General features: G+C 70.8%; 51 protein-coding genes, 1 tRNA gene and 2 other RNA genes (2 of these 54 cut by a window edge). 40 read left to right on the top strand and 14 right to left on the bottom strand.

Features of this window, described 5'->3' with window-relative positions; translation table 11 throughout:
* Together gatA and TBR22_RS09725 are read left to right on the top strand one after the other, a co-directional pair.
* A protein-coding gene (gene gatA, locus TBR22_RS09730; protein ID WP_239492779.1) for an Asp-tRNA(Asn)/Glu-tRNA(Gln) amidotransferase subunit GatA crosses the window boundary here: on the top strand, window positions 1-482 show its end. It extends 940 nt beyond the left edge of the window; the window shows 482 of its 1,422 coding nt (coding positions 941-1,422); its start codon lies off the left edge, out of view; its stop codon occupies window positions 480-482.
* 33 nt (window positions 483-515) lie between these two features.
* Window positions 516-788: a DUF2277 domain-containing protein gene (locus TBR22_RS09725; protein ID WP_239492778.1), complete on the top strand. Its 273-nt coding sequence runs from the start codon at window positions 516-518 to the stop codon at window positions 786-788.
* Window positions 789-809: 21 nt separating this feature from the next.
* On the opposite strand, the gene TBR22_RS09720 is transcribed toward TBR22_RS09725, so the two are convergent.
* Window positions 810-1,154 carry a hypothetical protein gene (locus TBR22_RS09720; RefSeq protein WP_239492777.1) on the bottom strand — a complete coding sequence of 115 codons (345 nt, stop codon included), beginning with the start codon at window positions 1,152-1,154 and terminating at the stop codon, window positions 810-812.
* Window positions 1,155-1,326: 172 nt separating this feature from the next.
* On the opposite strand from TBR22_RS09720, the gene TBR22_RS09715 reads away from it, so the two are divergent.
* From TBR22_RS09715 to TBR22_RS09685, 7 genes are all read left to right on the top strand, one after another.
* On the top strand, window positions 1,327-2,937 hold the full coding sequence (locus tag TBR22_RS09715) for a sigma 54-interacting transcriptional regulator (protein WP_239492776.1): 1,611 nt from the start codon (window positions 1,327-1,329) through the stop codon (window positions 2,935-2,937).
* 177 nt (window positions 2,938-3,114) lie between these two features.
* Window positions 3,115-3,345 carry an Os1348 family NHLP clan protein gene (locus TBR22_RS09710; RefSeq protein WP_239492775.1) on the top strand — a complete coding sequence of 77 codons (231 nt, stop codon included), beginning with the start codon at window positions 3,115-3,117 and terminating at the stop codon, window positions 3,343-3,345.
* A complete protein-coding gene (locus TBR22_RS09705) occupies window positions 3,342-5,012 on the top strand; it encodes a TolC family protein (RefSeq protein WP_239492774.1) in 1,671 nt (556 codons plus the stop codon). The genes TBR22_RS09710 and TBR22_RS09705 overlap by 4 nt, the downstream gene beginning before the upstream one ends.
* Entirely contained in the window at window positions 5,009-6,001 is a 993-nt protein-coding gene (locus TBR22_RS09700) for an HlyD family secretion protein (protein ID WP_239492773.1), read from the top strand. The genes TBR22_RS09705 and TBR22_RS09700 overlap by 4 nt, the downstream gene beginning before the upstream one ends.
* Complete coding sequence (locus TBR22_RS09695) at window positions 5,998-6,909, top strand: ABC transporter ATP-binding protein (RefSeq protein WP_239492772.1); 912 nt, start codon at window positions 5,998-6,000, stop codon at window positions 6,907-6,909. Before TBR22_RS09700 ends, TBR22_RS09695 begins: the two co-directional genes overlap by 4 nt.
* Entirely contained in the window at window positions 6,906-7,847 is a 942-nt protein-coding gene (locus tag TBR22_RS09690; protein WP_239492771.1) for an ABC transporter ATP-binding protein, read from the top strand. Before TBR22_RS09695 ends, TBR22_RS09690 begins: the two co-directional genes overlap by 4 nt.
* Complete coding sequence (locus TBR22_RS09685) at window positions 7,844-8,959, top strand: ABC transporter permease (RefSeq protein WP_239492770.1); 1,116 nt, start codon at window positions 7,844-7,846, stop codon at window positions 8,957-8,959. Before TBR22_RS09690 ends, TBR22_RS09685 begins: the two co-directional genes overlap by 4 nt.
* Window positions 8,960-9,052: 93 nt before the next feature.
* On the opposite strand, the gene TBR22_RS09680 is transcribed toward TBR22_RS09685, so the two are convergent.
* A complete protein-coding gene (locus TBR22_RS09680; protein ID WP_239492769.1) occupies window positions 9,053-9,502 on the bottom strand; it encodes an Hsp20/alpha crystallin family protein in 450 nt (149 codons plus the stop codon).
* A gap of 428 nt (window positions 9,503-9,930) precedes the next feature.
* Between TBR22_RS09680 and TBR22_RS09675 the strand changes: the two genes are divergently transcribed.
* The 7 genes from TBR22_RS09675 to TBR22_RS09645 are packed head-to-tail and all read left to right on the top strand — an operon-like array spanning window position 9,931 to window position 15,656.
* Complete coding sequence (locus TBR22_RS09675; RefSeq protein WP_239492768.1) at window positions 9,931-10,362, top strand: Hsp20/alpha crystallin family protein; 432 nt, start codon at window positions 9,931-9,933, stop codon at window positions 10,360-10,362.
* A 7-nt stretch (window positions 10,363-10,369) separates the two neighbouring features.
* Window positions 10,370-11,170, top strand: coding sequence for a TIGR00282 family metallophosphoesterase (locus TBR22_RS09670; protein ID WP_239492767.1), 801 nt, complete (start codon window positions 10,370-10,372; stop codon window positions 11,168-11,170).
* Window positions 11,167-12,825, top strand: a complete 1,659-nt coding sequence (gene xseA, locus TBR22_RS09665; RefSeq protein WP_239492766.1) for an exodeoxyribonuclease VII large subunit — start codon at window positions 11,167-11,169, stop codon at window positions 12,823-12,825. Before TBR22_RS09670 ends, xseA begins: the two co-directional genes overlap by 4 nt.
* Entirely contained in the window at window positions 12,822-13,076 is a 255-nt protein-coding gene (gene xseB, locus TBR22_RS09660; RefSeq protein ID WP_239492765.1) for an exodeoxyribonuclease VII small subunit, read from the top strand. Before xseA ends, xseB begins: the two co-directional genes overlap by 4 nt.
* Window positions 13,073-14,005, top strand: a complete 933-nt coding sequence (locus TBR22_RS09655) for a polyprenyl synthetase family protein (protein ID WP_239492764.1) — start codon at window positions 13,073-13,075, stop codon at window positions 14,003-14,005. The genes xseB and TBR22_RS09655 overlap by 4 nt, the downstream gene beginning before the upstream one ends.
* Window positions 14,002-14,763 carry a TlyA family RNA methyltransferase gene (locus TBR22_RS09650; protein WP_239492763.1) on the top strand — a complete coding sequence of 254 codons (762 nt, stop codon included), beginning with the start codon at window positions 14,002-14,004 and terminating at the stop codon, window positions 14,761-14,763. The genes TBR22_RS09655 and TBR22_RS09650 overlap by 4 nt, the downstream gene beginning before the upstream one ends.
* Complete coding sequence (locus TBR22_RS09645) at window positions 14,760-15,656, top strand: NAD(+)/NADH kinase (protein ID WP_239492762.1); 897 nt, start codon at window positions 14,760-14,762, stop codon at window positions 15,654-15,656. The genes TBR22_RS09650 and TBR22_RS09645 overlap by 4 nt, the downstream gene beginning before the upstream one ends.
* A 108-nt stretch (window positions 15,657-15,764) precedes the next feature.
* Here TBR22_RS09645 and mltG read toward each other — a convergent pair whose 3' ends face one another.
* Window positions 15,765-16,784 carry an endolytic transglycosylase MltG gene (gene mltG / locus TBR22_RS09640; protein WP_239492761.1) on the bottom strand — a complete coding sequence of 340 codons (1,020 nt, stop codon included), beginning with the start codon at window positions 16,782-16,784 and terminating at the stop codon, window positions 15,765-15,767.
* The gene (gene ruvX, locus TBR22_RS09635; RefSeq protein ID WP_239492760.1) at window positions 16,781-17,221 is read right to left on the bottom strand and encodes a Holliday junction resolvase RuvX; all 441 of its coding nucleotides are present in this window, start codon (window positions 17,219-17,221) and stop codon (window positions 16,781-16,783) included. Before ruvX ends, mltG begins: the two co-directional genes overlap by 4 nt.
* 112 nt (window positions 17,222-17,333) lie before the next feature.
* Here ruvX and TBR22_RS09630 point away from each other — a divergent pair, with 112 nt between their 5' ends.
* The 17 genes from TBR22_RS09630 (at window position 17,334) to TBR22_RS09550 (ending at window position 33,592) form a co-directional block, all read left to right on the top strand.
* Window positions 17,334-18,536 carry a murein hydrolase activator EnvC gene (locus TBR22_RS09630; RefSeq protein ID WP_239492759.1) on the top strand — a complete coding sequence of 401 codons (1,203 nt, stop codon included), beginning with the start codon at window positions 17,334-17,336 and terminating at the stop codon, window positions 18,534-18,536.
* 43 nt (window positions 18,537-18,579) lie between these two features.
* Entirely contained in the window at window positions 18,580-19,761 is a 1,182-nt protein-coding gene (locus TBR22_RS09625) for a S41 family peptidase (protein WP_239492758.1), read from the top strand.
* A 101-nt stretch (window positions 19,762-19,862) separates the two neighbouring features.
* A tRNA-Val gene (locus TBR22_RS09620) sits at window positions 19,863-19,938 on the top strand.
* Window positions 19,939-20,005: 67 nt separating this feature from the next.
* A complete protein-coding gene (gene thrS / locus TBR22_RS09615) occupies window positions 20,006-21,961 on the top strand; it encodes a threonine--tRNA ligase (RefSeq protein ID WP_239492757.1) in 1,956 nt (651 codons plus the stop codon).
* Between the two features lie 144 nt (window positions 21,962-22,105).
* The gene (gene infC, locus TBR22_RS09610; RefSeq protein WP_239492756.1) at window positions 22,106-22,732 is read left to right on the top strand and encodes a translation initiation factor IF-3; all 627 of its coding nucleotides are present in this window, start codon (window positions 22,106-22,108) and stop codon (window positions 22,730-22,732) included.
* Window positions 22,733-22,833: 101 nt separating this feature from the next.
* The gene (gene rpmI / locus TBR22_RS09605; protein ID WP_239492755.1) at window positions 22,834-23,031 is read left to right on the top strand and encodes a 50S ribosomal protein L35; all 198 of its coding nucleotides are present in this window, start codon (window positions 22,834-22,836) and stop codon (window positions 23,029-23,031) included.
* A 163-nt stretch (window positions 23,032-23,194) separates the two neighbouring features.
* Window positions 23,195-23,563: a 50S ribosomal protein L20 gene (gene rplT / locus TBR22_RS09600; RefSeq protein ID WP_239492754.1), complete on the top strand. Its 369-nt coding sequence runs from the start codon at window positions 23,195-23,197 to the stop codon at window positions 23,561-23,563.
* 251 nt (window positions 23,564-23,814) lie between these two features.
* Entirely contained in the window at window positions 23,815-24,900 is a 1,086-nt protein-coding gene (gene pheS, locus TBR22_RS09595; protein WP_239492753.1) for a phenylalanine--tRNA ligase subunit alpha, read from the top strand.
* Complete coding sequence (pheT, locus tag TBR22_RS09590) at window positions 24,897-27,050, top strand: phenylalanine--tRNA ligase subunit beta (RefSeq protein ID WP_239492752.1); 2,154 nt, start codon at window positions 24,897-24,899, stop codon at window positions 27,048-27,050. The genes pheS and pheT overlap by 4 nt, the downstream gene beginning before the upstream one ends.
* Window positions 27,051-27,086: 36 nt before the next feature.
* On the top strand, window positions 27,087-27,362 hold the full coding sequence (gene zapB / locus TBR22_RS09585) for a cell division protein ZapB (RefSeq protein WP_239492751.1): 276 nt from the start codon (window positions 27,087-27,089) through the stop codon (window positions 27,360-27,362).
* A 7-nt stretch (window positions 27,363-27,369) separates the two neighbouring features.
* Window positions 27,370-27,726: a cell division protein ZapA gene (locus TBR22_RS09580; protein WP_239492750.1), complete on the top strand. Its 357-nt coding sequence runs from the start codon at window positions 27,370-27,372 to the stop codon at window positions 27,724-27,726.
* A gap of 125 nt (window positions 27,727-27,851) precedes the next feature.
* A non-coding RNA gene (ssrS, locus tag TBR22_RS09575) (6S RNA) lies at window positions 27,852-28,037 on the top strand.
* Between the two features lie 155 nt (window positions 28,038-28,192).
* On the top strand, window positions 28,193-29,788 hold the full coding sequence (rny, locus tag TBR22_RS09570; protein WP_239492749.1) for a ribonuclease Y: 1,596 nt from the start codon (window positions 28,193-28,195) through the stop codon (window positions 29,786-29,788).
* 2 nt (window positions 29,789-29,790) lie between these two features.
* The gene (thiL, locus tag TBR22_RS09565) at window positions 29,791-30,930 is read left to right on the top strand and encodes a thiamine-phosphate kinase (RefSeq protein ID WP_239492748.1); all 1,140 of its coding nucleotides are present in this window, start codon (window positions 29,791-29,793) and stop codon (window positions 30,928-30,930) included.
* The gene (locus TBR22_RS09560; RefSeq protein WP_239492747.1) at window positions 30,930-31,565 is read left to right on the top strand and encodes a 3D domain-containing protein; all 636 of its coding nucleotides are present in this window, start codon (window positions 30,930-30,932) and stop codon (window positions 31,563-31,565) included. The genes thiL and TBR22_RS09560 overlap by 1 nt, the downstream gene beginning before the upstream one ends.
* Window positions 31,565-32,323: a bifunctional 2-polyprenyl-6-hydroxyphenol methylase/3-demethylubiquinol 3-O-methyltransferase UbiG gene (locus tag TBR22_RS09555; RefSeq protein WP_239492746.1), complete on the top strand. Its 759-nt coding sequence runs from the start codon at window positions 31,565-31,567 to the stop codon at window positions 32,321-32,323. The genes TBR22_RS09560 and TBR22_RS09555 overlap by 1 nt, the downstream gene beginning before the upstream one ends.
* Before the next feature lie 177 nt (window positions 32,324-32,500).
* Window positions 32,501-33,592 (top strand): response regulator, encoded by a 1,092-nt coding sequence (locus TBR22_RS09550; protein WP_239492745.1) that lies wholly within the window; start codon window positions 32,501-32,503, stop codon window positions 33,590-33,592.
* A gap of 106 nt (window positions 33,593-33,698) precedes the next feature.
* Here the strand turns inward: TBR22_RS09550 and TBR22_RS09545 are convergent, their stop codons facing one another.
* From TBR22_RS09545 to TBR22_RS09525, 5 genes are all read right to left on the bottom strand, one after another.
* Window positions 33,699-36,320 (bottom strand): ADOP family duplicated permease, encoded by a 2,622-nt coding sequence (locus tag TBR22_RS09545; protein ID WP_239492744.1) that lies wholly within the window; start codon window positions 36,318-36,320, stop codon window positions 33,699-33,701.
* A 10-nt stretch (window positions 36,321-36,330) separates the two neighbouring features.
* The gene (locus tag TBR22_RS09540; RefSeq protein ID WP_239492743.1) at window positions 36,331-36,660 is read right to left on the bottom strand and encodes a PadR family transcriptional regulator; all 330 of its coding nucleotides are present in this window, start codon (window positions 36,658-36,660) and stop codon (window positions 36,331-36,333) included.
* 139 nt (window positions 36,661-36,799) lie between these two features.
* Window positions 36,800-37,792 (bottom strand): ADP-glyceromanno-heptose 6-epimerase, encoded by a 993-nt coding sequence (gene rfaD, locus TBR22_RS09535; RefSeq protein ID WP_239492742.1) that lies wholly within the window; start codon window positions 37,790-37,792, stop codon window positions 36,800-36,802.
* Window positions 37,793-39,667: an ABC transporter ATP-binding protein gene (locus tag TBR22_RS09530; RefSeq protein ID WP_239492741.1), complete on the bottom strand. Its 1,875-nt coding sequence runs from the start codon at window positions 39,665-39,667 to the stop codon at window positions 37,793-37,795.
* Entirely contained in the window at window positions 39,667-41,424 is a 1,758-nt protein-coding gene (locus TBR22_RS09525) for an ABC transporter ATP-binding protein (protein ID WP_239492740.1), read from the bottom strand. The genes TBR22_RS09530 and TBR22_RS09525 overlap by 1 nt, the downstream gene beginning before the upstream one ends.
* 266 nt (window positions 41,425-41,690) lie before the next feature.
* Here TBR22_RS09525 and TBR22_RS09520 point away from each other — a divergent pair, with 266 nt between their 5' ends.
* On the top strand, window positions 41,691-42,521 hold the full coding sequence (locus tag TBR22_RS09520) for a hypothetical protein (protein WP_239492739.1): 831 nt from the start codon (window positions 41,691-41,693) through the stop codon (window positions 42,519-42,521).
* Between the two features lie 153 nt (window positions 42,522-42,674).
* Here the strand turns inward: TBR22_RS09520 and TBR22_RS09515 are convergent, their stop codons facing one another.
* Complete coding sequence (locus tag TBR22_RS09515; protein ID WP_239492738.1) at window positions 42,675-45,308, bottom strand: hypothetical protein; 2,634 nt, start codon at window positions 45,306-45,308, stop codon at window positions 42,675-42,677.
* Between the two features lie 27 nt (window positions 45,309-45,335).
* Between TBR22_RS09515 and TBR22_RS09510 the strand changes: the two genes are divergently transcribed.
* The 3 genes from TBR22_RS09510 to TBR22_RS09500 all read left to right on the top strand — a co-directional run bounded on the left by TBR22_RS09510 (window position 45,336) and on the right by TBR22_RS09500 (window position 50,006).
* Window positions 45,336-47,051 carry a hypothetical protein gene (locus tag TBR22_RS09510; RefSeq protein ID WP_239492737.1) on the top strand — a complete coding sequence of 572 codons (1,716 nt, stop codon included), beginning with the start codon at window positions 45,336-45,338 and terminating at the stop codon, window positions 47,049-47,051.
* An 8-nt stretch (window positions 47,052-47,059) separates the two neighbouring features.
* Window positions 47,060-48,628, top strand: coding sequence for a hypothetical protein (locus TBR22_RS09505; RefSeq protein WP_239492736.1), 1,569 nt, complete (start codon window positions 47,060-47,062; stop codon window positions 48,626-48,628).
* Between the two features lie 187 nt (window positions 48,629-48,815).
* Window positions 48,816-50,006 (top strand): pyridoxal phosphate-dependent aminotransferase, encoded by a 1,191-nt coding sequence (locus tag TBR22_RS09500; protein WP_239492735.1) that lies wholly within the window; start codon window positions 48,816-48,818, stop codon window positions 50,004-50,006.
* A gap of 100 nt (window positions 50,007-50,106) precedes the next feature.
* Here the strand turns inward: TBR22_RS09500 and TBR22_RS09495 are convergent, their stop codons facing one another.
* The 3 genes from TBR22_RS09495 to TBR22_RS09485 are packed head-to-tail and all read right to left on the bottom strand — an operon-like array spanning window position 50,107 to window position 54,460.
* Window positions 50,107-50,670: an ECF transporter S component gene (locus TBR22_RS09495; protein WP_239492734.1), complete on the bottom strand. Its 564-nt coding sequence runs from the start codon at window positions 50,668-50,670 to the stop codon at window positions 50,107-50,109.
* 10 nt (window positions 50,671-50,680) lie between these two features.
* Window positions 50,681-53,002 carry a lytic transglycosylase domain-containing protein gene (locus TBR22_RS09490; protein WP_239492733.1) on the bottom strand — a complete coding sequence of 774 codons (2,322 nt, stop codon included), beginning with the start codon at window positions 53,000-53,002 and terminating at the stop codon, window positions 50,681-50,683.
* 51 nt (window positions 53,003-53,053) lie between these two features.
* Complete coding sequence (locus TBR22_RS09485; RefSeq protein WP_239492732.1) at window positions 53,054-54,460, bottom strand: hypothetical protein; 1,407 nt, start codon at window positions 54,458-54,460, stop codon at window positions 53,054-53,056.
* Between the two features lie 99 nt (window positions 54,461-54,559).
* On the opposite strand from TBR22_RS09485, the gene ssrA reads away from it, so the two are divergent.
* Window positions 54,560-54,917: a transfer-messenger RNA gene (ssrA, locus tag TBR22_RS09480) on the top strand.
* A 32-nt stretch (window positions 54,918-54,949) separates the two neighbouring features.
* On the opposite strand, the gene TBR22_RS09475 is transcribed toward ssrA, so the two are convergent.
* Window positions 54,950-55,954 carry a site-specific integrase gene (locus TBR22_RS09475; RefSeq protein WP_239492731.1) on the bottom strand — a complete coding sequence of 335 codons (1,005 nt, stop codon included), beginning with the start codon at window positions 55,952-55,954 and terminating at the stop codon, window positions 54,950-54,952.
* 235 nt (window positions 55,955-56,189) lie between these two features.
* Here TBR22_RS09475 and TBR22_RS09470 point away from each other — a divergent pair, with 235 nt between their 5' ends.
* On the top strand, window positions 56,190-56,666 hold the full coding sequence (locus TBR22_RS09470) for an HTH domain-containing protein (protein WP_239492730.1): 477 nt from the start codon (window positions 56,190-56,192) through the stop codon (window positions 56,664-56,666).
* A 78-nt stretch (window positions 56,667-56,744) separates the two neighbouring features.
* Window positions 56,745-57,275, top strand: the 5' end (the start) of a protein-coding gene (locus TBR22_RS09465; protein WP_239492729.1) for a class I SAM-dependent DNA methyltransferase. It continues 1,023 nt past the right edge of the window; the window shows 531 of its 1,554 coding nt (coding positions 1-531); it begins with the start codon at window positions 56,745-56,747; its stop codon lies off the right edge, out of view.

Here is a 57,275-nt window from a genome sequence, read left to right as displayed (position 1 = left end):
TGCGTTTCGGTCATCGCGCCCCGGCGGGTGACTACGACGACCTCGCGTCGATGTACGCCGCCTCCCGCAGCCAGGGATTCGGGGCCGAGGTGGTGCGGCGCATCCTGCTCGGCACCTACGTGCTGAGCGCCGGCTACTACGACGCCTACTACCGCAAGGCGCAGCAGGTGCGCACGCTGATCACCCGCGACTACGAGCGCGCCTTCGCCAGCGTCGACGTGGTGGCGATGCCGACCGCGCCGACCACCGCCTTCCGCCTCGGCGAGAAGGTGGAGGACCCGCTGCAGATGTACCTTGCCGACGTGTTCACGGTGAGCGCCAACCTGTCGGGTCTGCCGGCGATCAGCGTGCCGTGTGGCCGCGACGGCGCCGGCCTGCCGGTGGGGCTGCAATTGACGGCGGCCGCCTTTGCCGAGACCATGCTGCTGCGGGCTGCCGCGGCCTACGAGGACGCGCGGGGCGCGTTCCCGTCGCCCGCCTGACCGGTCACTCGTCCACACGGGGAGCACCTGCCCATGTGCCGCAACATCAAGACGCTGTTCAACTTCGACCCGCCAGCCACCGACGACGAGATCCGCGCCTCGGCCCTGCAGTTCGTGCGCAAGCTGAGCGGGTTCACGCGGCCGTCACAGGCCAACGCGGCGGCGTTCGACAAGGCCGTCGACGAGGTCACCGCGGCGGCCCGGACGCTGATCGCGTCGCTGTCGACGACGGCGGCACCGCGCGATCGCGGTATCGAGGCCGAGAAGGCGCGCGTCCGCTCGCGGGTCCGCTACGGCCGCGCCTGAGACCCCGGGCCGTTCCGGGGCCTAGGCCGCGGCCAGCGCCGCCGTGCCCTTGACGGCCAGCCAGACAAGTCCGGCGACCAGCAGCAGCGGCACCAGCGGCAGCGCGAACACGGCGAGCAGTGCGAGCAGGCCGACGCCGCCCACCACAAGGGCCACCATCAGGCCGACCACCATCCCGATGCCGCCCAGCGCCAGGCCCAACGCGCCGAAGACCGCGCCGAACACCAGCCCCAGGAGCGCCTTGAGCAACATCAGCGGCAGGAAGACGATCCAGAGCACCACCCGCAACGCGGCCCACGCCATCGCGAGCCCGGCCAACGCCAGCATCGCGGCGGCCCCGAACCCGAGCACGAACAGAGTCGTCATCGCTGTTCCCCTTGCCGGGATTTGACGAGTCGGCGCCCCGGCGTGTTCAGCCGCCCCGGAACCTTCCCGTCGTCCTTCCCACTTCCGCCTTCCCCCCCTCCGTTCTTCGTTCGCCGTTCGGCGTTCGGCGTTCGGCGTTCGCAGCGTTCAGCCTTCCCTGCCGCATCCCCCGATGCGCTATCGTCCTCCCGTGGCCCACGATGCCGACCTGCTGGCGCGTCTCGACGCGTTGGCCGAGCTGCTGCCGCTGCTCGCCGGTGCGCTCGACATCCGCGAGGTGTTCCCGCACCTGTCGCGGGTGACGCAACGCGTGCTCCCCCACGACGCGCTCGCCCTTGGCCTGCTGGGCGCCGACGGCGAGTCCCTGGAGATGCACGCGCTGTCGTCCGCGGTGGATTTCCTCCGGCCGGACCGCATCCACGTGCCTCCGGAGATGCGCTACCTGCTGACGACGCCCTGGGCCTACCTGCTGTGCGACGACATGGCCGAGGACCCCTTGATGAGGCACATCCCCGCCGTGCCTGCGGGGTTGAAGGGGTCCTTGAGGGTGCCCGTCAAGCGCGAGGGCAAGGCGCTCGGCGGCCTCAACTTCATGTCGCGGGCGCGGGCGGCCTTCACCGAAGCGGATGTCCCCGTGGCGCAACGCGTCGCGGAGTACGTGGCGCTCGCCCTCGCTCACAAGGACCTGGCCGACGCCGCGGCGCGGGCCGCGGAAGCCCGCGAACGCGCGGCGATGCTCGAGCAGCGCGTCCGCTCGCTCACCGACGAACTCGCCGTGCTCGGGCGAGGGGCGCCGCGTCGCATGGTCGGCGCCTCGGCGGCGTGGCGGCAGGCCGTGGCAGAGGCCGCGCAGGTCGCCCCCACCGACACGACCGTGCTGCTCGCCGGTGAATCCGGCACGGGCAAGGAGGTGCTTGCCCGCTTCATCCACGGCGCCTCGCCCCGGGCCGCCGGACCGTTCCTGGCCATCAACTGCGCGGCGCTGCCCGAGCCGCTCCTCGAGTCCGAGCTGTTCGGGCACGAGCGCGGGGCCTTCACCGGCGCCACGCAGGCACGTCCGGGCCTGATCGAGCGCGCGGCCGGCGGGGTGCTGCTGCTCGACGAGGTCGGCGAACTGTCGCCAGGCGCGCAGGCCAAACTGCTGCGCGTGTTGCAGGAGCGGGAGTTCCAGCGACTCGGGGGAACCCGCCCGCTGCGCGCCGACGTGCGCGTCATCGGCGCGACGCACCGCGACCTGCGGACCATGGTCGAGCGCGGCACCTTCCGGGAGGACCTGTTCTACCGGCTCCACATCTTCGCCATCACGCTCCCGCCGCTGCGCGAGCGCCCCGACGACGTGCTGCCGTTGGCCGAGGCGCTGCTCGAGGACATCGGACGGCAGTTGGGGCGGCGCGTCGCGGGCCTGTCGCGTGAGGCCGTGCCGCGCCTGCTCGCCTACCCCTGGCCGGGCAACGTCCGCGAACTGCGGAACGTGCTCGAGCGCGCGGCCATCCTGGCCGGCGGCGGGTTGATCACCTCGGACCACCTCGCGCTGGCCCCGCTGCCCATCCGGGCGACCGAGCCCGTCCCCGCGGCAGCGCCGGGGGCAACGGCAGCGTTTGCGGCGCCTGATCCCGTCCTCGCCACTCGTGCGACGCTGCCCGACGTCGAGCGCCGGATGGTCGAAGCCGCCCTGGTGGCCGCGCGCTACAACAAGTCGCGGGCGGCGAAGGCTCTCGGCCTGACGCGCGCGCAGTTGTACGTCCGCCTCAAGCGTCACGGGCTTGACGGCGAGACCGCCTGACACACTGCACATTTACAGACAGATCGCCGATATCTGCGCACACTGCCAACTCCAGGCAACCAGTGCTCCGATCAGACACTGCCGCATAAAGTCCACAGAAGCAATCAGATAAGAACATCCCTGCGGCGAGTGCTCGCGGAGGCGCGCTCCTTGCTCATGAGCCTGTCGGATTCGCCCATGAGCCAGACACACGTGGAACAGGTCATCGGACGCCTCGCCACCGACGAGCACTGGCGGGCCGCGTACCGGCGCGCCCCGGCCGAGACCCTCGACGCCCTCACCAGCGCCGCGGCCCTCGACGTCACCCCCACCGAACGACGGGCCTTGCTGGCCCTTTCAGCTGACGCCCTCGACAGCTTCGCCCGAGCCCTCGATCCGCGGCTGCAGCGCCTGGAGGTGTCGCGATGAAGTCACCGATGCTGTGCGCCGCACTGGTGGCGGTGGCTGCGGCCGTGGTGACTCCGCAGACCGTCGCCCAGCCGCTGCCGCTGACGCTCGCCGACGCCACCGCGCGGGCCCTCGAGCACCTGCCCGAGATCGCCATCCAGCGCGACGCCATCACGCTGGCCGCGCAGGGCCAGACGCGCGCCGAAGCCGCCTACGACCCGGTCCTGCGACTTGACGGTCGGGTCCGGACGCGCACCGATCCCCTGAACACCCTGTTTGTCGGCGCCCCGCCAGGGGCCCTGGCGCCACGCACCAACAGCCTCGTCGGGAGCGCATCCTGGAGCCGCCTCTTCGAGAGCGGCGCGACCCTCACTGCCAGCGGCGCCACGTCCTTCGAGTCGCTCACGAGCCGCTTCGCGTTGCTGACGCCGGCGTATCTGACCAGCGTCGGGGTCGAGGTCCGGCAGCCACTGCTGGCGGGACGGAAGATCGACCAGCAGCGACGAGCGCTGAAGGTCTCGGCCCTCGACGTGACCCGCTCGCGCGCCGCGCTCGAACGGTTGGTCACCGAGACGGTTGCGGCCGTGGAACGCGCCTACTGGGCGGTGCGGGCCGCCCGCGACGATGTCCGTATCCGCGAGCAGTCCCTCACCCTGGCGGAGGCACAGCGGCAGGACACGGCCGACCGGATCCAGGCGGGCATCGCCGCCGAGGCCGAGATCGCCGCGCCGGTCGCCGAGATCGCCCGTCGGCGCGCCGACCTGGTCCGCGCCCGCGACGAGGCGATCCGCGCCGACATCGCCCTCCGACAGCTCATGGCGGGCACCGCCGACTCCGCGACGTGGTCGCTGGCCTACGATCTGGCCGACGAGCCTCCCGCGCCGAGTGATCCGGAGGCGATCGAGGCGCTGGTGGCCGATGCCCTCGCGCGCCGGCCCGAGATGGCCGACATGGATGCCGCGCGAGCGATTGCCGCCCTCGACACCCGGTTGGCCCAGGAACGCGCGCGCACGCAGATGGACCTGGTGGCCGCCTACAACCTGCGCGGCCTGGCGGGCGGCGAGAACCCCGACCTCTACGTGCCCTTCCCCGGGGCAACGGTGACATTGCCCGAGGATCAACTGGGCGGGCTGGACGACTCGCTGCAGACCCTGGTGACGCACCGCTTCTCCGACATCTACGTCGGCGTGAGCGTGGCGCTGCCGATCGGGCGACGAGCCGCCAAGGCCGACGTCGTCGCCGCCACCCTGGCCGAGCGTCGCACGGCCCTGCAGCGCGACCAGATCGGCCAGCGCATCGCCACCGAGGTACGCACCGCGTCGGCACGGCTGGCCGCGGCCCGCGAACGCCTCGAGGCCACCAGCGCACTCGAGGCGGCCGCCACCGACCTGCTGGCCGCCGAGCAGGCACGCTTCGAGGCCGGGCAGAGCACCAACTTCTTCGTGCTCACCAGGCAGACCGAGCTGGCGCAGGCCACCCTGGCCAGCACCGCGGCCCGGATCGAGGTCGCCCGCGCCAACAGCGAGTTGCTGCGCGCCACCGGCCGCCTCCTCGAGCGGCGCGGGATCCTTGTCGACGGCCCCACGCCCCCACCCGCCGCGCCGGTGTCGTCCGCCAGCGCGTCCCCCTACCGGTTCCCCACTTCCACGGCGCGCCTGACGCCCGTGCCCACAGGTGCCGCGCGATGAACCGCCCATCGACTGTCGTTCTCACCGTCCTCGTCCTCACGCTCGCCGGGGCGGCATGCCGCCGCGGCCCCGTCGACGAGAGGATTCACCTCAACGGCCGCATCGAAGCGCCGCTGGTCGACGTCGCGCCACGCATCCAGGGCCGGGTGCTCGAGGTGCTCGTCCGCGAAGGCGATCGCGTCAAGGCCGGCGACCTGTTGATTCGGCTCGACCTCGCCGAGACCGCGCTGGCGCCGGACCGCGACGCGCAGGCGGTCGCCGCGGCCGAGGCGCGCGTTCGCGACCTCGCGTCTGGCAGCCGCGCCGCCGAGATTGCAGCGGCCGAGGCCGAGCGCGCCGACCGCGCCGCCGCGCTGTCGCTGGCCCGCGAGGAACTCGCCCGGCAGCAGCAACTGCGGTCCACCCGCGTCGGCACGCAGCGCGACCTGGATCGCGCACGGTCGGACGTGACGCGCGCCGAGGCCGCCGTCGAGTCCGCCACGCAGCGCCTGACGCTGGTGCGTCAGGGGTTCCGGCAGTGGCAGACCCGCGCTGCCGAGGCAGAACTCGGACGTGCCCAGCGCGTCAAGGCGCAGTCGGACATCGTCGTGCGGGAGGCCGAGTTGCGCGCGCCGAGCGATGCCGTGGTCCTGCACCGGCTGGTGGAACCGGGCGCCCTCCTCAATCCGGGCCAGCCGGCCGTGACACTCGGTCTGGAGTCGCGGCTGTACGTGCGGACCTTCATCCCCGAGCCCCGCCTCGGCCAGGTGCGCCAGGGCCAGGCCGTGCAGGTGCAGGTGGACGCGTTCCCCGGCCAGACCTTCCCCGCGCGGGTGACCGAGATCTCACCGTCCGCGGAGTTCACCCCCAAGGCTGTCGAGACCCGCGCCGAGCGCGTGAACCTCGTGTACGCCGCCAAGGTGGATCTCGACGCCGGGTGGAAGGCGCCGCTGGTGCCGGGACAGCCCGCCGAGGTCCTCGCGCCCCCGCCGACGCGAGGTGCACAGTGAGCGACACGATGATCACGCTCGAGCAGGTCGGACGCCGCTTCGGCGCCACCGAGGCCTTGCGCGGCGTCACGCTGACGATTCCCCGCGGCGAGCTCTTCGCGCTGCTCGGCCCCGATGGCGCCGGCAAGACGACCCTGTTCCGGCTGGTCGCGAACCTGATCGCCCCCACCACCGGCCAGGTGCGCGTCGAGGGCGTCCGGACGTTCGGCCTCGTGCCGCAGCGGTTCTCGCTGTACGAGGACCTGACGATCGACGAGAACCTGCACCTGCGCGCGAGGCTGTACGACGTGCCCGACCGCGTCGCGAAGCCGCGCATGGCGGAACTGTTGGCGCGCGTCGGCCTCGAACGCTTCCGGTCACGGCTGGCCGGCGCCCTGTCGGGCGGCATGAAGCAGAAGCTGTCGCTGGTGAGCGCGCTGCTCACGCAGCCCGAGCTCCTGCTGCTCGACGAGCCGACGACCGGCGTCGACCCGGTGTCGCGCCGCGAGTTCTGGATTCTCCTCAACCAGCTGCACCACGAGGGCCTCACGCTGCTGGTCTCGACGCCGTACATGGACGAGGCCGAGTACGCCTCACGCATCGCCTTCCTCGATCGGGGACGCATCACGGCCGTCGGCACGCGCGACGAGGTGGTGGCCAGCTACCCGCGCGCGCTGGTCGAGGTGCGCAGCCAGGACCGCATGCCGATCCGCCGCCGCCTGGCCGCGTTGCCCGGCGTCGACGACGTGTCGCTGTTCGGGACGCGCCTGCACGTGCGCGGCCGCGGCGCCGACGGCAACGCCCTGCACCGTGAGGTACGCGAGGCGCTCGGCGACGACGTCGGCGACGCGGACGTGCGCGTGATCCCGCCGTCGCTCGAGGACGTCTTCGTCTGGAACGGCGAGACGTCGCGCGAGGTGCGGGCGTGAACGGCGGCGCGCTGGTCACCGCTCAGGGCCTCACCCGCCGTTTCGGCAGTTTCGTCGCCGTACGCGAGATCGACGTCGAGATTCCGCGCGGCAAGGTCTTCGGCTTCCTCGGCCCCAACGGCTCGGGCAAGTCGACGACCATCCGCATGCTCGCCGGCCTGCTCGCGCCGTCGGCGGGTCGGGTCACGGGCATGGGCGGCCTCGAGTTGCCGCGCGACGTCGAGGCGTGGAAGCGACGCCTCGGCTACATGAGCCAGAAGTTCTCGCTGTACCTCGACCTGACGGTGGAGGAGAACCTGCGCTTCTTCGGCTCGGTGTACGGCCTCGGCCGGGCGGACCTGCAGGGGCGCATCGACGCGCTGGCCGACCGGCTGGCGTTCGGTCCCGAACGCGGGCGCCTCACCGAGGGCCTGTCCACCGGCCTGCGGCAGCGGGTGGCCCTCGCGGCGGCGCTGCTGCACGAGCCCGAGCTGCTGTTCCTCGACGAGCCGACGGGCGGCGTCGACCCGTCGGGGCGTCGGATGTTCTGGGACCTGATCTACGAGCTGGCGGCCGACCGCGGCATGACGGTGCTGGTCACTACCCACTACATGGACGAGGCCGAGCAGTGCGACCGGCTCGCCTTCATCCTCGACGGCGAGATCATCGCCGACGGATCGCCGGTGGCGCTCAAGGCGCACCTGGCCGACCGCCTGTACGAGGTCGAGATCGCGCACGACGCCTTTGCCGCCCTCGCGGAGCTGCGGCCGACGGGCGCCTTCGAGGACGTCTACCTGGCCGGCCGACGACTGCGGGCGGTGCTGCATGCGGGTGCGGAACGCGAAGGGCTGGCGCGGCTGGCGCCGTATGGCCACGCCGGGGTCGCCGACCCGTCGCTCGAGGACGTGTTCGTGTCGCTGGCCCGCTCGCGCGCCCGGGCCGGGGAGGAGGCGGCATGAGACGCCTGCTCGCGCTCACCTGGAAGGAGTTCATGCAGCTCAAGCGCGATCGCCTGACGCTGCGCATGATCATCATGGTGCCGTTGATGCAGACCCTGGTGTTCGGGTATGCCATCAACTACGACGTCAAGCACCTCAAGACCGTGGTGCTCGACGAGAGCCGCTCCTACGACAGCCGGGAGCTGGTGGCGCGGCTCACCGCCAGCCAGTACTTCGACGTCGTCGGGCGCGTCGACTCGCTCGGGGAGCTGCAGCTGGCGCTCGATTCGGCGAGGGCCAGCGTCGGCCTGGTGATCGACCGGGACTACGGCGCCAACCGGCACAGGGGCAAGCCGGCCTCGGCGCTGCTGGTGGTCAACGCGTCGGACACGACCACGGCGACGCAGGCGATGTCGATTGCCAGCGGCGTCGCCACGCAGCTGTCGATCCAGACCCTGGCGCGGCGCGGCAACTGGCGCGAGGCGTCGCTGCCGATCGACCTGCACGTGCGGCCCTGGTACAACCCCGACCTGCGCACCGCGACCTTCGTGATTCCCGGCCTGCTGGCGATCATCCTGACGTTCACGCTGATCCAGTTCACGGCCGGGGCGATCGTGCGGGAACGCGAGCTCGGGACGCTCGAGCAGTTGCAGGTGACGCCGGTCACGCGCACGCAGCTGATCGTCGGCAAGCTGATGCCGTTCATCGTGATCGGCTACGTGCAGCTGACGATCACCGTGTTGCTGATGCTGTTCCTGTTCGAGATCCCGATCGCCGGCAGCCTGCTGCTGCTCTACGCGGTGGCGTTCCTGTTCATCGCGGCGGTGCTCGGGCTCGGCATGCTGCTCTCGACGATCGCGCAGACGCAGCGGCAGGCGCAGCAGTTGTCGATGCTGTTCCTGCTGCCGTTCGTGTTCCTGTCGGGCTACGTCTTCCCCATCGACGGCATGCCGCCGCTGTTCCAGGCGATCTCGCGGATCATCCCGGCCCGCTACTTCATCGAGATCCTGCGCGGCATCGTGCTGCGCGGCGCCGGCGCGCGCGAGTTGTGGGAGCCGATTGCGTGGCTGGCGTTCTACACCGTGGCGATCATCGGCCTTGCCGTGCTGCGCTTCCGCAAGACCGCCGCCTGACACACGAAGGGCGCGAGGACGGCCGACCACCGTCTCGCGCCCGCACACGCCCTGGCGAGCGGCCGGCTCGGCGAGCCGGCCCTGCCCACCCCCTTAGCTGACCGCCACCTCGATCTGCCGCGGCTTGGCTTCAGCCTTGACCGGCAGCGTGATGACGAGCACGCCGTCCTTGAACTCGGCGCGCACCTTCTCGGTGTCGATGCGCGTGGGCAGCGAGAAGGACCGACTGAACGCCCCGTAGGACCGCTCGATGCGGTGGTACTGCTCCTGCTTGACCTCGGCGTCGCGCTTGCGCTCGCCGCGCAGCGTCAGCGTGTTGTTCTCGACGCGCAGGTCGATGTCCTCGCGCGCGATGCCAGGCAGTTCCGCCTTCAGCACGATCTCCTGCTGCGCGTTCTCGTAGATGTCGACGGCCGGGAACCACTCGCCGCGCTGCGTGAGGTCGTCGTCGTAGCGGCGGGTGTACGCGTCGCCGAAGATGCGGTTGATGCGGTCCTGCATCGTGGCCAGTTCACGGAACGGATCGAATCGCACCATGCTCATGTCGTCCTCCTCAGAAATCCGGAGACGGCTATCGAGGCCATCCCCCTTCCCTGTCCTGCTCGATCTCATCCGCCCGCCGGAATGCCCGGCCAGGCGGCCTGGCGAACCGTATGTCGATCGCCAACGGTGTCACTATACGAACGACATGAGCGCGTGTCAAGCATTTTATGTGCGCGTTATACACTCACATTAAACAAATATGGCCGTCGGCTGACAACTGCAGGCCTCGGCCTCGACCGACGGTCAGTGCCGCGCCGCTGCGTGTCGGGCAAGCCCGACACCTACGCACACCGAAGCCCGACACTTACGGACACCGAAGCCCGACACCTACGGACACCGAAGCCGGACACCTGCGCACGCCCTCGCTCGGCGCCCTGCCACCCGTGCCTCCCCTCGCCAACCTGCGCGGGGCGTGCGATCATCGCCTCATGCTGTCGTTTCCAGAGGCGGCCGAACTCGCCGACGAGGTTCGTCGGCTCTTCGAGGACCTGCAGCAGGCCCATGACGCCGCCCCGGGTGGCCTCTACGCGCCTCCCATGGACGTCGTCGAGCGGGAGGACTCGCTCGAGGTGGTGATGGACCTCGCCGGCGTGTCGCCCGACGATGTCCGGGTGCTGTTCAAGAACAACACGCTGGTGATTGCCGGGTGCAAGTGGCCAGCCGGCACGCCGCCGGCGCGCGCCACCGCCTACCACCTCGTCGAGCGCAGTTTCGGCCGCTTCGCGCGGGCCGTGCGCGTCACCACGACGCTCGACCTCGCCAATGCGCGGGCCACCATGAGCGAGGGCGAACTGCGCGTGCGACTGCCCCGGCTCAACGCCGGGCACGAGTTCGTGATCCCGATCGAGAAAGTCGTCTAGGCGCCGGATGCGCATCCTCTTCATCGGCGACATCTTCGCCAAGGTCGGTCGCGACCTCGTGCGACGCGCCGTGCCTGCCCTGGTCCGCACCCGCGGCATCGACCTGGTGATCGCCAACGGCGAGAACGCCGCGGGCGGGTTCGGACTCACGCGCGACATCTCGAAGGAACTGTTCGACACGGGCATCGCCGTGATGACCTCCGGCAACCACGTGTGGGACAAGCGCGAGATCCTCGGCTTCATCGACGAGGAGCCGCGCCTGCTGCGCCCGTTCAACTACCCGGCCGGCACGCCCGGCCGCGGGTCGACGATCGTCACGCTCTCGAGCGGCACGCGGGTCGCGATCCTGAACCTGATGGGCCGCGTGTTCATGACCGCCCTCGACGACCCCTTCTCGATCGGGCGCGCCGAGGCCGAACGCCTCCGGCAACACGCCGACGTCCTCCTGGTCGACTTCCACGCCGAGGCCACGTCGGAGAAGGTGGCGCTCGGGTGGCACCTCGACGGCATCGCCACGGCCGTCGTCGGCACGCACACGCACGTGCAGACCGCCGATGCGCAGGTGCTGCCAGGCGGCACGGCGTACTGCACCGACGTCGGCATGACCGGGCCCCACGACGGCGTGATCGGCGTCGAGCGTGGCCCGATCATCCAGCGGTTCCTCACCGGCCTGCCGACCAGGTTCGACACCGCGAGCGGCATGCCGCGACTGCACGCCGTCATCGTCACGGCCGACGTCGCGACGGGCGCCGCGACGGCCATCGAGCGCCTCAGCCTCACCCCCACCGACATCGAGGACCTCCGGTGAGTTCGCTGTTCGACCTCCCGTTCGAGGATGCGCCCCTCGACCCGGAGGACCTGCGCCCCGTCGAACCGGCCAGGCTCGACAAGCCGCCCGTCGCGCCCGTCGGCGCGGAGCGACGCCGCGATGAGGAGCCGGTCGTGGCGCCACGCCCACGCGAGGCGACGGCCGCCCCGGCCCGGCCGGTTGTCCTCACGGTCAGCGCCATCACGCAGGCGGTGCGCGGCACGCTCGAGCGCGACTTCCCGCGCGTGTGGGTGGAAGGCGAACTCACCGACTGCTCGGAGAAGGGTGGACACCTCTACTTCACGCTGAAGGACGCGAGTGCCCGGCTCGGCGCGATCATGTGGCGCACCGATGCGGCACGCCTGCGGTTCCGCCTCGCCAACGGCATGCAGGTCATCGCCCGCGGCCGGATTTCGGTGTACGTGCCCACGGGGCGCTACCAGCTGTACGTGGACGGCATCGAGCCCAAGGGCGCCGGCGCCCTGCAGGTGGCCTTCGAGCAACTGAAGAAGCGCCTGCAGGCCGAGGGCCTGTTCGATCCGGCCCGCAAGCGTCCCCTGCCGCTGCTGCCGCGCGCCATCGGCGTCGTGACCTCGCTCGAGGGGGCGGCGCTGCGCGACGTGATCCGCGTGCTGCGCACCCGGCACGCGCCGGCCGACATCGTCATCGCGCCGACCCGCGTGCAAGGCGACGAGGCGGGTCCCGAGATCGCGCGGGCCATCGCCCGCATCGCCCGCGTGCCCAACGTCGACGTGTTGATCGTCGGCCGCGGCGGCGGCTCGGCCGAGGACCTCAAGGCCTTCAACGAGGAAGTGGTGGCGCGGGCCATCGCCGCGTGCAAGGTGCCGGTGATTTCGGCGGTCGGGCACGAGGTCGACACGACCATCGCGGATCTCGTCGCCGACGTGCGTGCCGCGACGCCGTCGCATGCCGCCGAACTGGTGGTGGGTCAGGCCAGCGCCTTCCGCGAGCGCATTGCGACCGCCCGCCGCCAGATGTCACTGCTGCTGCGCAGTCGCCTCGACAGGCAGCGCGCGCGCCTGCTGCACGTCGAGCAACGACCGGCCTTCGCGCGCTTCCGCGACCGGGTCTTCGACCGCGACCGCCAGCGCCTCGACCTGCACGAGCGCCTCGTCGGGGCGCTCCGCCTCCGCCTGCGCGACGACCGGCGTCGGCTCGACGACCTCGCGCGCCGCCTCGACGAACAGCATCCGCAACGCCAGCTCACGGCGCGGCTGCGCCGCCTGTCGGCGCTGGACGAGCGCCTCGCGGTGTCGATGCGGCAGCGCCAGGCGCAGGCCGCCGCCGCCCTGCAGACGCACCGTGACCGACTCGCGCGGGTCGGGCTCGAGGCGCGCGTCGCGCAGGCCTGCCGGCGCGTCGATGCGCACCTCGCACGCGCGCGGCAGGCGGTCGAGCTGTCCTGGCATCGCGGCGATCGACAGTTGACGGCCCTGGCCGGGCAACTCCACGCCCTCAGCCCGCTCGGCACGCTGGCGCGCGGCTACGCCATCTGCTGGAATGCCTCGGGCACCGCCATCGTGCGCAGCGTCGAGCAGGTGCGCCCCGGTGAGCAGGTGCAGGTGCAACTGCCCGACGGGCGACTGCAGTGCGAGGTCGACGGCGCCGCGCCCGGCCTTCCCCCACGTCCATGACCGACCCTACCGACTTCGAACACGCCCTGGCCGAACTCGACGGCATCGTCCGCAGCCTCGAACAGGGGGACCAGCCCCTCGAGCAATCACTCGCGCTGTTCGAGCGCGGCGTGACGCTCTCCCGCTTCTGCCACGAGAAGCTGACCGACGCCGAGAAGCGCATCCAGGTGCTCACACAGGGCGGCGGCCTGCGCGACGAGACGGCCGCCTTCGAGAAGGACCTGCATCCCCGGCAGTCCGACCGCGGATGAGCGCCTCCGACTTCGAGACGTTCGCCGACGGCTGCCGGCGCGACCTGGAACGGGCGCTGGCCGAGTGGCTGCCGACGCCCCCCGAGGCGTGTCCCGAGCGCCTGCACGAGGCGATGCGATACAGCCTCCTGGCCGGCGGCAAGCGCCTCCGTCCCGTGCTGGTACTCGCCGCCGCCGACGCGGTCGGCCTGGGCCATCCCGACGCACGCCGCCTCGCCCTGCCGGCCGCCTGCGCGCTCGAGATGATCCACACCTACTCGCTGATCCACGACGACCTGCCGGCGATGGACGACGACACGCTGCGGCGTGGCCGCCCCACCAACCACGTCGTGTACGGCGAGGCCCTGGCCATCCTGGCGGGTGACGGCCTGCTCACCGAGGCGTTCGCGCTCCTGGCCCGCGAGCCGGCGTTGGACGGTCCCGCCATCGCCAGCCGCAAGCTGCAGGCGATGGCCCTCATCGGGCGGGCGGCCGGGGCCTGGGGCATGGTGGGGGGCCAGGTGCTCGATCTGCAGTGGGAGGGCGCGGCCCGCCAGGCGCGCGCCGAGGACGATCTCGCCCGCCTGCGGGACGTGCACGCGCGCAAGACCGGCGCCCTGATGCGCGCGGCCGTGGGCGCTGGCGCCATCATGGCTGGCGGCACCCCCGAGCAGGTGGCCGCCGTCGATGCCTACGGGGTCGAACTCGGCCTCTGCTTCCAGATCGTCGACGACGTGCTCGACGTCGAGGGTGATGCCTCGTCGCTCGGCAAGAGCGCGGGCAAGGACGCGGCGGTTGGCAAGCTGACCTACCCGGCCCTGTTCGGCGTCGAGGGCAGCCGGCAGCGCGCCCGCGAGTGTGCCGAGCGCGGGCATGCCGCGCTCGCGGCGGCCGGCCTGTCCGGTCATCTGCCGGCCATCCTCGACTGGACCCTGACCCGCCGCCAGTGACCGACCGCGCTGCCCGTGTGAGGCTCGATCAGCTGCTCGTGCAGCGCGGACACGCGGCCTCGCGCGAGCGGGCGCGCGCGCTGATCCTGGCCGGGCACGTGACGCTGCCGGGGACCACCAGTTCCCCCAAGCCCGGCCACCTGGTGCGCGAGGATGCCGACGTCCAGGTGCGACAGGCCGACCATCCCTACGTCGGGCGCGGCGCCCTGAAGCTGGTGCACGCCCTCGACACCTTCGGCATCGCCGTGGAGGGCCGCGAGGCGCTCGACATCGGGGCGTCGACCGGCGGCTTCACCGACGTGCTGCTGCGCCGCGGCGCCGCGCACGTCGTGGCGCTCGACGTCGGCCACAACCAGATGGACTGGCGGTTGCGGTCCGATCCGCGCGTCAGTTGCCTCGAACGCATCAACGCCCGGCACCTGGTGCCCGCCGACCTGCCCGAGGGCCACCGGGCGTTCGACATCGTCACCGCCGACGTGTCGTTCATCTCCCTGCGGTACATTCTCCCCGTCGTGCCGCCGCTGTTGCGGCCGGGCGCCGACGTCGTCACGCTGGTCAAGCCGCAGTTCGAGGCTGGTCGCGACGAGGTCGGCAAGCACGGCATCGTGCGCGACGAGGCGGTGCGGGCGCGGGTGCTCGCCGAGGTCGTGGCGACCGCCGCTGCGCTGGGGCTGGACGTGCAGGCGCACGCGGCCTCGCCCATCGAGGGCATGGAAGGCAATCGCGAGTGGCTCGCCCACTTCAGGAGTCGTGCATGAGTGCCCCCGTCAATCGCGTCGGCCTGGTGGCCAAGCCCGGCCTGTTCGAGGCGGCCGACCTGCTGCATGAACTGGGCACGTGGCTGCGCCAGCACGGCATCACGCCGTGCTACGAGACGGCGACGGCCGGCCTCTCGCGCCGCCCGCTCCCCGGAGAGCACTGCGACGCGGAGCACCTCGGGCGCGACGAGCAGTTGCTCATCGTGCTGGGCGGCGACGGCACGTTGCTCGGCACGGCCGGTCGCCTGGCCACCGGCGGCTACGACGTGCCGGTCGTGGCGGTGAACTTCGGCAGCCTCGGGTTCCTGACCGAGGTGCGGGTCACCGAGGTGTACGACGCCATCGCGCAGGCGCTCGCCGGCACCGCGCACGAGGAACGGCGCCTCATGCTCGAGGCGATCGTGCGGCGGCCCGACGGGACGCGCCTCCGGCACGTCGCGCTCAACGACGTGGTGATCACCAAGGGGGCGCTCTCGCGGATGATCGATCTGGTGGCGTCGGCCGACGGGCAGCTGATCGCCCGCTTCAAGGCCGACGGCCTGATCGTCGCCTCGCCGACCGGATCGACCGCCTACAACCTCTCGGCCGGCGGCCCGATCGTCCACCCGGCCGTCGACGCGCTGGTGCTGACGCCGATCGCCCCGCACACGCTCACCAACCGCCCGGTGATGCTGCCGGCCTCGGTCGCGATCGAGATCGTGCTGGCCGGCGACATCCCGCGCTCGCCGCGCGAGGAGACCTACGTCACCTTCGACGGGCAGACCGGCGACGCGATTGGCCCTGGCGACACCGTGTCGATTCACAAGGCGCCGTACGAACTCCGCCTGCTCAAGCCGTCATCGCACGGCTATTTCCAGGTGCTGCGCCAGAAGCTGCGCTGGGCAGAGCGCTGACGCTGGCAATCTGAAATTCGAAATTTGAAATTCCCGGCGGCTTGGCCTTCGGCCTCCGCCGCGCCAGGCGCAGCCGGCGCTCGAGAATTTCAAATCTCCAATTTCGAATTACCTCCTCGCGCGGAAGTACTCGACCTGCCACTTCTGCACGTTCCGGTTGTGTTCCGGAAGCGTGCTCGCGAAGGCGTGCGAGCCGTCGTTGCGGCTGACGAAGTAGAGATAGTCGACCTTCGCAGGCGAGATCGTCGCCTCGATGGCCGCACGGCCCGGCGAGGCGATCGGCCCGGGAGGCAGTCCGGGATAGCGGTAGGTGTTGTACGGCGAGTCGAACATCAGGTCGCCCTTGCGGATGTTGCCGTTCCACTTCCCCGCCCGCTTGAGGGCGTAGATGACCGTCGGGTCGGCCTGCATCGGCATGCCGATGCGGAAGCGGTTGCGATACACGGCCGCAACGAGCGGCCGCTCCTCGGCGCGCGCGGTCTCCTTCTCGACGAGCGCCGCAATCGACATGATCTGCCGCACGGTGAGGCCGGTCGCCCTGGCCTGCCGTCGCAGGTCGTCGTCGAACACCGTCGTGAACCGCTTGACCATGCGTCCCACCATGGCCCTGGCCGAGATGCGGCGCGGCAGGCTGTAGGTGTCGGGGAACAGGTAGCCCTCGAGCGTATCGGCCTGGGGATCGACCTCGGCGATCAACGACGGGTCGCGCGACGCCTCCACGAACGCGTCGGCGCTGCCCAGCCCGCTCTGCCCGAACAGGACGGCCATCTCCTGCGCCGTCAGGCCCTCGGGGAACGTCAACGACACCAGATACACGTCGCCCTTCGCGAGCCTCTCGATGACCTCGGCCGGCGTCGACGCGCCCTCGAAGCGGTACTCGCCCGCCTTCAGCGACCGCCCGCGCGCAAACGTCCGCACCGCGAGGCGGAAGGTGAGCGGGTCGCGGATCACGCCCGCCTCCACCAGGCGACGGCCGATGCCCGCCGTGCTCTCCCCTTGCGGAATCTCGATGAACTGCTCGCCGGAGAACCCGGCGAAGGGCGCGGTCACGCGCTGGCGCACCCACAGGCCGGCCCCGAGGGCGACCAGCAGGAGGACGAGCAGCAGGAACAGGAGGAAGCGCTTCACGCGGGCGAGATCCTTTGTCGGGTGTCGAGATATTCCTGCAGCAGCACGGCGGCGGCCGCCGCGTCCAGTTGCGCCTTGCGTCGGCGCCAGTCCTTCTCGCGGGTCGCCAGCAGGGCCTCGGCCTCGACGCTCGTCAGCCGCTCGTCGAGCGGCACCACCGGCACCGCAATCCGTCGCGACAGGCGCGCCACGAAGTCGAGGGCCGCCGGCGTGAAGTCGGTCGGGCTGCCGTCGAGGCGCCGCGGCACGCCCACCACCACGGTCTCGAGTGGCTCATCGTCGGCCTGGGCGCGGGCAATCACGTCGAGCAACGCGCCCCACTGCGCCTTGAGCGACGGCCCCTGCACCACCTCGAGCGGCCGCGCCAACGTTCCCGACGCATCGCTGATGGCCACGCCGGTGCGACGGGCACCGAGATCGAACGCCAGCACACGCACGGCGAACAGGGTAACAGGGGCACCTGGTCATTCGGCCTGCGTCACTCGGCCGTCGGCCTTCGTGGCTCCTCGTCGGCGCTCGGCGTTCGGCGTTCGGCGTTACCCTGAACCCGTGCTGTTCCTCTCGCTCCTGCTGGCCGCGCAGTTGGCCACGCTGCAGCAGGCCTCGCCGAGCACGACGCCGGCCGAGCCGACCCAGGCGTCGCCGCTCGTGCAGGCGGCCGAGGCCGCCAAGGCGCAGCAGGCGACGCGCGAGCGGATCGCTGCGCTGACGAGAGAGGCCGAGGTCCTCAAGCGCCAGTCGAAGTCGGTGCTCGACGAACTGCGCAAGCTGGAGGTCGAGCGCAACCTCCAGTTGGCGCGAGAGGCGGAGGCGCGGCAGGCGATCGCCGTCCTCGGTGGCGACATCGCGAAGCTCACCGCGCGGCAGGACGAGCTGCAGGGCACCCTCGATCGCGAGCGCCCCGCCGTGGCCGCGCGCCTCCGGCGGCTCCAGCGGCTCGGGCGCGTCGGCTACGCGCGCATCGCGTGGAACGCGAAGAGCGCGCAAGCCGTCGGTCGGGCGGCGCGCCTGATGAACTACCTGGCGCGTGACGACGGGCGACGGCTGGCCGAGTACCGCCAGAACGCCGACGAGCTGGCGCAGACCCGATCCCTGCTGGCCGTGCGGCAGCGCGATGCCCGCGCCCTGCAGGCCGAAGCGCGGACGCGTCGGCTCGCGGCCGAGGCGGCCGCCATCCGCAAGCAGGACCTGCTCGCGTCGCTGGAGCAGGAGACGGCGGAACGGGAGCGCTGGCTGTCCGAACTGGTCGCCGCCCGCGCGCGGCTCGACTCGACGATGGCCGCCCGCATCGAAGGGCGCCCCGCAGCGCCGGCGGTTCCCACCGCGCCGCCGGTCGACCGCGTGCCGCTCGGCGCTCGCCGCCGGCAGTTGCCCTGGCCGGTCGACGGCCAGGTGGCGGGCCGCTTCGGTCGCCAGCGCGATCCGCGTTTCGGCACCACGACGGTGAGTAACGGCATCACGATCGCCGCCGACGCCGGCAAGCCGGTGCGGGCCATCCATCCCGGCACGGTCGTGTTCGCCGGCACGTTCACGGGCTTCGGCCAGCTGGTGATCGTCGACCACGGGCGGCAGGCCTACTCGCTGTACGGCTACCTGTCGCTGGTCGGCGTCCAACGGGGAGCCACCATCGACGCCGGCGCGATCGTCGGTCAGGTGGGCGACGCCCCTGATGGGCAGCCGGGGCTGTACCTGGAGGTTCGCGTCGACGGACGTCCGGTCAATCCCCTAGAATGGTTGGCACGCGCCCAGTGAGCATCCCGGCATTCCCGGCATTCCCCGCATCGCGGCATCACGAATGACCACCCGTACCCGCTACCTCGTGCTCGCTCTCACCACCCCGCTCGTCGTGTTCACGCTCGTGGGTGGACTGCTGGGCCAGCAGCGCACCACCCCGGGCGCCTATCCGCACCTGCGGGTGTTCGACGACGTGGTGTCGTTGATCTTCGGCAGCTACGTGGAGGAACCGAGCGCCGACACGGTGCTCGACGGCGCGATGCTGGGCCTGGCCGAGGGCCTGGATCCGGACAGCTCCTGGCTGGACGCCTCGCAGGTCAAGGGCATCGACGGCAGCGCGGCCTCCGCCTCGGGCACCACCGGCCTCTCGCTGACGCGCCAGTACTACCTGCGCGTGGTGGCGGCGCGCGATGGCTCGCCGGCGGCCAAGGCGGGCCTGCACACCGGCGACTACATTCGCGCCATCGACGGCAAGTCGACCCGGCACATGTCGCTCTTCCAGGGCGAGCGCCTCCTGCGCGGTCCCGAAGGGTCGAAGGTCACCCTCACCGTCCTGCGCGGCAGCCAGACCGACACGCACGAGGTCGTCCTGACGCGCGTCGCGCCGCTGCCGGTGGCGGTGACCACGACGATGCCGGCGCCCGGTGTCGGGCTCCTGCGCGTGGCGGCCTTCGGCGAACGCACCCCGCAGCAGCTGCGGGAGGCCGTGGCGCAGGCGGTCACCCAGGGCGCGACGCAGGTGCTCATCGACCTGCGACACACGGCCGAGGGCGATCCCGCGCTGGGCGCCGAGGCCGCGCGGCCCTTCGTCAAGACCGGCACGCTGGCCATTCGCGAGGCGCGCAACCAGGGGCAGCAGAAGGTCGAGGCGCGGGCGGGCGACGGCAGCCTCACGCTGCCGGTCACCCTGCTGACCACCAACGGCACTTCTCAGGCCGCGGAGGTCTTCGCAGCGGCGCTGGTGGAGAACGATCGCGCCCGGATCATCGGCGAGCGGACGCTCGGCCGGGCGGCGGCGCAGAAGCTGGTGAAGCTGCCCGATGGCAGCGGCCTGTGGCTCACGTACGCGCGATGGCTGTCGCCCAAGGGCACCGCCATCCACGGCACGGGGCTGGTCCCTGCCGTGCCGGTGGCCGAGCCCGACGTGGAGTTTGGCGCGCCACTCGGCGACGAGGACCCGATCCTGGACAAGGCCCTCGAGACCATCGGGGCCCGGACCGCGCCGGCCAAGGCGGCCGCCTGACTCGGGCGCGCGCGTCGACGGCCGGTCCTCTGGCGGGTTGCACGCCCATACCACTTCGCTGTACCATGCCTGTTCGCACGTGCACTTGTGCGAACGGCTGTAGGCGCGTAGCTCAGGGGTTAGAGCGCCTGCTTGACACGCAGGAGGTCGGCGGTTCGATTCCGCCCGTGCCTACCATTTCCAGCCACCCGCCCACCGGTTGTTGCTCCAGCCGGCTCCGGCTGTGGAGACCAGTGTTCGCGGCATGACACCCGTCGTCGTCACGCTTCCCGACGGATCCACGCGATCCGTCGCTGCAGGTACGCCCGTCCGGGACGTCGCGGCCGACGTGTCTCCGCGTCTTGCCAAGGCTGCCCTGGCGGCCAAGGTCGACGACGAGGTGGTCGACCTCTCGTGCCCGCTCGACAGGGACGCGCGCGTCCAGATCCTCACGGCCGACGGCCCAGACGCGCTGAAGGTGTTCCGGCACAGCACGGCCCACCTGTTGGCCGCGGCGGTCACGAAGCTGTTCCCCGGCACGCAATGCGGCATCGGGCCGGTGATCGACGAGCCGCCGGGCTTCTACTACGACTTCGTGGTGGAGCGGCCGTTCGTGCCGGAGGACCTCGAGAAGATCGAGGCCGAGATGCGCCGCTTGGCGCAGGCCGACGAGGTCTTCGAGCGGCAGATGTGGTCGCGCGACGAGGCGCTGCGGTTCTTCGCCGATCGTGGCGAGCCGCTGAAGGTGCAGCTGATCGAGGAGAACACGCAGGGGCAGTCGGAGGTCTCGGTCTACACGATCAAGGACCGCGACACCTTCGTGGACTTCTGCCGCGGGCCGCACGTGCCCTCGACGGGCAAGCTGAAGGCCTTCAAGCTCACGACGACGTCGAGCGCGTACTGGAAGGGCGACGCGAAGAACCAGCCGATGCAGCGGGTGTACGGCACGGCGTTCTTCAGCGACAAGGACCTGCAGGCGCACCTGGCGCGGATCGAGGAAGCGAAGAAGCGGGACCACCGCAAGGTGGGCAAGGAACTCGGCCTGTTCATGTTCCACCCGTGGGCGCCGGGCGCGGCCTTCTGGCTGCACAAGGGCACGCTGCTGTACAACGGCCTGGCCGAGTACATGCGCAAGGTGCTCTACCCCGCCGGCTACGACGAGGTGAAGACCCCCATCGTCTTCAACAAGGCGCTGTGGGAGACGTCGGGGCACTGGCACCACTACCGCGAGAACATGTTCGTGCTCGAGGGCGACGAGGGCGAGGACATGGCGCTCAAGGCCATGAACTGCCCCGGGCACATGCTGGTGTTCGCCAGCCAGGTGCGGTCGTACCGCGACCTGCCGATTCGCTTCCACGAGCAGACGGCGCTGCACCGCAACGAGGCGTCGGGCGTGCTCGGCGGCCTGACGCGGGTGCGGCAGTTCTCGCAGGACGACGCCCACTGCTTCGTGATGCAGGAGCAGATCGGCGAGGAAGTGCAGCGGCTGCTCGGGCTCGTGCAGCAGGTGTACGGCGACCTCGGGCTGACGTACGAGGTGAAGCTGTCGACGCGGCCGGAGCAGTACCTGGGCCAGCGCGAGACGTGGGATCACGCCGAGGCGCAGCTGAAGCTGGCGCTCGAGTCGGCCGGCCAGGCGTACACGATCAACGAGGGCGACGGCGCGTTCTACGGGCCGAAGATCGACTTCGACGTGACCGACGCGATTGGCCGCAAGTGGCAGTGCGCGACGATCCAGCTGGACTACCAGCTGCCGGAGCGCTTCGACCTGAAGTACGTCGGGGCCGACAACGCCGAGCACCGGCCGGTGGTCATCCACCGGGCGATCTTCGGCAGCTTCGAGCGGTTCATCGCGCTGCTGATCGAGCACTTCGCCGGGGCGTTTCCGCTCTGGCTGGCGCCGCTGCAGGCCGTGGTGCTGCCCATCGCCGATCGCCACGCGGCCTATGCCGCCGAGGTGCAGGCGCAGCTGAAGGCGGCGGGCCTGCGGGTCGGGCTCGATGACCGGCAGGAGAAGATCGGGTACAAGATCCGGGAAGCCCAGTTGCAGAAGGTGCCGTATATGCTGGTGGTTGGCGACAAGGAAGTCGCCGAGGGCACGGTGTCGGTCCGCAGCCGGCAGGGCGGGGATCTCGGGAGCCGCACGGTGGCCGCGTTCGTCGCGGACGCGGACGCCGAGGTCACGAGCAAGGGCCGGGAACCGCAACCGGTCGGGATCTAGGGAGCGTTCCGGGGCGCCGGCCAGGGGGTCGGCTCACGGGACGCGTTCAAGGAGGTCGTTATCGCGTTCGACAATCGCATGCGGGGTCCCCGACGGGACGACAGGGTCCGGATCAACGAGCGCATTCGTGTGCGCGAGGTCCGGGTGATCGACGAGACAGGCGCGCAGTTGGGGATCATGGCACCGGCGCAGGCCGTCGCCCTGGCCCGGTCCAAGGGCCTGGACCTCGTCGAAGTCGCTGCCACGGCCGTGCCGCCGGTCTGCCGTATCACCGATTACGGCAAGTACCAGTACAACGAGCAGAAGAAGCAGCGGCAGGCCCGCAAGCACCAGAAGACCATCGAGGTGAAGGAAGTCAAGTTCCGTCCGAAGGTCGACCTGCACGATTACGACTTCAAGAAGCGCAACATCTCGCGCTTCCTGCACGAGGGCGACAAGGTCAAGGCCGTGGTGTTCTTCCGCGGTCGTGAAATCGCCCACCCGGAGATCGGGCGCCGGATTCTCGAGCGGCTGATCAACGAGCTGAACGAGATCGCGGTGGCCGAGAACATCCCGCGGATGGAGGGCAACACCATGCACACCATCCTGTCGGGACGTCCGGGCCTGAAGAAGATCGAGAAGCCCTCGAAGCCGGAGCGCGAGCCGCGTCCGGAGAACATCGAGGACGAGCCGGAGATGACCGACGAGGAACTGCGCGTCGCGGCCAAGGCCGCGGCCGACGAGACCGCGGCGGCCAACGTGGCGGCACCAGCCGCCGAGCCGGCCGAGTAGGATCCGCGGCGCCATGGCGGCGCCGCAGGACGACCGGATGCGTCGCTGGCATCCGTTGGAAGGGCGCCGTGTGGCGCCCGGAGAGATGAACGAGTCAGATCATGCCGAAACTCAAGACCCACAAGGGCGCCTCGAAGCGGTTCAAGCGCACCGCCTCTGGCAAGTTCCTGCGCGGCAGCGCGTTCAAGCGGCACATCCTGACGAGCAAGACCACCAAGCGCAAGCGCGCGCTGCGTGGCACCGTGCTCGTCTCGGCCCAGGATCAGGGCCGGCTGGAGCTGATGCTGCCGTACAAGTGAGCGCAGGTAATTTCACGATTGCAGAATTGCAGAATTTCGCGCCCGGCCTCAGGAGTTCGAGCAGTGCCGGGTCCTGAAGTTCTGAAATTCGAGATTCTGAAATTTTGGAGCGGTCCGGGTCCCCAAGTCGGTCGAAAGCCGCCCCGAGGCTGCGGAGAGAGCAATGCCGAGAGTCAAGCGTGGCACGGTGCGCCGTGCAAAGCGCGAGAAGTTGTTGACCCTTGCCAAGGGGTACTACGCCAACAAGAGCAAGCTGTACCGCTTCGCCAAGGAAGCGGTCGACCGTGCCCTGAAGAGCGCGTTCGTCGGCCGTCGCCGCAAGAAGCGCGACTTCCGCCGCCTGTGGATCGTCCGTATCAACGCGGCCGCCCGGCAGCAGGGCATCAGCTACTCGCAGTTCATCGCGGGCCTCAACCGCGCCGGCATCACCGTCGACCGGAAGATGCTGGCCGAACTGGCCGTGAACGAGCCGGCCGCCTTTGCCGCGCTGACCACGCGTGCCAAGGACGCCCTCAAGCCGCAGACCGCTTAGGAATTGCAGAATTTCAGGAATTTCAGAATTTCTCTACCAGCATCAGCAGCTCGACGCGCTGACCATGGTGATGACATTCTGAGATTGTGACATTCTGAAAGTGACGGGGGCCGCCTTCGCGGGCGCGCCCCCGTTTCTGTTTGCACAGGTAATTGCACAATTTCACGATTTGAGAATTTCACACCACCGCCGTCCTTCTCGGGCTGCGGATGGCAGAGGAATTCTGAAATTCTGGGATTCTGAAATTGACGATGACTGACCTCTCCTCCTCCGTGTCCGCCCTGCGCGCCGAGTTCGACGCGGCCCTGGCGGCCGTCGCCTCGGCGGCCGACCTGCAGGCGTTGCGCGACCGCTTCCTCGGGCGCAAGAACGGCCTCGTGACGGCGTTGTATGGCGAGATCGGCAAGGCGCCGGCAGACCAGAAGCGCGAGATCGGGAGGCTGGCCAACGAGCTGAAGCAGGCCGTGGAGGCCGGGCTCGAGGCGCGCAAGGCCACGCTCGGCGCGTCTGCGACCCGCGCCGCCGGCCTGGACCTGACGCTGGCGCCTCGCCCACTCCCCGTCGGCTCGCGTCACCCGCTCAACGCGATGCGCGAGCGCATCGAGCGCATCTTCGTGCGCATGGGCTACGAGATCCTCGACGGCCCCGAGACCGAGGACGACTGGCACTGCTTCGAGGCGCTGAACATGCCGGCCGAGCACCCGGCGCGCGACGCGCAGGACACGCTCTACCTCGCGCAGCCGTTCGTGCAGGGCGTGCGCGCGACCGGCGAGCCCGGCGCGGGCGTCACGCTGCGGCCGGCGACGCTGCTGCGCACGCACACGTCGGCGATGCAGATCCGGTACATGGAGCGGCACGCGCCGCCCATCCGGATCATCGCGCCGGGTCGCGTCTACCGGCGAGACAACCTCGACCTCACGCACACGCCGATGTTCCAGCAGGTCGAGGCGCTCGTCGTCGGTGAGCAGGTGACGATGGCCGACCTGAAGGGCACGCTGCTCGGCTTCGCGCGCGAGTTCTTCGACCCGAAGACGCCGATCATGTTCAAGCCGTCGTTCTTCCCGTACACCGAGCCGAGCGCCGAGGTGTTCGTCGGTTGCCAGTCGTGCTTCGGCAGCGGCTGCTCGATGTGCAAGCGCACCGGCTGGATCGAGATCGGCGGCAGCGGCATGGTGCACCCCTCGGTGTTCGAGGCCGTCGGCATCGATCCCGAGCGGTACACCGGCTTCGCCTTCGGCATGGGCATCGAGCGCCTCGCGCTGCTCGCCCATCGCGTCGACGACATCAGGGCGTTCTACGAGAACGACCTCCGCTTCCTGGAGCAGTTCGCGTCGTGAGAATCCTCGTCTCGTGGTTGAAGGAATACGTCGACGTCCCCGTCGCGATCGACCAGCTCGCCAGGGACCTCACCATGCGCGGCTTCGAGGTCGCGTCGGTGGATCCTGTCGAGGGGCGCCCCGAGGACGCGGTGATCGACTTCGAGATCACCGCCAACCGCCCCGACTGCCTGAGCGTGATCGGGATGGCGCGCGAAGTGGCGGTGAAGTACGGGGGCTCGCTGCGCTCGCCGGCAGCGGCCTTGGGGCTTCGGCCTTCCACCTTCGCCAAGGCTACGGCGGACGAGTCGGCCTTCGACGGTGAGAACCCGGTGCCCGGTGCCCGGAACCCGGTGCCCGGCGAACTTCGCGTCACCGTCGCGCGCCCGGACCTCTGCCCCGTCTACTCCGCGGCCGTGATGGACGTCACCGTCGGTCCGTCGCCGGCGTGGCTGGTCGAGCGCCTCACCCTCAGCGGCGTACGCTCGATCAACAACATCGTCGACGTCACCAACTACGTGTTGCTGGAGTTGAACCAGCCGCTGCACGCCTTCGACCTGGCCACCATCGCGGGCGGCCATCTCGACGTGCGCACGGCCACGGCCGGCGAGCGCCTCACGACCCTCGACGGCGTCGAGCGCACGCTGGCCGACGACATGCTGGTGATCGCCGACGATGCCGGCGCGCAGGCGGTCGCTGGCGTGATGGGCGGGGGCGCGACGGAGATCAGTGCCGCGACGAAGACGATCGCGCTCGAGAGCGCGTACTTCGAGCCGACGCAGGTGCGACGCACGCGCCGACGCCTGAACCTGTCCACCGAGGCGTCGTACCGCTTCGAGCGTGGCGTGGATCGGTCGATGCCCGTGCGCGCGCTTCGTCGCGCGGTGCAGTTGATCACCGAGATCGGCGCGGGCACCCAGCGTGGCGGCGAGATCGTCGTCGGCGAGCCGGCGCCGGCGCCGCGGACCGTGGGCCTGCGCTGGCCACGCATCGCGCGCGTGCTGGGCATGGAGGTGCCGGCGTCCGAGGTCGAGGACATCCTGACGTCGCTCGGCTTCCACCTCGCGGCGCTCGAGGGCGACGAGGCGCCAACGCGGCAGCGGCAGGCGACCTGGGACGTCACGGTCCCCGGCTGGCGTGGCGACGTGACGCGCGAGGAGGACCTCATCGAGGAGGTCGCGCGCTGCGCCGGCTACGAGCGCCTGCCGGTGACCTTCCCTGCGCTCTCGGCGCCGCCGGCGCGCCCGGCGCCGCGCCTGGTGCGCGATGCGCGCGTCCGCGATCTGCTGGTGGGCGCCGGGTTCGCCGAGGCGGTCACGTTCACCTTCATCGAGAAGGGCGCCGCCGCGCCGTTCGATTCGGCTCCGGTCGCGATCGCCAACCCGCTGTCCGAGCTGTTCGCGGTGCTGCGGCCGTCGCTGCTGCCCGGCGTGATCGACAGCCTCTCGCACAACCGTCGACGCGAGCAGCGCGACATCCGCCTGTTCGAGCTCGGCACGCGGTTCACCACGGCGCACGGCGAGTCGCGCAGCGTGGCGATCGCGTGGACCGGCGCGGCGTCCGCCGAGCACTGGAGCGGCAGCGGTCGCCTCGTGGATCTCTACGACGTGCTCGGCGTGCTGCAGCGGCTCGCCGACCTGTTGCGCGTGACCATCGACGTCGCGCCGGCCGAACATCCGGCGCTGGTGCCTGGACGGGCGGCCACGCTGGTCGTCGTCGCGGCCGACGGGACGCGCGCCGACGTCGGTTGGGCCGGGCAGCTCGCGCCCGTGCTCGCCGAAGCCCGGGGACTCCCCGCCGGCGACGCCGTGATGGTGGCCGAACTCGACCTCGACCTCGCGGCACCGCAGTGGAATCCCGATCACCAGGCGGTGATGCAGCCCCTGCCGCGGCACCCGTCGGTGGTGCGCGACCTGTCGATCGTGGTCGCGGCTGACTTGCCGGCTGCCAGGGTTCGTGGCACGATTCAGGCGTCTGCCCCCGCCACGCTGGTGGGGGTGCGCGAATTCGATCGTTACCAGGGCAAGTCGCTGCCGGAGGGCAAGGTGAGCCTGTCACTGAGGCTGACCTTCCGTGCGGCCGAGCGCACGCTGACGGACGCCGAGGTGCAGCATGCCACCGACGCCATCCTCGCGGCGCTGGTCGCCGAACACGGCGCCACCCTGCGCTAATCGGCCTGCCGCAAGGCAGGCCAGGGAGCCTGCACCATGAGCACCACCACCACGACCGCCGATCTCGGGGTCGTCGAGCGCCTCGACGAGAAGATCCGCCAGTTGATCGCCCTCGTCGAGAAGAGCCGGGCCGAGTCGGCCAAGCTGCGCACCGAGAACGAGCGGCTCGGCAAGGAAGTGGATGCGCTGCAGGCGCAGCTCACCGACGCCGCCGGGGTGGCCGCCGAGCTCCAGTCCATGCGCGAGGAGCGGGATCAGGTGCGGACGCGCGTGGCCGACATGCTGGCCCAGCTCGACGCCCTCCAGATGTGATGTGCCGGTGAACGCGCGCCACCCCGTGGACGACGAGACGCCGCTCGGCGAGCAGGCCACACCGAACCACGTGGTGGTGGTCGACATCCAGGGCCTGCGGTACCCGATCCGCAGCGCGCTCGATCCCGCGTACGTCCACAAGCTCGCCCGCTACGTCGAGCGCACGATGGACGCAGCCTCCTCGGCGGTGCCCATCGGCGAGTCGACCAAGCTGGCCGTCCTTGCGGCGCTGAACATCGCTGACGAGGCGCTCCGGAGCCGCGACGAAGAATCGCGCGTGGCCTCGGAGCTCGTCGAGAAGGCGGCCGAACTCGAGCGCCTCATCGACGCCGTCCTCGCCAAACACGGGCAATTCGAAATCTGAAAGTTGAGAATGCTCGGCGGCTCGGCCTCCGGCCGTCGCTCGCTCGAGACATCCCGCGGGGAGCCGGCGCAGCCGCGCCCCCGAGAATTTCAAATCTCAAATTTCCAATTGCCTGCTACACTCGCCCTTGCCTGCGTTGTGCGTGATGGGTAGAGGCTCGCTTGAGCCGATGTTCTTTACCCCAAGCGAATCGCGACGGCCGCGTGGTGTGCATGCCTCCGCAGAGAGGAAGCCTGAAGCGCGGCTCTTACAGTGGTTCCACCTGCTTCCGCAGGTTCAACGACCTCCCCACACGGCAACGCGGGATTTTTCTTCAGGCGGCCCTTTCCCCGCGTCCTGACAACGCCCCACCGGCGCGTCCGGTCGGGTGGGACCGAACGGCTGCACGCGGTCCAGTCCCCTTACTCGGTGAGCAGTAGTCTAGGCTTGCCTTGGCGCGGGGGTTCGGGCCACAGTCGAGCCACCCATGGGCCAGTGGACCACCCTCGAACTGCTCGGACTGGCGCTCGACGCCCTGGCCGCTCTCGCCGTCATGGCGTGGGTCGCGTGGGCCCGCAAGCGCCTGAAGGCCGACACCAGCCACGCCCGCGAGCAGGCCGCCCAGATCCTCGCCAGCGCCGAGCGCGAGGCCGAATCACGCCGCAAGGAAGCCGAACTGGCCGGCAAGGAACGCGCGCATGCCCTGCTGCTCGAGGCCGAGCGCAGCGCGCGCGAGCTGCACGAGGCCGCGCGGACGGCCGAGCAACACGCCGCCGAGCAACTGCGGGTCGCCAGCGAACGCACCGCCACGCTGATCCAGCGTGAACAGGATCTGAGCCGCCGCCACGACGAGGCCCAGCAGCGGCAGGCGGCCCAGGCCGCCATCGAGCAACAGGTCCGGGCCCGGCTCGCCCAGGCCGACGAGCGGCACGCCGAGGCCATGAAGGAATTGCAGCGGGTCTCCGGGCTCACCGCCGACGAGGCCAAGGCCGAACTCCTGCGGCACGTCGAGCACGACGCGCGCCGCGACGCCGCGCACCTGATCAAGCGCCTCGAGGCCGAGGCCCGCGAGCAGGCCGGCGCACGGGCCCGCCAGATCATCACCGAGGCCATCCAGCGCAGTGCCGCCGAGCACGCCATCGAGACGACCGTGTCGGTGGTCGACCTGCCCAGCGACGACATGAAGGGCCGCATCATCGGCCGCGAGGGCCGCAACATCCGCGCCCTCGAGCAGGCCACCGGCGTCGAGCTCATCGTCGACGACACGCCCGGCGCGATCATCCTGTCGAGTTTCGACCCCTTTCGTCGCGAGGTGGCCCGGCAGTCCATCGAGAAGCTGATTGCCGACGGCCGGATCCATCCGGCGCGCATCGAGGAGGTCGTCGACAAGGTGCGCAGCGAGCTCGAGGACGCGGTGCGCCGCGACGGCGAGGCGGCGGCCTTCGAGCTCGGTCTCCACGACGTGCATCCGGAGCTCCTGCGTCTGATGGGGCGCCTCAAGTTCCGCACCAGCTACGGCCAGAACGTCCTCAGTCACAGCAAGGAGGTCGCGTTCCTCGCCGGTGTGATGGCTCGCGAGCTCGGGCTCGACGCGCACGTGAGCGTACGCGCCGCCTTCCTGCACGACGTCGGCAAGGCGGTCGATCGCGAGATGGAGGGCACCCACCTCGAGATCGGCCTCGACCTGCTGCGCAAGCACGGCGAGCGTCCGTCGGTGATCGATGCCGTGGCCGCGCACCACATGGACATCGACTGGCCGTCACTCGAGGCGATGATCGTGCAGGCCGCCGACGCGATTTCGGCGGCCCGTCCGGGTGCGAGGCGCGACATCCTCGAGTCGTACGTCAAGCGCCTCGAGAAGCTCGAGGACATCGCGTCGAGCTTCAAGGGGGTGGCGCGCTCCTTCGCGCTGCAGGCCGGCCGCGAGATCCGCATCCTGGTGCAGAGCGAGCAGGTGTCCGACGAGGATGCCGTGTGGCTCTCCAAGGACATCGCGCGCCGCATCGAGAACGAGCTCGAGTACCCCGGCCAGATCAAGGTCACGGTCATCCGGGAGACCCGCGCCGTGGAGATCGCCCGCTGACCATGGATCGCCAGGTGCCCCCGGGGTGGGACCACGCCCCGTCGGCGACGTGCGCGCAGGTTGGCGAGCACGCGCTGATCCGCTGGATCACGGGTCGGCTCGCGGCCCCCGCGTCTGCCGACCTCCTCGTCGACGTCGGCGACGATGCAGCGGTCGTCAGGCCGCGGCGCAACCACGTCGACGTGCTGACGACGGACGTCATGGTCGACGGGGTCCATTTCAGCCGCGCGTTCAGCGACGCGCGCGACGTCGGGCACCGCGCCCTGCACGTGAACCTGAGCGACGTCGCGGCGATGGGCGCCGAGCCCCGTTGGGCCCTGCTCTCGCTGGGACTGCCGGGCGACCTCGAGGCCCGCTGGGTGGCCGACCTCGTCGACGGACTTGTCGAGGCCGCCGAGGCCATGCGCGTGCGCCTCATCGGCGGCAACATCTCGCGGTCCCCGGCCCTGTTCGTCGACGTCACCGTGAGCGGCACGGCCAAGCCGCGCCACGTGCTCCGGCGCAGCGGCGCGCGGGTGGGCGACGAGCTGTACGTCAGCGGTGAGGTCGGCGCCGCAGCTGCCGGCCTCGCCTGGCTGCAGCTGGCTGGCGGCGGCGCTCCCCTCCGACTGCTCGCGGGGCACACGAGTCCCGACGCCCCGACAACGGGTTCCCCCGATGGGGCCGGGTCTCAGGAAGGGGTCGTGCCCGCCGAGCTCGAGCTGGCCGTCACGCGGTACCGCCGGCCGGAGGCACGGGTCGCCCTCGGCGTGCAGGTCGGCCGTAACAAGGCCGCCTCGGCCTGCATGGACACGAGCGACGGCCTTGCCGACGCCCTCCGCCAACTGGCCGCGGCCAGCGGCGTGGGCATGCGAATCGAGGCCGCAGCCCTGCCCTGCTCCCCCGCCATCGCGCCGGTGGCCGCCGCCACGGGCGCCGACCCGGAGGTGCTCGCCTGGTCGGGCGGCGAGGATTACGAGTTGGTGTTCGCCGTGCCTCGACGCAGCCGCCGCCGTTTCATGCACGCGACGACACGCAAGGGCCTGCCGCCGGTGACCCGGATTGGCGTCTGCACCAGGGACGCCGATGTCTGTATCGTGGAGGCCGACGGACGCGTGCGTCCCGTTCCCGGGGGGTTCGAGCACTTCGGAGGGCGCGACTAGTGCTCCTCACCCGCTCGCTGCGCCGTCGCATCGTCGTCGCGGCGGCCGCCGCCCTCGGTTTCGTGCTGCTGTACGAGAGTCCGATCTTCGACTCGGAGTACATGCCGAGCGCCTTCCGGCGCACGCGTGGCACGGCGCCCGTCATGCAGCCCGGGCCGCCGGACCCACAGGACGTCGCCTCGCCGGCGCCTGGCCTGCGCCTGCGGTTCCGCGCCACGGCGTATTGCAAGGGGACCACCACCGCGTCTGGCGCCGGGATCCAGACGGGCATCGCCGCGGCCGACCCCGACCTGCTGCCCGTCGGCTCGGTCATTCGCGTCGAGGGCCTGAGCCCCCGCTACAACGGCATCTACACGATCCTCGACACGGGGCCGCGCGTGAAGGGCCGGCAGATCGACGTCTACATGTGGAACTGCAACGAGGCGCTCTCGTTCGGCCGTCGGACGATCGGCCTGCAGGTCATTCGCCTCGGCTGGAATCCGCGAACCAGCACGCCCGACCGGGTCAGGCAGGAGTTCCGCCGCCGCGAGGCGCAGGCCGACGCCCCCGACGCGCCCGCCGCCGGCAGCAAGGCGCCGGAGGCGACATCCGGATCCCAGTCCTCTTCCGCGCCGCCGCCGGTGCCCAAGTCCTGATGGATCTCCTCCTCGAAGCCACCCGTCGCGCCGAGCGCGAGCACTTCTGGTTCAAGGGCTTCCGCGCGTTCGTCGCTCCCCTGGTGGCCCGCGCCGCGGCCGCGCATCCGCCCCTCCGCCTGCTGGATTGCGGGTGTGGCACGGGGGTGAACCTGCCGCTGCTGGCGCAGCACGGGACCGCGTTCGGATTCGACCTGACGTGGACCGGCCTGAAGTTCGCCAAGGACCACGGCACTCGTCGCCTCGCGCAGGCGAGCGTGGTGCAGGTGCCCTTTCGCGACGGGGCCTTCGACCTCGTGACGTGCTTCGACGTGCTGCAGTGCCTCGCGCCGGAGGTCGGCCGGACGGTGCTGGCGGAGTTCCACCGGATCCTCGCGCCTGGCGGCCATCTGGTGATGAACGTCGCGGCGCTCGAGGCGCTGCGGGGCGATCACGCCGTGCTGGCCGAGGAGGCCCACCGCTATGAGCGCGGCGAACTGCACGGGATGGTGGAGGCCGCCGGCTTCCACGTGGAGCGGCTCACCTTCACCAACGCCTCGCTCTTCCCGCTGATGTTCGGGTCGCGCTGGTGGCAGAGGCGACGTGGCCTCAAGCCCGCCGAGGAAGCGCACGGCGAGATCAGCATCCCGCCAGCGCCGGTCAACCACGCGCTCACGGCCCTGCTCAAGGGGGAGGCGGCGCTCGTGCGCCGACTCGACATGCCCATCGGGAGTTCATTGCTCCTGCTGGCGCAGAAGCGCGCCGCGTCGCAGCCGTGAGGTAAACGGACGCGCTCGCTCGTCCGTAGTCGAGGCACAATCACCAGACCGGGCCGGCGCCCGGCCAGCCCGATGGACTCCCACCAACAGGACGAGCCGCCCGCCGCGGCGAACGGCAACGACGGCACCAGGCCCTGCCCACAGCGGCTCGACAGCGTCGCCGCGCTCGCTTCAGGCATGGCCCATGACCTGAACAACGCGTTCACGCCGTTGCTGATGGTCACCGACATGCTTCGCCCGCACGTGCACGACGCGGCCGGCCTGGGCCTGCTCGCGCTCCTCGAGGACAGCGTGCAGCGCGGGGCGGCGGTGGTCCGGCAGGTGATGGCCTTCAGTCGCGGGCTGCAGGGCCAGCGCACCCGCGTGCACGTCGGGCACATCGCGCAGGTCCTCGAGCGCCGGTTGCAGGATCTCCACGGCCAGGCACCGGGCTTCACGCTGCTCCTGCAGGACGACCTGTGGGCGGTGCGAGCCGACCCGGCGCTGCTCCACGAACTGTTGTGGCACCTGTGCTCGCGGGCGCTGGACGCGCAGCCGGTCGGCGGGCACGTGACCGTCACGATCAGGAACGTCACCCACGACGCCCCCCTCGCCGGCGTGACCGGCGAGATCCCGGCCGGCGATTACGTGGTCATCGCGCTGCGCGACAGCGGGCTACCGGTGTCGGGCAGGGTTCTGGCCAGGATCGCGGCCGGCGAGCCCCACGGCGCAGAGGATCAATGGTTGGCCCGCGTACTCGCCATCACGAGCAGCCACGACGGTTTCCTGCGTGTCGAGGGCGAGGAGGCGGGCAAGCGGACCCTGAAGATCCTGCTGCCGATCGCCGAGCCGCGCGATCTCGCATCGTGGCACGACCCGGAACCCGGGGCCGACCTGGAGGGCCGGGGCGAGCTGGTGCTGGTGGTCGACGATGAGGACGCGGTGCGCCTGACGATCGCCCACACCCTGGAGCGCCACGGCTACCTGACGATGCAGGCGGCCGACGGTGGCCGCGCCGTCACCCTGTACGGCGAGCACCGACATGACGTCGCGCTGGTGATCGTCGATCTCGCGATGCCCGACCTCGGCGGCTGGGCGACGATCGCCGCGCTTCGCAAGCTCGAGCCAGAGGTGCGCCTCGTGGCCTCGACGGGCGACGCGGCCGGGGGGCACCGGGCCACCGGCGCGCACCTCGGCGTGCGTCACGTCATCAAGAAGCCCTACACCGTCGAGGCGTTGCTACGGACCGTGCGCCAGGCCCTCGACGCTCCATCACCATCGGCGGACTGAGGCCTCACGGCTTGCTGCTCACGGCCTGGGAAGGCCGGGGCGTCGCGGGTGGGCGTCGACATCCGGCCAACGCCTGGACGGCCCCCTCGAACGGTGCGACGCACGGTCACGCGTCGCGCACGGCGCGCAGCGGGTCGACACGCGCCGCGCGGAGGGCCGGCAAGCCCGCCGCGAGCAGCGCCACCGCCGTCATCACCACGAGCACGGCCAGTTGCGCCGTGAGGTCGCGTCCGCTGGTGCCGAACAGCAGGTGCTCGGCCTGCCTGGCGGTCCACCACGCCGCGGGCAGTCCCAGGGCGAACGCCGCCGCACAGAGCCGGAACGCGTCGCGCAGCACCAGCTGTCTCACTGACCGAGGCGAGGCCCCCAGCGCCAACCGGATGCCGATCTCACGCCGCCGCGTGGAGACGCTGCTGGCCAGCACGCCGTACGTGCCAATCGCGCCGAGGAGCAGCACGACGCCGCCGAACGCCGACAGCAGCGAGAGCAGGGCACTGGTGCCTGCCAGCGAGGCATCGACAAGGCCCCGCAAGGGGCCCAGCTTGCTGACGGGTACGTCGGGATGGGTGGCGCGCACCACCTGGCGCAGCTCACGCCCCACCTGCAGCCACGGCGCCGACGACTCGACGAACACCGTCAGGTCGCGCGGCACGTCCTGGCCGTAGGGCACGTGGAAAGCCAGGGGCGCGTCGGCCGCGAGTCCGGCATGCCGGACGTCGCCGACCACGCCCACCACCCGACGCCAGGTGGGCTGCCACACGTAGCGAATCCGCTTGCCGATCGGATCCTGGCCCGGCCAGTACCGCCGGACGAAGGCCTCGTTGACCAGCACGACGAGGTCGCCCGAGGACGCGTCGGCCTCGACGAAGTCGCGCCCGCGCAGGACTGGCTGATCGACGGCGTCGAGGTAGCCGGGCGTGGTCACGAGGCGCGAGGCCGTGTGCGCCGGTGCGCCGGGCGCCACTGGATGCCCTTCGATGTCGATGGCGAACGCGAGCGGACCCGCATCGAGTGGGGCGGCGCTGGCAAACCCGACCGCCGACACCTGTGGCAGGCCGGCCAGGCGGTCCCTGACGTTCGCATAGAAGGTGGCGCACGCCGCGTCGTCGGCACAGGCGGCGCGATCCGGCGTCAGCAGGGCCGAGACCACGTCGCCGGCGTCGAAGCCCGGCGAGACGCGCGCGAGGTTCCAGAGCGAGCGCGAGAGCAGCACGCTGCCGCTCACCAGCACCACCGCGGACGCCAGTTGTGCCACCACCAGCGCCTTGACCACGACCTGCCGGCCGGCAGTGGTCGCCACGCCACCGTCGTTGGTCTTCAGGAACGGGAGCAGGTCGATACGCGCGATGCGCCAGGCCGGCAACAGGCCGAACACGAGTCCGGTCAGCAGGGTGAAGCCGAGGCACCCGAGCCACGCGCGGACGTCGAGGGACGGCGCGGCGAGGCGAGGCATGTCGGGCGGCAGCCACGCCTGCAACGCGGTCAATGCCACATGGGCGACGCCCCAGCCGAGCAGGCCTCCACACATCCAGAGTGCGAGCGTCTCGGTCAGCAGCTGTCGCGCGAGTCGTCGGCTCGACGCGCCGATCGCGGCGCGCAGCGCGAACTCGCGTTCGCGCACCACGGCGCGCGCGAGCACGAGCGTCGCGACGTTGGCGCAGGCAGTCAGGAGCAGCAGGCCGACGGCCAGGCCGAGGAGGAGCAGGCGCTGGCGGACATCGCCGACGAGGCTCTCGAGGAGGGGCAAGGCGGCGATCTCCGCGCCGAACACGTCAGGCATGCGCCACGGGTAGCTGTCGCGGATGATCGGTGCCATGCGGCGGAGGTCGCCGGTCGCGGCCTGGACGCCGCCGCCGTCACGCACGCGCGCCAGGAACTGGTAGTAGCTGCTGCCCCACAACTCCGGCGGTGGAAGCCCGCGTGTCGTCGCCGGCAGGACCACGTCGGGGTCGGCGAGCGGCCCGAGTGCGCCGGCCGGCAGCACGCCCACCACTTCACGCGTGGTGCCGTCGATTCGCACGCTCTGCCCGACGATGTCGTCCCGGCCGGCGAAGCGACGCTGCCAGAGGCCATGCGCGAGCAGCACGACGGGGGCCGAGCGGCCGTCCATGTCGTCCGGCGTGAACGAGCGGCCGAGGCGCGGCGCGATGCCGAGCATCGGCAGGACGCCCGCCGAGATGCGACTGGCGCGCAGGCGCTGCGGCTCGGCGATGGCGCCCAGGTTGACTTCGATCTCCGGCTGCAGGATCCCCACCTCGGCAAGGACGGTCGTGTTGGCCGCGATCACGTCCAGGGCGCCAGGCGCCACGACCTGGTCGGCACGCACGAGCCGATCGGCCGCCGGGAACGGCAGCGGTCGCAACAGCACGGCGTCGATGACGGTGAACATCGCCGTGGCGCTGCCGATGCCGAGTGCCAGCGTGAGCACGGCGGCCACCATCGTGCCCGGCGCGCGCAGCGCGGCCCGCCACCCGGCGCGGACGTCGCGCAACGCATCCCCCCACAGCCGCACGCCCCTGGCGTCGCGGCACTGCTCGGCGACGACGTCGGGCGAGCCGAACTCGCGACGCGCGCGGGTGCGGGCCTCGGCCGAATCCAGCCCCTGCTCCACATAGGCGGCGACCTGCGCCTCGAGGTGGAAGGCGATCTCGTCGGCCAGGTCCTGCTCGGCACGTGCGCCGCCGAGCAATGCCCGCAGGCGGTATCGAAGACGGGTCAGCAGCCGCATCGGCGGACTCCTAGGTGGTGCGGACGACCAGGGCGATCGCGGCCGACAGACGCTCCCATTGGGCGGTCTCCTCGGCGACGCGGCGACGACCGGCTCGCGTCAGGGCGTAGTACTTGGCGCGGCGACGGTTCTCGCTCTCGCCCCAGGTCGACGTGATCCAGCCCTGTTCCTCGAGCTTGTGGAGCGCCGGGTACAAGGAGCCCTGCTGGACCTGCAACACCTCGTCGGACAACTGGCGGATGCGGTGGCCGATGGCCCAGCCGTGCATCGACTCGAGCTGCAACACGCGAAGGATGAGCAGATCGAGCATGCCCTGCAGCATGTCGGGCGGACGACTCATGGACGCTCCTCTAGGTTACCGAGAGGAGCAGGGTACACCACTCCCCTCGGTTACCGAAAGGACGGCGCCGGGGCTCGGAAGGTTCCACCGACGCGCCGACCCGGGGGGCCGCCCTCAGTGAGCCGCCGGCCGCGGCAGCTCACTCGTCGCCGAGGTGTCGGCCGGGCACGAGGTAGTCGCGCACGTACTCGGTGACGGCCTGGGCCAGCGGCGTGGGCGCCGCGTCGTACCCGGCCGCGCGCAGCCGCGAGACGTCGGCCAGGGTGTGGTACTGGTACGTCGCCCGCAGCGTCTCGGGCATGTCCACGAAGGTGATGCGCTCGGGCCGTCCGAGCGCGGTGAACATCGGACGCACGAGGTCGAGCCACGTGCGCGCCTGTCCCGTCCCCATGTTGAAGAGGCCGCTCGCGCCGTGCGCCGCGACGTGGAGCGTCATGTCCACCACGTCCTTGACGTACACGAAATCGCGCTGCTGCTCGCCATCGCGGTAGTCGGGACGGTGACTGCGGAACAGGCGGATCTCGCCGTCGGCGAGGATCTGCGCGTACGCCTTGTGCACCACCGACCGCATCTCGCCCTTGTGGTCCTCGTTGGGGCCGAACACGTTGAAGAAGCGCAGCCCCGCGACCCGGCCGAGCAGGCCCTCGTCGCGCGCCCACCGATCGAACAGCAGCTTCGAGTAGCCGTACATGTTCAGCGGCCGCAGCGCCTCGATCGACGCCGGGTCGTCGTCCATGCCGGCCGCGCCGTCGCCGTAGGTCGCCGCCGACGAGGCGTACACGAAGGCCGAGCCGCGGCCCAGTGCCCAGCGGCACAGGTCCTTGCTGAACTCGTAGTTGTTCCGGGCGAGATAGGCCGCGTCCTGCTCGGTGGTCGCCGAGCAGGCGCCCATGTGCAGCACGAGGTCGAAGGCGCCGAGGGCGCCAGACTCGAGTCGCGGCAGCAGGTCGCCGGCCTCGAGGTAGTCCTCGAACCGCAGCGCGCGCAGGTTGCGCCACTTCGGGCCGGTGCCGAGGTGGTCGGCGATGACGATGCGCGAGGTGCCGCGCGCGTTGAGGCCCCACACGAGGGCCGATCCGATGAAGCCCGCGCCGCCGGTGACCAGCACGCGTGCACGTCCGAGGTCGATCATTCAGGTTCCCTGCGGGGCCGGCATGTGCCCCTGATACTGCAACTCGTACAACCGATGATAGATCCCGCGAAGGGCCAGCAGCTCCTGGTGCGTCCCGGCCTCGCGCAATTCGCCGCGGTGGAGCACCAGGATGCGGTCCATGTCCTGGATGGTCGACAGGCGGTGCGCGATGGCAATGGTGGTGCGGCCCGCCATCAGCACGTGCAGCGCATCGCGGATCAGGTTCTCGGTCTCGGTGTCGACGCTCGACGTGGCCTCGTCGAGGATCAGGATCTGCGGATCGAAGGCCAGCGCGCGGGCGAACGAGAGCAGTTGCTTCTGCCCGACCGACAGCGTGGCGCCGCGCTCGGCTACCGGGGTGTCGTAGCCCTGCGGCAGGTCGCGGATGAACACGTCGGCGTGCACCGCCTCCGCGGCGGCGCGCACCCGTGCGTCGCTGATGTCGTCGCGCCCCAGCCGGATGTTGCCGGCGATGGTGCCCGAGAACAGGTACACGTCCTGCAGGACCAGCGCGAAGTGCGATCGCAGGTCGGCCAGCGTCATCTCGCGCAGGTCCCGGCCGTCGAGCGTGATGCGGCCGCTGGTCACGTCGTAGAACCGCAGCAGCAGGTTGATCAGCGTGCTCTTGCCCGACCCGGTGGCGCCGACGATCCCGATCCGCTGCCCCGGCTCCACGGTGAACGACACGTGCTTCAGGACGTCCACGCCGGGGTTGTAGGCAAACGACACGTCGTCCACCACGATGCGGCCCGCGCCGAGCGCGGGCCGGTCGGCGGCCTTCGACCTTGGGCCTTGGGCAATCGAGGGCGCGACACCCCCTTCTTCCCTGGCGTTTGTCAAGGCCGAAGGCCCAGGGCCCAAGGCCCCGGAATCGCTGATGCGGACCGGCGTGTCCAGCAGCCCGAACAGCCGTTCTGACGACGCCATCGCCGCCTGCAGCAGGTTGAACTTCTCGGACATGTCCGAGATGGGCCGGAAGAAGCGCTGCGCGTACTGGGTGAAGGCGACCAGGGTGCCGATGGTGAGCGTGCCGCCCAGCACCCAGCCGCCGCCGAACCAGAGGATCAGCGCCGTCGACAGGGCGCCGATCAACTCGATGGCCGGGTAGAAGACCGCGTAGTAGTAGATCGACCGCAGGTTGGCGTCGCGGTGCTCGCCGTTGACCCGCTGGAACTCCTCGAAGGCCCGGCCCTCGCGGCGGAACAACTGCACGGTCGCCATCCCCGTGAGGTTCTCCTGCAGGAACGCGTTCAGCCGCGACACCCACGTCCGCACCTCACGGTACGACTCGCGCACGTTGCGGCGGAACCACTGCGTCACCATCAGGATCAGGGGCAGCACGCAGAACGTCAGCAGCGCCAGCCGCCAGTCGAGCGAGACCAGCACGGCGATGATGCCGCACAGCGACAGCAGGTCGCCGAACACCGACACCACGCCCGACGTGAACAGGTCGTTGATCGCGTCGACGTCGCTGGTCACGCGCGTCATGAGGCGACCGACCGGGTTGCGGTCGTAGTAGGCGAGATCGAGGCGCTGCAGGTGGTCGTAGACCTGCCGCCGCAGGTCGTACATGATCCGCTGCCCCAGCATCTGCAGCGTCGTCGTCTGCACGAACTCGGCGACGAACGCGCCGATCAGGGTCCCCAGGTACAGGAGCGCGACAACGCCGACGCCACGCAGGTCCCCCGTCGCGATGTGCTGGTCGATGGCGCGCTTGACGAGCACCGGCTGCGCCAGCTGGAAGCCGACGCCGACGATGATCGCGGCCAGCGCCAGGAGCGCGCGGCCCCAGTACGGCCGCAGGTAGCCGATCAGCCGGCGCATCAGCCGGCTGTCGTACGCCTTGCCGAGGATCTCGTCGTCGTGGGCAGCCATCAGGAGGTCGCCAGCTCCGCCTCGAGCTGCTGTTGCCGCACGAGCTCGGCGTAGGGCCCGCCCGCCTGCGCGAGGGTGGCGTGGGTGCCGCGCTCGACGATGCGCCCCTCGTCGAGCACGATGATCAGGTCGGCGTGACGCACCGCGGAGATGCGGTGGGCCACGATGATCGTCGTGCGGTCGGCGGTGACCTCGCGCAGCCGCGTGAGGATCTCCTCCTCCGTGTACGTGTCCACGGCCGACAGCGCGTCGTCGAACACCAGGACCGGGGCGTCGGTCATCAGCGCACGCGCGATGGCGGTGCGCTGCTTCTGCCCGCCCGACAGCGTCAGGCCGCGCTCGCCGACGCGCGTCGCGTAGCCGTCGGCAAACTGCGCCACGTCCTTGTCGAGGCGCGCAATCGCAGCGACCTCCTCCACGCGCCGCCGCGTCGCCTCGCCGGGCGCCGACATCGAGCCGAAGGTGATGTTCTCCTCCAGCGACGCACTGAAGAGGAAGGTCTCCTGCGGCACGAACGCGATGGCGCCTCGCAGGTCGCCCAGCCGCACCTCGCGGACATCGTGGCCGTCGAGGAAGACCGTGCCCGGCGGCGGGTCGTATTGCCGGACGAGCAGGTGCACCAGCGTGGACTTGCCGGTGCCCGTTCCCCCGACGATGGCGAGGGTGGAGCCGGCCGGCACGTGCAGGTCGATTTCGTGCAGCACGGCGGGCCCCGTGGCGTACGCGAAGGTGAGGTCGCGCACCCGCAGGTCACCGCGCACGGGTCGGGGCAACGGACGCGCCGAGGGGGCGTCGACGATCGAGGGAGCGGTATCGAGCACGTCGAGCATGCGCTGCCACGACGCGGTGCCGCGCTGGATCAGGTTGGTGACCCATCCGAACGCAATGAGCGGCCACGCCAGCTGGCCGAGGTAGCCGTTGAAGGCGACGAACTCGCCGAGCGTCAGGTCGCCCCGGATCACCTTTTGCCCGCCGAGGTACAGGAACGCGACGATCGCCAGGCCGAAGCCGAGCGTCATGCTCGGGTAGAAGCAGGCCTGCAGCAGGATGAGCGTCCGGTTGCGCGCGACGTACTCGTCGTTGGCCGCCAGGAACTTGCGCCGCTCGGCGTCCTCCTGCCCGTACGCGCGCACGACCCGGACGCCGGCGAGCGACTCCTGGGCGATGGCGCTGATTTCGGACAGCTGTGCCTGGATGCGCTGGAAGCGGTGGTGGATGGCCTGCCCGAACTGCTTGACCATCAGCGACACCAGCGGCAGGCCGGTCACCAGCATGAGCGTGAGCCACGGGTCGAGCGACAGCATCATGCCGATGGCCGCGACCGCCAGCACGCCCGTCGAGACGGCGTACATCGCGGCGGGGCCGACCATCATGCGGACGGCGCCGAGGTCGGCCGACGCACGCGACATGAGGTCGCCGGTGCGTGCCGTGTCGAAGTACGCCCGTGGCAGGCGCTGCAACTGCGCGAAGAAGTCGTTGCGGAGGTCGTACTCGATCTCGCGCGACGCGCCGACGATGAGCCGGCGCATGAAGTAGCGGAACAGCCCGCCCCCGGCCGAGATGGCGAGCACGGCCGCCGCATACCCGCCGATCTTGGCGTGGGTCACCCCGGCCGTCAGGTCATCGACGGCGTACTTCAGCACCCAGGGCGTGAGCAGGGTGAAGAGGTTGGAGAAGACGGCGCACGTCAGTCCCAGGGCGATGGGGCGCCGGTAACGGCCGAGATACGGTCCCAACCGGCGCAAGGCGGAGAACACTGCTTGATTATAGGGAGTCCGAGGTTCCTGGTCGGGGCGTGTGGCCGCAGAGGTAGCCGTCGACCTCGGTCGACGGTCAGTGATGATTCGAAACCCGTCTGACTGCCGGCCAAGGCCGGCAGCTACATCCAAGGCCGGCAGCTACATCCCAAGGCCGGCAGCTACATCCCAAGGCCGGCGAGCGACAGCCGAAGGCCGGGGACGACATCAGGAAGGTCGGTGGCGCCCCCTACAGAAGCCAGATTGAACGTCCGATAGGGGTGGCTATGAAGGTGCGACGACTCTTCGCGATGCCGGCCGGGGTGGCCCTGGCGTGGATCCTGGCGACAAGCACGGCCCTGGCGCAGTACACCCCCCTCGGGCGGCCGCAATCCAATGCGGCGACCGGCGAGAAGTACAACGTCGAGATCGCCTATGGGGTCTGGAATCCCACGCCGGAGATCGTCTTCTCCAGCGAGCAGTTCGGCATCCTCGGCAGCGACATCAACCTGTCGGAGGACCTCGACGTGCTCAAGGCCAAGTTCCAGGCCTTCCGCCTCGTGCTGCGGCCGGGCCGCAAGCACAAGTTCCGGGGCGAGTACATCCCGATCAGGTACGACGTCGACACGGTGCTGCGTCGCAACCTGATCTTCAACGGCGTGCTCTACCCGGTCGGCCTGCCCATCCAGGGCGAGTTCAAGTGGAACGCCTGGCGGGCCGGATACGAATACGACTTCATCTACCGCGACCGTGGGTTCCTCGGCTTCCTCATCGAGGCCAAGTACACCGACGTGCGCGCCGAGTTGACGACGCCGATCACCAGCGAGTACGCGGAAGCCAAGGCGCCGATCCCGGCGATCGGCCTCGTGGGACGCGGATACATCCTCCCCAACCTCGCCATCGGCGGCGAGTTCTCGGCGTTCCGGCTGCCCGAGAACGAGGACCGCGACTACTCGGGCCGGTACTACGACTTCGACGCGTACGCGACCTTCAACTTCACCAACAACCTCGGCGTGACGGGCGGGTATCGTCGGCTGACGCTGGGCTACCAGGTGGACAACGACTTCGGCGACTTCATCATGAACGGCTACTACCTGATGGGCGTGGCGCGCTTCTAGGACCGGCGGCTTCGGGCCCGAGGCTCAGGGCTCAGGGCTCAGAAGGCGTACCCTCCTCCCCAGTCCTGACGCCCACCGTCGGACGAGACCGACGGCTACGTCCGGGCAAAGAGGCAGCAAGAGGCTCCGGATCCGTCGCCAGGGAGTGGCGCGCTACCGGGCGGAGATCCAGGCGGCGAGCCAGCGCTGGTCACCGCCGGTGGTGCCCTGTCCGGGCCGGAAACCGCCGCGCGTCTCGATCCGCAGCCGCCCCTGCTGCGGCGTCATCGTCGCCGTCCGCACCTCCCCCGGCCCCAGCGTCAGGCGCCCGCTCGCTCGCCCGGTCCACGTCACCGTGACCGGGGCGGTGCCGGCGCGCAGGTCCACGACAACCGGCCCGTCACCGGTGACACCCACGGTCACCGCCGCGTCGCCAGCAAGCCAGGCGCCGTCGGCTTCCGGGTAGATGCCGTCCTCGGGGAGCAGCCACACACGATCGCCGATGGCGTGCAGTCGGGTGGCTGGCGCCGGGCTGTCGTCGGCCCGGATCTCGTCGGCCACGATCCAGGTGCGTCGGACGCTGGCGGCGGCCTCCCGGGACGCTTTCACCACGAGTTCCTGCACCGGCACGCCGAGCACGAAGGGCACCGACACCGCGGCACCCGCCGGCTGGAGGTCGGCCGCGAAGCGCGCCGTTCGTCCGTCGCCGAGCGACACCCCGAGGCGTGCGCCCGGCCCGCCCCCATCGGCCCACAGGCGATACCGCCCCGCCGGCAGATCGTCGATGCGGAGCAGCGTGTAGTCGGCGGCCCCCGTCCGTCGTCGCGAGTCGAGTTCGACATCGAACCAGGTGCGCGTCCGTCCGGTCGGTGGCGGCGTGATCGCGACCAGCACGTCCCGAGGCGACGAGGCGCGTCGCGCAAGGTAACGGACCTGCGAGGCGACCGGTTGCAGGGCTGGCGCCCGGTGACCCGCACGCACCGTGGCCGACGCCACGGGCACCACCACGAGCCCGAGCGTGAGCATCGATGCCACGGGCGTCAGTCGTCCGCGGCGCTCGGCGAGTCGCCACCCGGCCCACGCGACGGCCAGGAGTGCCGCCCAAGCGAACGCATCGTGCACGACCACGTGTGGCGGGTCGCGGTGCGCCGCCGGCAACGCCGACACGAGGTCGACGAGGGGACTGGCCCACGTGAGCACGCGCGCCCGCCCGTCGCGGACGTTGTAGGCCAACGCTCCGTGGTCGGCGACGACCAGCGCGGTGGTGCACGCCAGCGACACGACGAGCGCCGCCATGGCCAGGTGTCGCGACGCCCGGGTGCGCAGAGACTGCCAGCCGAGCGCGATGAACGGCGCCAGCGGCAGTACCAGCGGCACGAGGAAGCGCGCCGGCGCCGAGAGGCCGCCCCACCACATGCGGTAGGCGCCGACCGTCGACGTATAGAGCGCGGCGAGGGCCACCACCAACACCGACACCCACCAGGCACCTGGTCGTTCCCGGCGCACCGACAACCGCAGGGCGCCCAGTGCCAGGACCAGCACTGGGGCCGTCGAGAGCAGCCCGAACTGCTGGTCGACGAGCAGCCCGGGCAGCCCCGGGCGCAGGTGCGCGAGTGCCATCTGGGTGTACGCGCCGTACGGCGCCGACGGGTCAGGCGTGCCGTAGATCCAGACGAAGCACCCGAACCACGCGGCCGCGGCGATTGCCGCCGGTACGACGAACGCGGCGAGGGCCCGCCAGTCGCGCCGGACGAGCAGCGTCGCGGCACTCGCCGCGCCGAGCCCGACCGAGATCAGCGCGTAGCGCGTGTGCAGCCAGGGCAACAGCCCGAGCGCGAGCGACGCCAGCGCCCACGGGGCCGCCGACGGCCGGGCGGCAGACCCGGGCCCACCACTGCTGACGGCCTCGCGCAGCAACACGCCGATGGCCAGCAGCGCGAGCGCCGACGCCGGCGCGTCGGGGAAGATCGCCGCGCCGTGCAGGAAGAACGGCGCCGCGCCCACGGTGGCCAGGGTCGCGACCCAACTGGCCGTCACGTCGCCGGTCACCTGCCAGCTCACGCGCCACGCGAGCCACGCACCGAACATCGCGAACAGGACGAGCGTCGCCACGGCGCCCCGGTATCCGGCCACGGCGAAACCGGGAACGAGCAGCGCCGGCAGCCCCGGCGCATGCACCGAGTAGATCTGGCCGTCGGTGCCGCGGGCCAGGTAGCTCGGGGGCAGGGGCCGCGGGTGGTATGTCGCGTAGTCGGCCCGCGCGTGGTTGTCCTCGATGCGCAGGTCGCGATCGAGGAGCAGGCTCTGGGTGATGACCAGGTAGTCGGGTTCGTCGCCCTTCGGGTGCTGCGGCGCGGTGTGCCACGCCGTGGCGAGGAGCGCCACGCCGGTGACGGCCGCGGCGAACCACGGGGCCCGCGTGGGTGCGCCGAGCATGCCGCCGAGCGGCCGGGCGAGCAGGCGAAACGCGTCAGCGTGGACGTACGTGACGCAGGCGAGCCACCAGCCGACGGCGAGGGGGCCGGTCCATGCCAGCCAGGCCGCCGGGATGGGCAGCGGCAGCCACGGCAGCACCACCGGCGAGACGAGCGCGAGCGCGACGAGCGGGCCGGGCGAGCGCGAGCCCCTGGCCAGGCCGATCGCCGACAAGGCCAGGAGCGGCAGCAGGAAGGACAGGAAGGCACTGGGGGGACCGATCAGGCCGATGCGGGCGGGCGCGTCGAGGGAGCGGACGGTGACGGTTCCGGTCGCCAGCCAGCCCCCGAGCGCGAGGGCCGCAGCCGTCAGCAGCGGCACCAGGGCGCGCATCGGGCGGCATGCTACCATACGCCCCCTATGCCGTCGGGACGCGCCGCGACCTGGAGCGGCCGCCTGGTGCTGGGCCTGCTGCTCGCCATCGCCATGACGTGGCCCATGGCCGGCAAGTTCGACCGCGCGGCCCGCCTGAACTTCGGCGACGGCGAGTGGAGCGTCTGGAACGTCACCTGGGTCGCCCACGCCCTGACCACGGCGCCCGGCTCCCTCTTCCAGGCCAACATCTTTCACCCCGATCGCGACACCCTCGCCTACTCCGAGGCCAATGTCGTCACGGGCCTGCTCGGCGCGCCGTTCCACCTGGCGACCGGCGGCAATCCGTACGCGACCCACAACGGCGCGATCCTGACCGCACTCGTCCTCGCCTTCGTCTTCGCGTGGGGCTTTGCCGAGACGCTCGGCGCCTCGAGCGCGATGGCCGCGGCGTTCGCCGTGGCGTTCACGTACTGTCCGTACCTGTTCGCCCGCACGGCGCACATCCAGTTGATGATGACGTTCGGCCTGCCGCTGGCGCTGCAGGCCTTCCACCGACTGGTGGCGCGCCCCTCGGCTGGCCGCGGCGCGTGGCTCGGCGTGACGCTGGCGATTCAGGCGTTGGCGTGCGCGTACTTCGGCATCTTCGCCGGCCTCACGGTGGGTCTCGGCACGCTCTACTTCGCGGCGACGCGCGGCCTCTGGCGCTCACGCGGCTACTGGGTCGCCATCGCGCTCGGCGCGGTCGTCAGCCTGGCGCTCGTCGGGCCGTTCTTCCTGCCGTACATCCGCGTGCAGAAGGAACTCGGCTTCACGCGCCTGCTCGAGGACGCCGCCATGTACTCGGCCGACTGGCAGGCGTGGCTGGCTTCGTCGGCGTGGGCACACCGGTGGATGCTGCCGTGGCTCGGCCACTGGAACGAGGTGTTGTTCCCCGGCTTCCTGCTGACGGCGCTGGGCCTCGCCGGTCTGGTTTTCGGGTTACGCAAGCCGTTCGTGGCCGTCGACGTTCACGTCGACGGTCCGGCGCCGACCCCACATACCCCCTCGCCCCTCGACGCGCCGTATCGCCGCGAGACGACGATCTTCTACGGCATGGTCGGCACGATCGCGTTCTGGGCCAGCTTCGGCCCCAAGGCGTACCTCTACACGGCGCTCTACTACGGCATCCCGATCTTCACGTTCCTGCGCGCGCCGGGTCGCTTCGGCATCCTCGTGTCGCTGGCGCTCGGGGTACTCGCGCTGGTCGCGCTGCGCACGTGGACGGAACGGCGCCCGGCCCGCACGCAACTGATGGCGGGCTCACTCGTCGCGCTGCTCTTCACGGCGGAATACGCCACGGCGCCGATCCGCCTCGAGGATGCCGCACCGGCTCCCGAGGCCCATCGTCGCCTCGCGACGCTGCCGCCAGGCGCGGTGGTCGAACTGCCCTTCTGGTACATCCGCACCGACTTCCCGCGCCACTCGCGGTACATGCTGCTCTCGACGTACCACTGGCACCCGCTCGTGAACGGCTACAGCGACCACATCCCGCAGTGGTTCCGCGACGAGGTGGTGCGCATCAGCAGCTTCCCCACCGCCGAGTCGCTGCAGATCGTGGTCGACCGCCACCAGGCGAAGTACGCGATCTTCCACACGCGGCACTACGACAGCCGCAGCCGGATGCGCCTGCGCGAGCGGCTCGAGCAGTACAGGGACTACGTGCGGCCCCTCTTCACCGAAGGCGACGTGTGGCTCTACGAGATCGTCGGGGCGCCGCGCTAGCGTTCTTCGTGCTCCTCGCGCTGGCGCACACGTGGCCGCTGGTCACCGCGCCGGCCACGCTCTCGCGCACCGACAGCGCCGACGGCCTGCTCAACCAGTGGATCCTCGGCTGGGTGGCGCACGCCCTCGCGACGCAACCGCTGTCGCTGTTCGACGCCAACATCTTCTTCCCCGAGCCGCGCACGCTGGCGTTCTCGGAACACCTCGTGGTGCCCGCCCTCTTCTCGGCCCCCGTCTTCTGGGCAGGCGGCGGGCCGGTGCTCGCCTACAACGTCACGCTCTGGATCGGCCTCGCGCTCACCGGGTGGACGATGGCGTTGGTGGTGCACCGGTGGACGGGCGACTGGTACGCCGCGCTGCTGGCTGGCAGCCTCGCCGCCTTCAACACCGACACGCTCACGCGCATGGCCCACATCCAGGCGATGCACGTCGAGTTCCTGCCGCTGGCCCTGCTTGCGCTCGACGACACGCTGCGCTCGGGATCGCGTCGCGACGCCCTGCGCCTCGGGCTCTACGCCGCGCTGCAGATGCTCTGCTCGGGCTACCTGCTGGTGATGACCGGCGTGTCGCTGGCCGTCGGCGTACTGGTGCGGCCGCGCGACTGGCTCGGCGCCCGGGCGAGGACCGTGCTGCCGTCCCTGGCGCTCGCCATCGGTGTGATGGCGCTTCTTTGCGCGCCGTTCCTGCTCCAGTACTACCGCGTCCAGCAGGATCAGGGCCTCACGCGCTCGGTGGACGAAGTGCGCCAGTACGCCGGGGCGTGGGCCAACTTCGTGGCGACCGGTGCGCGCGTCCATTACGAGACGTGGAACGCCAGCCTCTATCGACAGGCCAACTCCGCAGCCTTCCCGGGCGTGACCCCATGGCTGCTCGCGCTCGTCGCGGTCGGCGCCGGCATCGCCTGGCGTGACCCGCGGGCCCGCACGTGGCTCGCCATCGGGCTGGTGGGCGCGGCGTTGAGCTTCGGACCGGAGTTGCCAGGCTATGCCGTGCTGTATCGCGTCGTGCCGATCCTGCAGGGCATCCGCGCCGTCGCCCGCTTCGCGCTGCTGCCGCTGCTGGCCGTCGGCGTGCTCGGTGCGTTCGGCCTCGCATGGCTGCGCACGCGCCTCGAGGCGCGCGGCGCGGGCCGCGCGGCGCACGCCCTCGGCGTGGCGGCAGTGGTGCTCGTGAACGTCGAGAACACGCGCGTGCCGATGGGGTTCGTCGAGTTCGACGGCATCCCCGCCATGTACCAGGCACTCGCACGCGAGCCGAACGCCATCGTCGCGGAACTGCCGTTCCCCGAGCCGGCGCGCGTCGCCGTCAACGCGGCCGCCGTGCAGGCCTCCACGGCGCATTGGAAGCCGCTGCTCAACGGGTACTCCGGCTACACGCCCAGGAGCTACGTGGACCACTACCTGGCGTTCCAGGGCTTCCCCGGCACCGACAGCATCGATGCCCTCCGCCGCGCCGGCGTCACCCACATCGTCGTCCACGTCGGCCAGGCTCCCGATGCCGTGGCCGCCTTGCAGAAGATGCCGGCCGTGACGCTGCTCGCGTCCGACACCGAACGCCGCATCTATCGGATACGGTGATGCTGACCGACTCGCAGGTGCCCAGCCGGGTCTGTGACGGCCCCTTGCCGGTCGGACTGAAGTTCGACCGCCACGAACCTCGTGGGTCGCGGGCGTCATCAAGCACTCCGTGGGCGTCGACGTTCACGTCAACGCACGGAACTCACATTCCTGCTGGCCCGGCTCGGACAGCCGGCCCTACCTTACGATGCTGACACCCTCAGAGAAAGCGTCCCGGTTCACCGAGTCGGTCATCCGCGAGATGACCCGCGTGGCGCTCGCCCACGGCGCCGTCAACCTCTCGCAAGGATTCCCCGACTTCCCCGCTCCCGACGAGGTCAAGGCTGCGGCTGTACGTGCCGTCGAGGCCGACGTCAACCAGTACGCGGTCACCTGGGGAGCCGCGCCGCTGCGCGCCGCGATCGGCGAGCACATGCAGCGGCACTACGACGTCGCCATCGAACCGGATCGCCAGGTGACGGTGTGCTGCGGATCCACCGAGGCCATGATTGCGACGCTGCTCGCGACGGTGAATCCCGGCGACGAGGTGATCGTCTTCGAGCCGTACTACGAGAACTACGGGCCCGACGCCATCCTCTCCGGCGCGACGCCACGCTACGTGCGCCTGCACGAGCCCGGCTGGACGATCGACCCGGATGAACTGCGCGCCGCCGTCACGCCGAGGACACGCGCCATCATCCTGAACTCGCCGCACAACCCGACCGGCAAGGTGTTCACGCGCGAGGAACTGCAGTTGGTGGCCGACCTGTGTCAAGAGCACGACCTGCTGGCGATCACCGACGAGATCTACGAGTTCATCGTGTACGGCGAGGCGCGGCACGTCCCGCTCTGCACCTTGCCCGGTATGGCGGAACGGACCGTCACCATCAGCAGCCTGTCAAAGTCGTTCAGCGTGACCGGCTGGCGCATCGGCTGGGCCATCGCGCCGCCGTCGTTGGCCGGGGCGATTCGCAAGGTGCACGACTTCCTGACGGTCGGCGCGCCGGCGCCGCTGCAGGACGCGGCGGCTTTCGCGCTGCGCATGCCCGACGCGTACTTCACGTCGCTCGCGGCGCACTACGACATGCGACGGCAGCGCTGCGTCGCGATGCTCGAGCGCTGCGGCTTCGCGCCACGCGTGCCCGACGGCGCGTACTACGTGATGACCGACACGCGCGAGCCGCTCGCCCGCGTCCGGGCGAAGGGTCGCGGACCCGAGTCCGACGATGACGTGAGCGTGGCGCGGTGGCTGGCGGCGGAGGTGGGAGTGGCGGCAGTGCCGGGCAGCAGCTTCTACCGCCCGGGAACCGGCGGCCGCGCGTGCCTGCGCTTCTGCTTCTGCAAGAAGGAGGAGACGCTGGCCGCCGCGGAGGAACGCCTCTTCGCGGTGTTCGTGTAATTTGAGATTTGAAATTTGAAATGGCCCGGCGGCCGGCCTCCCGGCCTGGCCGCTTGGGGCGTCCCGAGGGGCGACGGCGAAGCCGCGCCCCGCGAGAATTTCAAATGTCCAATTTCGAATTGCCGCGTTCCCGCTTCACCCAGGCATTGGCGAGGAGCGGCAACAACACCACCTGCGCGATCGCCGCGGGCAGGCCCGGCAGCATCGCGGCCTGGAGGTAGACGGGGAACGCGGTCGTAATCGCGCCAGTCACCACCATCACGGCGAGGAACACGAGCCGACCGCCGATCACCGAGGCGAGCGCGGCCTCGAACCGTCCACGGTGCAGCACCTGCACCATGAAGCCGGCAATGGCGCCGTAGGCGGCGAGTTCGAAGGTCATCGACGGCAGCACCGCGGGTCGCGGCATGCCGGTCATCAGGTAGCTCAGGACGGGCGAGGCCGCGCCGATGATCGCGCCGGAGCGCCAGCCGTAGACGAGGCCGGCGAGGATCGCGGGCCAGTGCATCGGCAACAACTGCCGCACGGGCAGGGCCAGCGCGTGGATCGCGGCGGGCAGGGCCCAGGCGGCGGCCAACAGCAGGCCGAGCTGGATCGTCAGTGCGCGCGGATGCCGGGCCGGCAGCGTCCAGGCCGGCGCGTGGGTCGAATGGGTCTGGGCCACGCCGGAGATTCTACTCCGCGAGGACGTCGGCGTAGAGGCGGCGGTAGTCCACGGCCGTGCCCAGGATCTTCTTGACGTACATCTGGGTCTCGGGGAACGGGATGTCGTCGATGAACTCGGCCTGTTCGAGACCGCCCCGCTCGGCCTTCCACCGGATCACGCGCGCCGCGCCGGCGTTGTAGGCGGCCAGGGCATACGGCACGCCGTCGTGGTTGCGAATCAGGGTGGCGAGGTAGCGGGTTCCCAGGCGGACGTTGGTCTCCGGGTCGGTCAGTCGCTGGGTCGTGAACCGCGGCACGCCCTCGGCGCGCGCCAGTTGGCGCCCCGTCGACGGCAGGATCTGCATCAGCCCCCAGGCGTTGGCCGGCGACCGCACGTCGGCCACGTACGACGACTCCTGCGCGATGAGAGCGGCGACCAGGAACGGGTCGAGGCCGTGCTGCGCCGAGTAGCGCTTGATGTACGGGACGTAGTCGATCGGGAAGATCACTTCCTGGATGGCGCGCGGCAGCGCATCGCCGCGCACCGACAGGTACTGCGGGTACGCCTGCCGCATCGTGTTGATGGCGGGGCGATTCTCGCCCTGCTGACGGTAGACCCACGCCAGCGTCGCGTCGAGCTTGGGCGAGCGACCGTGGGCGCGCTGCGCGTGCGTGATCTCGGCGATCGCCTCGTCGAACATGCCCGCGGCGACCAGCCACGTGATCAGGTCGGCGGTCGGTGGCGGGCTCGCGGCCGCCATTCGTGCATCGGGCACCATGGGCGAGGCGCCGTCGCCCGGGCCATCGCCCAGCGCGTCGGCCTCTCCCCCGTCGATCGCCACCCCCATGCCACTCGAGGCGGCCATGGTCGCCGGCGTCGGCAACGGCGCGCCGAGCCGGCCGAGCGCCTCGGCGGCCAGTCGCCCGTAGTACGAGTGCAGGTAGTCGACGACGGCCAGGGACAGTCGCTGGGTCGCGCCCGCGGTGTCACCCTGCTTCTCGTGCGCCCGGCCCGACCAGTAGATCCACGCCGGACGGGTGTTGGCGCGCGGGATGCTCGCCGCCGCCAGGTCGAACACGCGCGCGGCCTCGTCGTAGCGGCCGGCGCGATAGGACCACCAGCCGTACTTCCAGGCGGCGCGCTCGGCGTACCGGCCCGACGGGTTGCGGTCGAACAGGCGGCGGAAGATTGTCGCGGCCTCGGCGTCCGCGTCGGCCTTCACGAGCGCGATGGCATGCTCGCTGAGCGCGCGCTCGATCCACGCGTCGGCCGCGGTACCTGCCGGGGTGGCGGCCATCGCGTCGAGGGCCTCGCGGTACTCGGCGGCACGGCCCTGCTCACGGAGGGCCACGGCGGCCAGGTACTGTGCCTCGCCGTGTCCGACCCCGCGTGCCGCGAGGTCGCCGAGCGTGGCCAGTTGCGTCGCGCAGCGCTTCAACGCACAGGCCGCCTGTGCCAGGCGCAGGTTGAGGCGGTCGCGGCGCGCCTGCGCTTCGGCCGCATCGGGGCTGGCGGCCAGCAGCGGCTCGAGCAGCTTCAAGGCGGCTTCGGCGTCGGCGGCGCGGCCAGCGGCGAGCAGGGCCTCGGCACGCGTGAGGTCGTGCGGGAAGGCGTCGGGAGTGCCGACGGCCGCCGTGTTCAACGTGGTTTCTGCCTGGCGAAGCGCCGAGGCGGCGAGTTCACTCGTGGGGAACTCGTAGTACAGGCGCAACCAGAGGCGCGCCGCGTCCTGCGGCCGCCCTGCCGCGCGTGTCGCGGTGGCCCACTGGTCGAGCGCCACGTCGCGCTGGCTCGTGAGTGCCGGATACAGTTCCTCGTAGAGCGCCGCCGCGCCAGCCGCGTCGCCAAGGCTCAGTGCCGCCTCGGCTTCGGCCGACAGGGTCAGGACACGCAGGCGACCGGCCGAGAGCGATCGCCTCAAGCCCGCCAGCCGCGCGCGCGCCGGCTCCGGCCGACGAAGACGCAGGTCGCACAGGGCGCGGTAATAGGTGGCATAGGGCTCGAGCGGCGTGCCGTCGAGGCGCGCCTCCTCGAGCGCCGTCAGCGCCTCGGAATAGCGGGTGGTCCGGACGGCCTCGGCCGCGCTGCGCAGGGCGCGAACCCCGGCTCGCCGCGCAATCGCGTCGCGCTCGGCCCCCGCCGGTACCAGCCATGCCTCGTCCAGGGTGGCTGGCACAGGGGGATGCGGCGTCGGCGCAAGCTGCTGGGCGGCCTTCGGAGCGAAGGAGACGCGCGGCCACCAGTCGCCTCCGAACGTGCCCGCCGACACGAGGACGGCCAGCCCGGCCGTGAGTACCCACACGTGGCGTCGTGTCGGGCGAGCGGCGGGCGTGGGAGTAGGCGTCGGCATTCGGGCGATTCTGTTGGCGAGTGCTCGACCGCAGTCGATCACTCGGCGCGACTACGAGCCGGTACGGAGCAAGGTTGCGTCGCCGTTGGCCAGCGTCCTGACGAGTTCCTCGTCGAACAGCGCCTCGCGACCAGGCACGGCCTCGGGCACGCGTTGCCGGTACGTGCGGCGGGCGCGCTCGATGTCGTCGCCGAGCCGGGTGCCGAGATCGCCTGCGGCGCGACCGGCCATCACGTCGGCTTCCCGATTCAGACGAATCTCCGAGACGAGCAGCCGAGCCACGCGCCTGGCCTGCTCGAGCGCGTCGCCCATTGACGTCTCCAGCGTCGGGCGCTGCACCACACGGAGGTGGGGCGGCATCGGCACCACCACGGCCGGCTTGCTGGCCCGGGCATAGCCGGCCGCGCGCATGGCGGTGAGCGTTTCCAGGCAGCGAGCCGCGTGGCGCGCGAGCACCTCCACCGCGTCGGACCACCCCGGCGGCAAGGCCTGCGGATCGTCTCCGCCGTCGGCATACACGAGCGCGGCGGCCTGCCCGCCGATCGCCACCGGGACGGCCAGTCCCTGATGGCCGTCCGGGAGCGCCGCCAGGCCGAGCACCGGGCCATGACCGTCGCCTTCGACGATGGCCGGGCGAGCGCTGTCGAGGATGGCCTTGAGATCGGCGTGCTCGGGAAGATGGAGGTCGGCGCCAATGCCCGGGGCATCGGCCGGGAAGCCGTGCCGGCGCCAGATGCGCGCCCTGTCCTGCTGGAACACGAGGACGGCGGACCTGGGCGCCTGGGCGGCCAATCCCTCGGCGAGCGCGTCGAGCACCTCGCTCAGCGTGGTGGCGTCGTCCATGCCGCTGACGGCGTGGGCGAGGGCCTGCACGTGGGTGGCGACATCCTGACGGGCCAGGCGGGACGACTCGAGGAGAGCGGCCGCGCGCCCCTGTTCGTTCTGGAGCGAGGCCTGCCGGACCGCTTCGGCCAGGGCGCGTTCGGCCTCGGCGAGCGCCGCGTCGGCTTCCTCGCGCATGGCGCCGATCTGGCGAGCCTGGGCCTCGCGGTCGCGGGTGAGCTGCTCCTCGAGGTCGGCCAGGCGGGAGTCGCGGGCCGCGAGGTCGGCGTTCAGTTCCTCGATCCGCCTGGAGAGCTCGGCAGCGGCGGTGGCGTGCGCGGCTTCGGCGTCGGCGCCGGCGGCCCCCGCAGCGGCCGTCAACTCGTCGGTGAGGGCCGCGAGTCGGCCTCGCAGGTCCTCGTCGAGGCGGCGGACCGCCGCCTGTGCGGCCTCGGTGATGCGGGTCTCGAGCGACATGGTCGTCCTGGGGTGGCGAGCGTCCTGGTCCCACAACGAGAACTGGCTGGCCGTGCGGGGATTATGCGAGGCCCATACCAGCCCGTCAAGGCAGGAAAAGCCGAGGAATTTCGCGAATTTTCTTGTAGTACCCGAATGCGAGTGGAGGTAGACTGTCAATATCGTCGATCGTCCGTCACTCGTGGCATGGCCAGTCCTGCCACGGTGTCGGCCGGGCGACGGGCAGTCGTGGGTCACGGCCCGCGGCGGCATCTCCAGGGGGGCGTCACGGCTTCGACGGAGGTGTGGAACCGTGGGATGCGTGCCGAGGACTCCGAGCTTCCTCGTTAAACCGTTCGGAAACCAAATGTAACTGCGGAACCGCAGCTTGCACTCGCCGCTTAATTAACGGCGACGCGTCACCCCAGAGCGCCCTCGACCGGGGATGACGCGCCATTCAGAGGGCTGGCCCCCGCTCGGTGTTCCGGCAGGCGGGGGCGAGACTTACCGGGACTGGCTGTCAGGTTTTTCTCGCCGCTCTTCGAGCCTGCCAGTGAGATTTCAAGAGCGGACACGCACGTAGATTTCTGCGGGGATGCGCCCTCGGACGCGGGTTCGACTCCCGCCGCCTCCACCACTTAAGTCATTCTAGCAGAATGATTTACAGAGTCAACCCCGACCCTTCTCCACGATTTCTCCACGGAGAGGGTCGGCGGAGCGGGGCCCGTTGAGCAGCGCGATGGCCTGATCGAGCGCGCTCGGCGAGAGGTGCATGTACCTCTGCGTCGTCGCGAGGTTCTCGTGACCGGCGAGTTCCTGGATGGCCCGCGCGGGAGCGCCCTTCATGGCCAGGTGGCTGCAGAAGGAGTGGCGGAGGATGTGGACGCCCTGCCGGACGCCTGCCCGCTTGGCGGCCCGCTTCATCCAGTCCTGCACCTCCTTCTGGGTCAGCCCGACGCCGTAGCGGTCGTGCAGCACACGCATCCGCTTGTCCTGGTACTTGAGGAGCGCCGCCTCCAGCCGGTCGCTCAGGGGCACGTACCGGACCCTGCCCCCCTTCGTGGCGGTGACGTGGCCCTTCCAGTCCGACCGCTCGATCACGAGCTGGCGCTTCTGCCAGTTCACGTCTCGCCACTCCAGCGCCATCATCTCGCCGCACCTGAGCCCGGCGTCGCCGCCCAGCAGGACGATGAGGTGCGCCATCGGGTGCAGAGCCTCAGCCGCGGCCAGCAGGCGCTCGTACTCGTGGAAGTCGTAGAACCGCGCGGTGGTCTTGGGCACCTTGAGAAGCCGCACGGCGCAAGGCATCTGCTCGATGACGCCCCACTCCACCGCCGTCTTCAGCAGCTTGTTCAACACCGTGAGGACGTTGTTGACCGTCTTCGGGGACCGACTGGTGAGGGCCGACTTCAGGCGCTGTACCGATTCGTTGTCAATCGCATGGAGGGGCGTGCGGCCCATGTGCGGAAGCAGATGGACGCGCAGGATCGTCTCTTTCGCGGCCAGCCCACTGGGCTTCTGCCGCTCAGCCCTGGCGTGGCCATCCATGAACCTGGGCGCAAACTCGCGAAGGCGAGGACTGTCGGTACGAGAGGGGCTGGGCGCGGTGTTGTTCAGGAGCAGTTCGCGTTCGCGATTCTGCCCCCACCGCAACGCGGCGGACCGAGAGGTCACGGGAGCCTTCTTCCGTTCCCTCCACGGCTTGCCGTTCGGGAGAACGAGCCGGAGGTCCACCTCCCACTCGTTCGTTCCTCGGTACTTCCTGACTCGGACGCTCATCACGCATCTCCTCGTGACGGCGAACGACTTGTGGCCAGAGCAGTCTAGCAGCGCTGCCCTTCTTCGGCACCTCGGTATGGCATAGGGCCTTGGCTAGGCCTTGGCAAGGTGCTATGACATGCTGCAGGCCATGGCGATCGCCCACTCAGCCGAGCAACTACGCCGTGAGCTGCTTCAGCGACGTAGCAACCTCGAAGCAGAACTCCAACGCGTCGAGACCGCCTTGGCGGCACTGAACGGTTTACAGGGAGTCGGGGATATCCACCTCGATGGAGATGATTGGTCCTCGCTGGGGATGATTGAAGCAGCACGCAAGCTGCTTGAGGAATCAGGCCAGCCCATGTCGACTCGCTCTCTGGTCGAGGAAATGCTTCGCAGAGGCGTGCGGACCCGCTCAAAGAAGCCAATTGCGACCCTGTACGTGGTCTTGCGCGAAGCACCCGGTTTCGCCTTCGACCGGGCACGGCGGGCCTGGACGCTAGCGACAGGAAAGGCCGGTCGCTCTGAGGTGACAGCGGTGACGGTTGCGGAAGATGCCCTCCCTGGCGAGCACCATCGCGCGTCCTCAGGCGTCAGACGCCGGTCGTATCGCACGTCCAGTGGGTGAGACAGCACAGGCCTGTCAAGCCCGTCACGCTGACAAGCCCCCCCTGCTACTATCCACGCGAAAAGACCTAGCTAGCACATGGCCAAGAAGAAGGTAGTACCCGCAAACGGCAGAGGCGAGATCGGGTTCGAGGCCAAGCTGTGGGCCACCGCCGACGCCCTCCGCAACAACATGGACGCGGCCGAGTACAAGCACGTCGTTCTCGGCCTCATCTTCCTGAAGTACATCTCCGACGCCTTCGAGGCGAAGCACGAGGAGCTGCTGGCGCAGAAGGCGCACGGCGCCGACCCCGAGGACCCCGACGAGTACCAGGCCGCGAACGTGTTCTGGGTGCCCAAAGAGGCGCGCTGGTCGTTCCTGATGGCCAACGCACCGCAGCCCAACATCGGCGCCCTCGTGGACGCTGCGATGGAGGCGGTCGAGAAGGCCAACCCCTCGCTGAAGGGCGTGCTGCCCAAGGACTACGCGCGTCCCGGCCTCGACAAGACCAGGCTCGGCCAGATCATCAACCTGGTCGGCGACATCGCCCTCGGCGGCAGCGCCTCGAAGTCGAAGGACGTGCTCGGGCGGGTGTACGAGTACTTCCTCGCGAAGTTCGCCAGTGCCGAG

This window comes from Luteitalea sp. TBR-22, assembly GCF_016865485.1.
GTDB lineage: Bacteria > Acidobacteriota > Vicinamibacteria > Vicinamibacterales > Vicinamibacteraceae > Luteitalea.
Note: the sequence above shows the minus strand (reverse complement) of the source record. Positions and strands in the feature narration are given on the sequence as shown.

Bases quoted from the DNA above. Each gene is read 5' to 3' on its own strand.
- TBR22_RS09725 (WP_239492778.1), top strand. From the start codon at position 516: ATGTGCCGCAACATCAAGACGCTGTTCAACTTCGACCCGCCAGCCACC.
- TBR22_RS09720 (WP_239492777.1), bottom strand. From the start codon at position 1,154: ATGACGACTCTGTTCGTGCTCGGGTTCGGGGCCGCCGCGATGCTGGCG.
- TBR22_RS09715 (WP_239492776.1), top strand. From the start codon at position 1,327: ATGCGCTATCGTCCTCCCGTGGCCCACGATGCCGACCTGCTGGCGCGT.
- TBR22_RS09710 (WP_239492775.1), top strand. From the start codon at position 3,115: ATGAGCCAGACACACGTGGAACAGGTCATCGGACGCCTCGCCACCGAC.
- TBR22_RS09705 (WP_239492774.1), top strand. From the start codon at position 3,342: ATGAAGTCACCGATGCTGTGCGCCGCACTGGTGGCGGTGGCTGCGGCC.
- TBR22_RS09700 (WP_239492773.1), top strand. From the start codon at position 5,009: ATGAACCGCCCATCGACTGTCGTTCTCACCGTCCTCGTCCTCACGCTC.
- TBR22_RS09685 (WP_239492770.1), top strand. From the start codon at position 7,844: ATGAGACGCCTGCTCGCGCTCACCTGGAAGGAGTTCATGCAGCTCAAG.
- TBR22_RS09680 (WP_239492769.1), bottom strand. From the start codon at position 9,502: ATGAGCATGGTGCGATTCGATCCGTTCCGTGAACTGGCCACGATGCAG.
- TBR22_RS09675 (WP_239492768.1), top strand. From the start codon at position 9,931: ATGCTGTCGTTTCCAGAGGCGGCCGAACTCGCCGACGAGGTTCGTCGG.
- TBR22_RS09670 (WP_239492767.1), top strand. From the start codon at position 10,370: ATGCGCATCCTCTTCATCGGCGACATCTTCGCCAAGGTCGGTCGCGAC.
- xseB (WP_239492765.1), top strand. From the start codon at position 12,822: ATGACCGACCCTACCGACTTCGAACACGCCCTGGCCGAACTCGACGGC.
- TBR22_RS09655 (WP_239492764.1), top strand. From the start codon at position 13,073: ATGAGCGCCTCCGACTTCGAGACGTTCGCCGACGGCTGCCGGCGCGAC.
- TBR22_RS09645 (WP_239492762.1), top strand. From the start codon at position 14,760: ATGAGTGCCCCCGTCAATCGCGTCGGCCTGGTGGCCAAGCCCGGCCTG.
- TBR22_RS09625 (WP_239492758.1), top strand. From the start codon at position 18,580: ATGACCACCCGTACCCGCTACCTCGTGCTCGCTCTCACCACCCCGCTC.
- thrS (WP_239492757.1), top strand. From the start codon at position 20,006: ATGACACCCGTCGTCGTCACGCTTCCCGACGGATCCACGCGATCCGTC.
- rpmI (WP_239492755.1), top strand. From the start codon at position 22,834: ATGCCGAAACTCAAGACCCACAAGGGCGCCTCGAAGCGGTTCAAGCGC.
- rplT (WP_239492754.1), top strand. From the start codon at position 23,195: ATGCCGAGAGTCAAGCGTGGCACGGTGCGCCGTGCAAAGCGCGAGAAG.
- pheS (WP_239492753.1), top strand. From the start codon at position 23,815: ATGACTGACCTCTCCTCCTCCGTGTCCGCCCTGCGCGCCGAGTTCGAC.
- zapB (WP_239492751.1), top strand. From the start codon at position 27,087: ATGAGCACCACCACCACGACCGCCGATCTCGGGGTCGTCGAGCGCCTC.
- rny (WP_239492749.1), top strand. From the start codon at position 28,193: ATGGGCCAGTGGACCACCCTCGAACTGCTCGGACTGGCGCTCGACGCC.
- thiL (WP_239492748.1), top strand. From the start codon at position 29,791: ATGGATCGCCAGGTGCCCCCGGGGTGGGACCACGCCCCGTCGGCGACG.
- TBR22_RS09555 (WP_239492746.1), top strand. From the start codon at position 31,565: ATGGATCTCCTCCTCGAAGCCACCCGTCGCGCCGAGCGCGAGCACTTC.
- TBR22_RS09550 (WP_239492745.1), top strand. From the start codon at position 32,501: ATGGCCCATGACCTGAACAACGCGTTCACGCCGTTGCTGATGGTCACC.
- TBR22_RS09545 (WP_239492744.1), bottom strand. From the start codon at position 36,320: ATGCGGCTGCTGACCCGTCTTCGATACCGCCTGCGGGCATTGCTCGGC.
- TBR22_RS09540 (WP_239492743.1), bottom strand. From the start codon at position 36,660: ATGAGTCGTCCGCCCGACATGCTGCAGGGCATGCTCGATCTGCTCATC.
- rfaD (WP_239492742.1), bottom strand. From the start codon at position 37,792: ATGATCGACCTCGGACGTGCACGCGTGCTGGTCACCGGCGGCGCGGGC.
- TBR22_RS09530 (WP_239492741.1), bottom strand. From the start codon at position 39,667: ATGGCTGCCCACGACGACGAGATCCTCGGCAAGGCGTACGACAGCCGG.
- TBR22_RS09520 (WP_239492739.1), top strand. From the start codon at position 41,691: ATGAAGGTGCGACGACTCTTCGCGATGCCGGCCGGGGTGGCCCTGGCG.
- TBR22_RS09515 (WP_239492738.1), bottom strand. From the start codon at position 45,308: ATGCGCGCCCTGGTGCCGCTGCTGACGGCTGCGGCCCTCGCGCTCGGG.
- TBR22_RS09510 (WP_239492737.1), top strand. From the start codon at position 45,336: ATGCCGTCGGGACGCGCCGCGACCTGGAGCGGCCGCCTGGTGCTGGGC.
- TBR22_RS09500 (WP_239492735.1), top strand. From the start codon at position 48,816: ATGCTGACACCCTCAGAGAAAGCGTCCCGGTTCACCGAGTCGGTCATC.
- TBR22_RS09490 (WP_239492733.1), bottom strand. From the start codon at position 53,002: ATGCCGACGCCTACTCCCACGCCCGCCGCTCGCCCGACACGACGCCAC.
- TBR22_RS09470 (WP_239492730.1), top strand. From the start codon at position 56,190: ATGGCGATCGCCCACTCAGCCGAGCAACTACGCCGTGAGCTGCTTCAG.